Genomic DNA, 56,920 nt, shown 5'->3' with positions numbered 1-56,920 from the left:
AGGAGGCAACGGACTCGGCTTCAGCAGAGACCAAGGAGACGTTGCGCTATCGCACTGCGCTCTTCGGCGGGTTGGAAGCGATCCGAAAGCGTCCGCTGTCGATCAACACGGCGATCGAGGTGTGCACCAACATCCACCGTCGCGATATGCGTGTGCGCGATCTGCCCGGTACATACATCGGCGACCCCAACACACGCAACGCGATCTACACTCCACCTACCGGCGAGAGCGTGATCCTTCGCAAGCTCGACAACTGGGTCGACTTCGTGCACACCACAGCAGACATCGACCCGCTCGTGGTTATGGCGATCACCCATTACCAGTTCGAGGCGATCCACCCTTTCGCGGACGGCAATGGGCGCACGGGGCGCATTCTCAATGTGCTGCAACTCGTCGAGGCTGATCTTCTACGCGAGCCGATCCTCTATCTCTCGCGGTTCATCATCCGGAACAAGAGTGCTTACTACCGCCTCCTGCTGGGGGTGACGGCAGACGCCGCATGGGAAGAGTGGATTCTCTTCGTGCTGCGGGGCATCGAAGAGACGGCGTTGCAGACGTTGTCGAAGATCGACCGAATCCAGGCGCTGCAGAACGTCATGCGAACGGAGATTCGTGAGCAAACCACGGCCGGGAGCAATGCAGATCTACTGGATGTGTTGTTCGAGAACCCGTACGCCCGTATCAACGACATCGTCCGACGGTGCGGCGTCTCGCGTCCCACCGCGACGAACTGGCTGAACGCGCTGGAAGCGATTGGCGCTCTGGTCGACCTACGCGTCGGGCGCGAACGGCTGTTCATCAATCAGCGCTTCATGCAGATCCTGTCAACTGACGAGGCGCTACCGAGCGCAAGCGCAGATCGCTTGTTCTAAGCAGGGAGCGACGGTTGTGTTCATCCGCTCGCGTCTGAAGCGCTTCGCCTACTCAATGGACACAGAAGGGGGCGGATGCCGCAGCATCCGCCCCCCAAAGCGAACCGACCTCAGGCCGACGCCTGCTCGGCCTTCTTCTCGCGACGCAGGCCGTGCAGCAGCGGCTCGGTGTACCCGCTGGGCTGCGCGGCGCCCTCGACGATCAGGCGACGGGCCGCGGTGTACGCGATGCCCGGCTTCTCGCCCTCGGCGAAGGCGAGCTTCTCGTAATTCGGGTCACCGGCGTTCTGCTCGTCGACCACGACGGCCAGGCGGCGCAGGCTGTCGTCGATCTGCTCTTCGGTGATCACGCCGTGGGTCAGCCAGTTCGCCAGCAGCTGGCTCGAGATGCGCAGGGTGGCGCGGTCTTCCATCAGGCCGACGTCGTGGATGTCGGGCACCTTCGAGACGCCGACGCCCTGGTCGATCCAGCGCACCACGTAGCCGAGGATCGACTGCACGTTGTTGTCGATCTCCTGCGCGACGACCTCCGGCGTGAGGTCGCCCTCGCCGGCGAGCGGCGGCACCAGCAGCGCGTCGAGCGCGTCGTCGCCGGTGGGGGTGAGCGTCGCGCGCACGGCGATCGGGTCGACCTGGTGGTAGTGCAGGGCGTGCAGGGTTCCGGCGGTGGGCGACGGCACCCAGGCGGTGGATGCCCCCGACTGCGGGTGGGCGATCTTCTTCTCGAGCATGTCGTGCATGAGGTCGGGCTCTGCCCACATGCCCTTGCCGATCTGCGCGTGCCCGCCCAGCCCGCACTCCAGACCGATCGAGACGTTGCGGTCTTCATACGCCTTCATGAACGGCTGCTGCTTGATCAGCGCCTTCGGCAGGAAGGGTCCCGCGTGCAGTGAGGTGTGGATCTCGTCGCCGGTGCGGTCGAGGAATCCGGTGTTGATGAAGGCGACGCGGTCCGATGCTGCAGCGATGGCCGCCTTCAGGTTCGCCGACGTGCGGCGCTCCTCGTCCATGATGCCGATCTTCATGGTGCGCGCAGGCAGGCCCAGCAGCTGCTCGGCGCGGCCGAACAGCTCGGCGGCGAACGCGACCTCTTCGGGGCCGTGCATCTTCGGCTTCACGATGTACATCGATCCGGTGCGCGAGTTGGTGCCCTTGTTCGGGCCCTCGAGCTCGGGCAGCGAGCCGAGGGAGGTCATGATGGCGTCGAGGATGCCCTCGAACACCTCCTCGCCGTCGCGGTCGAGCACGGCGGGCGTGCGCATGAGGTGGCCGACGTTGCGGATGAACAGCACCGCGCGACCCGGCAGGGTGATCTCGCCGCCGTCCGCGGTCGTGTAGACGCGGTCGGCGTTCGGCACGCGGGTGAAGGTGCGGCCGTTCTTGGTCACCGATTCGCTGATCGAGCCGTCCATGAACGCACGCCAGTTGCGGTAGCCGAGCGCCTTGTCCTCACCGTCGACGGCCGCGACCGAGTCCTCCAGGTCGAGGATCGTCGTGATGGCCGACTCCAGGATGATGTCCTGCGCACCGGCGGCATCCGTCGCGCCGATGCGGCCCGAGCGGTCGATGACGATCTCGGCGTGCAGACCGTGGTGCACCAGCAGCACGGCCGCCGGGGCATCCGCCTCACCGGTGTACCCGACGAATCCCGACGGGTCGGCCAGGCGGCGGTCGCCGTCGGCGGTGCGCACGATCAGGCCGTCGGCGGCGATGGCGTAGCCGGTGGCGTCGCGGTGCGAGCCGTCGGTGAGCGGGGCGATCTGGTCGAGCAGCTCGCGGCCACGCTCGACCACGGCGGCGGCGCGGGTGAAGTTGAACTCCGTGCCTGGCGCGAGCTCGCCGGACTGGTCGATGGCGTCGGTGCCGTACAGGGCGTCGTACAGCGAACCCCAGCGGGCGTTCGCGGCGTTGATCGCGAAGCGGGCGTTCAGCAGCGGCACGACCAGCTGGGGGCCGGCCATCGTGGCGATCTCGGGGTCGACGTTCTCGGTGGTCACCGTCACGTTCTCGGGCTCGGGAACCAGGTAGCCGATGTCGGTGAGCAGCGCGCGGTAGGCGTCCTTCTCGGGCACGCCGGGGTTGGCGCGGTGGAACTCGTCGATCTTCTGCTGCAGCTCGTCGCGCTTCGCCAGCAGCTCGGCATTGCGCGGACCGAGGTCGTGGATGATCGCACTGGCGCCGGCCCAGAACTCGTCGATGTCGCGCCCGCTCTCGGCGAGCGCCGCCTCGGCGAACTCGACGATGGGAGCAGCGACCGAGAGATCGGCGCGACTGAGGTGCGAGGTCATAGTTCCATTCCTTCTGTTCGAGCGCCGATACGGCGCAGGGTCTCCAGGGCGATCTCCGCGTCCTGCGCGGGGGTGCCGCCGGCGACCCCGAGGCCGCCGGCGTGCTCGTCGCCGAAGTAGATGGGCAGACCGCCGTCGATCGTCGTCAGCAGGCCGCCCGTGCCCAGCGGCAGCGCGATCGCGACCGCGTCGGGGATGAGGGCGGTGCGGCGACGCGTGGATGCCGCGGTCGCGGCCTTGCGGCGACTCGTCTCGACGCTGTGCGGCGTCGCGCCGTCGGCCATGCCGAAGGCGATCTCGGTCATCGACGGGTCGGCCACCGACACCACCGGGCGGACGCCGCGTTCGGCGCCGATCTGCATAGCGAGGTCGACCGCCTGTGCCGCCGTGGCATAGGTGATGGCGACGATCCGGCGCGTGGTCGTCATGTCATTCCCCTCCAAAAGTGCAGTTCCAGATTAGGCACCCGTGCATCTTTTGGAGCGGCGATTTCATATGATGGAACTCATGGAGGGAACAGCTGCAAACCCAGGCCCACGCACCCCTGCGACCGGCACGGCCCCGGCGGGAACCGTGCAATCCGTGGCGCGCGCCTTCTCGCTTCTCGAGGCGCTGTCGGCATCCGGAGGCGAGGCGTCGCTGGCATCCATCGCCGGCCGGACCGGACTCGCGGTGCCGACGGCGCACCGTCTGCTCGGCACGCTGCACCACCTCGGCTATGTGCGTCAGCTCGAAGACCGCCGCTATGCGCTCGGCGCGAGCCTGATCTCGCTCGGCAGGCACGCCGTGCCACCGCTTGCCGATGCCGCCCAGCCGCTGCTGCGCCGGCTCGAGGAGCGGTTCCACGAGACGGCGAACTTCGCCGTGCTCGACGGTGACCTCGTGCTGTACGCCGGGCAGGTCGCGTCGCGCCAGCGCATGCGCATGTTCACCGAGATAGGCAGGCGCGTGCTGCCGCACTCGACCGGCGTCGGCAAGGCCATGCTGTCGACCATGCCCGAGCGGCAGGTGCGCGCACTGATCACCCGCACCGGTCTGCCGCGCTTCACGCCGCAGACGATCACTGACGAAGAGGCGTTCATCACCGACCTGCGCCGTGCGCGCGGGCGCGGGTTCGCCGCCGACGACAGCGAGCAGGAGGTCGGCGTGCGGTGCATCGCGGTATCGGTGCAGGGACTCGGCCAGCCCGCCGCCGTGTCGGTCTCCGGTCCTGCGGCGCGGATCACCGACGCGACCGTCGTCGAGGTCGTGCGTGCGCTGCGCGAGGCGGCCGCCGAGCTGACCGAGCTCGCCGCCGAGCGCGGGGGCGCAGACGGCGCCTGACCGAGCGAAGACCCCCTTGCCGAACGACAGTAAGCGACATATCGTTGACTATCGTTCAACAACAGGAGGTCATCATGAACGGATCGTTCCCCTCCAGTGGGTTCAACTTCGGCTCGAGCAACGGCGCGGGCAATCCGCTCGCCGGCGTGTGGGAAGCCGTCGAGCAGCTGCGCACCGGCTTCGAGCAGCGCACCGGCGGCTCGCGCATGGCGCGCGGTGACGTGCGCGCGGCGGTCATCTCGCTGCTCGCCGAGCGGCCGATGCACGGCTACCAGATCATCAGCGAGATCAGCGAGCGCTCGGGCGGGGCGTGGAAGCCCAGCGCGGGCTCGGTCTACCCGACCCTGCAGCTGCTCGCCGATGAGGGTCTCATCAGCGCCGACGAGCAGGGCGGTCGCAAGACCTACTCGCTCACCGACGCCGGGATCGCCGAATCCGAGGCGCTGGCCGCGAAGCCGGCCCCCTGGGAGGGCGCCGGTCAGCGCGGCGGAAGCGGGTCGAGCCCTCTCGGCGGCCTTCCCAAGGCGGGCATGGAGCTCGCCAGCGCGGCCGCGCAGCTGGGCCGCACCGGCACACCCGAGCAGGTGAAGGAGGGCGTCGAGATCCTCGAAGACGCCCGGCGTAGGCTGTACGCGATCCTCGCCGAGGGGTGATTCCGGGGGAAGGAGTCTCGGCCGTGCACGAGACCCGCTACCACCGCGCTCGCTATCGCCGCATCCTGCGCTTCGCGGCACGCGCGTTCGCGCAGATCTGGTGGTTCGAGCTCGTGCTGCCGCGCTTCGGGCTGGGCCGCGTAGCCGACCGCACGCGGGATGCCCGGATGTTGCGGCTCGCCCGGCGCTTCCGCGCGCTCGCCGTCGAGCTCGGCGGGCTCATGATCAAGGTCGGGCAGTTCATGTCGTCGCGTCTCGACGTGCTGCCGCCCGAGATCACCGCCGAGCTCGCCGACCTGCAGGACGAGGTTCCCGCCGAGCGGTTCGACGACATCCGTGCCGCCGCCGAAGCGGAGCTCGGGATGCCACTCGCACAGGCGTTCGCGTCGTTCGACCCGGAGCCGGTGGCCGCGGCATCCCTCGGTCAGGCGCACCGCGCCACCCTGTCGGCGGCCGACGCGGCCGACACCGGCCTCGAGCGCGTGATCGTCAAGGTGCAGCGCCCCGGCATCCACGAGATCGTCGCGGTCGATCTCGCGGCGCTGCGCCGGGTGTCGCGCTGGGCGTCGCGGGTGCGCGCCGTGTCATCGCGCGTCGATGCGCCCGCGCTCGTCGAGGAGTTCGCCGCGACCTGCCACGAGGAGATCGACTACCTGCACGAGGCGGCCAGCGCCGAGCGTTTCGCCGAGGACTTCGCAGCGGATGCCAGGGCTGCCGCGCCCGCGATCGTGTGGGAGCGATCCACACGACGGGTGCTCACGCTCGAAGACGTCACCGCGATCAAGATCAGCGACACGGTCGCGCTGCGCGAAGCCGGCATCGAGCCCGCCGATGTCGCGCACGTGTTCGCCCAGGTGATGCTCGACCAGGTCTTCACCCACTCGTTCGTGCACGCCGACCCCCACCCCGGCAACGTCTTCGTGACGCCCCTCGACGGCGGCGACTGGCGCCTCACCTTCATCGACTTCGGGATGATGGCCGAGGTGCCGGACGGCATCCGGGCGGGCCTGCGCACCCTCGTCATCGCCGTCGCCGCGCGCGACAGCCACGGCATGATCGTCGCCGCGCAGCAGATCGGCGTGCTGCTGCCCTCGACGAACACCGTCGAGCTCGAGCGCGCCCTCTCAGTGCTCTTCGCACGCTTCGGCGGCATGGGGTTCAACGAGCTGCGCGATGTCGACCCGCGCGAGCTGCAGCGGTTCGGGTTGGAGTTCGGCGAGACGGTGCGCTCGCTGCCCGTGCAGTTCCCCGAGAAGCTGCTGCTGCTTCTGCGCGCCGTGTCGCTCACCTCGGGCATGTGCAGCGCACTCGACCCGGCCTTCAACATCTGGGAGCCCGTCGAGCCGTACGCCACCAAGCTGCTGCGCGACGAGAGCGGCAACTTCATGCAGGACCTCGGCGCGCAGGCGATGTCGAACATGTCGTCGATGTGGCGGCTGCCCGCCCGTGTCGACGGCGTGCTCGACCGCCTCGACTCGGGCTCGCTGACGTTCGACATCTCGAGCCTCGAGCTGCGGCTCGACCGCATCATCCGGGTCGCGTACCGCGCGGTGTCGGCCGTGCTGTTCGGCGGGATGCTGATCGGCGGCGTTCTGCTGCTCGAGCCCGCATCGGGCTGGGGTGTCGCGCTGATGTGCGTGTCGGTGCTGCCGCTGCTGCACGCCCTGTTCGGGCGGCGCTAGCGGGCGCGAGCGTCGGGCGCCTCGGTCGTGACTCACCACGCAGCTGCGCGTCGTCTCGCGGTGGAATGACCCCTGTTTGGACTTGCGGAGATCACCGGTGCCCGTCCAGACTGACCACTCGAACGCGGCCGGAACGGGCCGGCGCCCAAACCGGAGGAACCAGATGCCCACGTCCCGCCCCCTCCATGTCATCGTGGTCGGTGGCGGCATCCTCGGAGCGTCCACCGCCCTTCATCTGGTGGGCGGTGGTGCGAAGGTGACACTGTTGAGCGCCGGGACTCTGGGCGACGGAGCATCGGGTCGCTCTCTGGCGTGGATCAACTCCTCCGGCATCCGTTCGCGCGACTACCACACCTTGCGCATGCTCGGCATCGATCGGTACCGCAGCTGGCAGGCCCGACGCCCAGGCAGCGAACGCTATCTGCGTTTCGAGGGAGCGTTGAAGTGGGCTGACCGGGGCGAATCGCTGCGCGACATCTTCGAGCACGAGCGCTCACGTGGCTACGACACCGTCTGGGTGACCCGTTCGGAGATCGCCGCTCGACTGCCGGATGTCCGTGCACAAGCCGTTCACGAGGAAGGCGCCATCTTCAATCCGGGCGAGGGCTGGATCGACTTGCCGCACATCATCCGGGAGCTCCTCGCGCAGGCAGTCGCCGGTGGCGCGACGGTGCTCGAGCGCGTCGGGCCTGCTGACGTCGAGCGGGATGAAGACGGCGTGCGAGGCGTTCGACTGCATGGCGGGCGTCTGGTTCGCGCGGACCGGGTGGTGCTCGCCACGGGCGCCGATGCGCCTGCTCAGCTCGCCTCCCTCGGTGTGTCGGTGCCAGATGCGACGGTGCCGGCCTGTCTCGTCGTGGCCGATCCGCTGGCCGCGCCCGTGCGCACTGTGCTGAACACTCCGCGGGTCGCCGTCCGGCCGATGCCCGACGGGGGCGTGGCGCTCGACTCCCGATGGGCCGAGGAGTCCGTCGTCCGCGGGGGGAACGGAGAATTCACAGTGCCGGAAGGAACGGTGACAGGCCTGCTTGCCGAAGCAGCAAAGGTGCTTGCCGGCGCTCCGCGTCTCACAGTTCGTCGCATCGGCCTTGGACCCAAGCCGATCCCCGGCGACGGTGAACCGGTGGTCGGCGCCGTGGAGGCGGTGCCCGGTCTCTCGGTGCTATTCACGCATTCCGGCGCCACGCTCGGCCTCATCCTCGGATAGCTCGTGGCCGAGGAACTCCTGACCGGACGCCCCGCCCCGGTGCTGCAGCCCTTCCGCATCGATCGTTTCTCCTAGCGGTTTCGGCGGACGGTGCAGAGCCGCCGCCAAACCCGCACACCTCGCTATTGACACCGTTCCCAATTTAGGCAAGAGTATCGGTGTGGGAACGTTCCACATCCGCCTGGACGGCGAAGTGACGCAGAGAAAGCGATAGCGATGAGCGAATTGATTCCGGTCCCCGACGACTTCGAAGCGTGTGTCCAGCACGCGATCGACCAGGATGGCAAGGCCCGCTCCCTGGTCGAGCGCGCCGTGGAGCGCGGCGTCGAGCGCGTCTACCTCGTGGGATGTGGTGGTTCGCACTTCGGGACCTACCCCGCCTTCGACCTGCTAGACCGCTACGCATCCGGGATCGTCTCGCAGCGGATCACCAGCGCCGAGCTGACCTCACGTGCGCCCATCGGCCTGAACGAGAAGTCGCTCGTCGTCGCGGCGTCGCACTCGGGCAACACCCCCGAGACGGTGGCCGCAGCGACGTTCGCCAAGGAGCGCGGCGCGATCGTTGCCGGCATCTCCCGCCAGGGTGAGAACGGGCTGTCGCAGATCGGCGACGTTCACCTCGACTACCCGGACACGATCTCCATCACCGAGCCCAAGCTCGTCCACAACGAGCAGGTCGCGGCAGCGCTGCTGGACGCCTTCGGCGCCCCGGAGAAGGCGTCAGAGCTCCGCCGCGGCATCCCGGCACTTCCCGGCGCGCTGCGCGCCGTCAAGGACGAGGTCGCCGAGGCGGGCGAGCGCGTCGCCGACCTGCTGTCGGCCGCGGACGCGCCCCTGAGCTACATCGTCGGCGGCGGACCGGCGTACGGCATGGCCAAGATGATGGCGTGGTGCTACTTCCAGGAGATGAGCTGGATGAACTCGGCGGCCATCAACGCCGGCGACTTCTTCCACGGCCCGCTCGAGATGGTGCTCGAAGACACCACTGTGGTCACCCTCGTCGCTGAGGATGCCAGCCGAGAACTAGGCGAACGCGTCGTTCGCTTCGCCGAGAAGCAGACACGCAACTCCGCCGCCGTCGACACTGCGCGATTCACTCTGCCTGGCATCCCCGCCGAGTCCCGACCGGACCTAAGTGTGCTGGCTCTCATGAGTGCCGAGCGCCGTGTGCTCGATCACGTGGCCGCGCGACGGGGTCACGACACCTCCCAGCGCCGCTACATGTACAAGATCGCGTACTGAACGGCGGGCGGGAGCTTCCCATGAGAGTCCTCGGTGCCGGTGACAACGTCGCCGACAGATACCTGCATCAGGCGATGATGTATCCGGGCGGCAACGCGGTGAATGTCGCCGTGTTCGCCGCCAGGCTCGGGGCACGAGCCGGCTACCTCGGTGTGCTCGGCAACGACGCTGCGGGCCGACAGATCCTGCGCGCGTTGCGGGCGGAGCACGTCGACACCACGCTCACGCGCGTCGTGCAGGCTCCCAACGCGACAGCAGATGTCGAACTGGTCGGCAACGACCGGGTGTTCCTCCGATCCGATCGCACGACAGCGCTCTTCGAACTGGAGGACGCTCACCTGAAGGCGATGGGGGAGTACGACATCGTGCACTCCGGGTACGCGGGCACCCTGCTCAGCCGGGTGCCCGAGATGGCAGAGCGCGCACAGGTGTCGTTCGACTTCGGCAGCCGGTTCGATCCTCGCGACGCCGAGCCCTACCTCCCTCACCTGCATCTGGCGAGCTTCTCCGGCGGTCATCTCGGCGAGGAGGAGGCCGGACTGCTGGTCCGTCGCGTGCTGGACGCCGGAGCGGAATACGCTCTGGTGACACGCGGATCCGAGGGAGCGCTGCTCGGGTCCGCCGACGGCATCCTGCACCAGGAGGCCGACCGCGTGCACGTGCGCGACACGCTGGGCGCGGGCGACGCGTTCATCGCGGGCGTGCTGGTCGGCATCGGGGCGGGGCGCGATCTGCGATCGACCCTCGTCGCCGCCAGCGCGCAGGCTGCGCAGGTGTGCCAGGTGAACGGAGCGTTCGAGCGGGGCATCCCGTTCGACGCGGAGGCCGTTCGGCGTGAGCATGGAACGAATGACAACAGCAACGACGATCAGGAAGCGGTGACGGCATGAGCTTGCGCATCGGAGTGGATACCGGCGGCACCTTCACCGATGTGTGCGCCTTCGATGAGGGCACGGGGCGCGTGCACGTGCGCAAGGTCTCCAGTACGCCCGACGACCCGGGACGCGCGATCGTCGAGGGCGTCGAGGCCATCCTCGACCAGATCGGCTCCCGGACGATCGACGAGGTCGGGTACTTCGCCCACGGCACGACGGTCGGCACGAACGCTCTACTGACCGGACGAGGCGCGCGGACCGGCCTCATCACCACGCGCGGCTTCCGTGACCTGCTCGAGCTCGGACGCGGCCGCCGCCCGAGCATGTACGACCCCCAGGCGGACAAGCCCGAACCGCAGGTGCCACGGCATCTGCGCAAGGAGGTCACCGAGCGCGTGCGTCACACCGGCGCCGTCGAGACCCCGCTGGATGAGGACGACGTCCGCCGTGCGGTCCGGGAGCTGAAGGATGCCGGGGTCGAATCGATCGCGGTGTGTCTGCTGTACAGCTACCTGAACGCCGACCACGAGCGACGCATCGGCGAGATCATCAGCGAGGAGATGCCCGAGGTCTATGTCTCGCTCTCCTGTGACGTGCTCCCTGAGTTCCGGGAGTACGAGCGCCTGTCCACTGTCGTCACCAACTCCTACGTGGGTCCGGTCGTCGCGAACTACCTCGCCCGTCTGCGCGGGGTGCTCGCCGACCGCGGCCTGACCGCCGTCCCGCATGTCACGCAGAGCAACGGCGGGGTGATCCCGTTCTCGACCGCCGAGTCGCTGCCGGTCCGCCTGGTCCTTTCCGGGCCCAGCACCGGTGTCGTGGGGGCGGCGCAGATCTGCTCGGCCGCCGGTTTCGACGACATCATCACGTTCGACATGGGCGGAACCTCCTCCGACATCTCGCTCGTTCAGGAGGGACGCCCGAAGGTCACCGCGGGGATGGAGCTGGATGGGCGACCGGTGCGCTCGCCCATGCTCGACATCCACACGGTCGGCGCGGGTGGCGGCTCCCTCGCCTGGATCGACAGCGGTAACCACCTGCGGGTGGGGCCCCAGAGCGCGGGCGCCTTCCCCGGGCCTGCGTGCTACGGCAACGGCGTCGACGCCGCCGTCACCGACGCGAACGTGGTGCTGCGGATGCTCAACCCTGAGTATCTGCTCAACGGACAGATGAAGATCGACCGTTCCGCCTCGGTGGCCGCCGTCCAGCGCCTGGCCGAGCCGCTGGGACTGTCCGTGGAGGAGACCGCCCTCGGCATCCTTCGCGTGGTCACCGCCAACATGGCGCGCGCGATCCGCGTGGTCAGCGTGCAGCGCGGATACGACCCGCGCGACTACGCGCTGGTTCCCTTCGGCGGTGCCGGTCCTCTCCACGCCTCGCGTCTCGCGCGGGAACTGGGCATGCGCACGATCGTGATCCCCGAGATCCCGGGCGCGCAGTCGGCGTTGGGCCTGCTCATGACCGACGTCAAGACGGACTTCATGCGCACGCTGATCACCGCGGTGGACGACACCACGGCGGCAGCCGTGGACGACGTCTTCGACGAGCTCGCCGCTCGCGCGGCGGAGTGGTTCGTCGAAGAGGAGGTCGAAGAGAGCGGACGCACCCTGCGTCGACGCATGGACCTGCGGTACCGCGGTCAGAACTTCGAGCTCGCCGTCGAGGTTCCTGCGGGCCACCGCTTCGCTGCGGATGGGGCGGATGCCGTCATCGAGCTGTTCCACGAGGCGCACGAGCGCGTCTACGGATACCGTTCAGAGGATGCCGCTGTCGAGGTCGTCACGTTCCGACTCGAGGCCTCCGGCTCCGCGCCGCACGTGGATCTGCGACGCGACGAGATCAGTCCGTCCGACCCGGCGAAGGCCGTCGTCGAGACTCGGAGCACCTGCTTCGACCCCGTCGCCGGATACGTCGACACACCGGTCTACGACCGTGCACTGCTCACCCCCGGCGATGTCTTCACCGGGCCGGCCATCGTGGAGCAGATGGACACCACGACCGTCCTGCTGCCGTCGGACGTGTGCCGTGTGGACGAATACCGCAACCTCATCGTGGAGATCGGAGAGCAGAAGTGACCGCTATCGAATTGGATCCCGTGCTCGTCGAGGTCGTCGGGTCCGCCCTGTCGACCATCGTCGAGGAGATGAGCGAGACGCTGGTGAAGGCGGCCTTCTCGCCGAACATCAAGGAGCGCCGCGATTGCACCGCGAGCCTCTTCGATGCCGAGGGGCAGGCCATCGCCCAAGATGAGGGTGGCTCACCCCTGCACCTCGGTTCGCTCATGGGCATCGTGTCGGCGCTGCGCGAGCAGTACTCCCTCGACAAGATCCGCCCGGGCGACGTGTTCATCGGCAACGACCCGTACACCGGCGGAGGCTCGCACCTCCCCGACATCGTGCTGGCGACGCCGATCTTCATCGACGGCAAGCTCTCCGCGTGGGCGGCGACGCTGGCACACCACGCCGATTTCGGCGATCGGGGTCACGCGCACATCTTCCAGGAGGCGATCCGCATCCCTCCGGTCCACCTGGTGCGCGAAGGGGTGCGTCAGGACGAGCTCCTTCAACTCATCCTGCTCAACTGCCAGATCCCCGAAGAGCGCATCGCCGACCTGCGTGCGCAGGAGGCGGCGCTGCGGGTGGCCGTGACGCGGTACACCGAGCTGTGCGAGCGCTACGGTGCCGACGTCGTGCGTGCCATCGGGGCGGAGCTGCTCGACTACACCGAGCGCCGGACGCGCGTCGCGATCTCCGAGTTCCCCGACGGCGAGTACACGTTCGAGGACAAGTTCGACTGCCCCGAGCTGGACGAAGAGCTCACGTTGCGGGTGCGGATCGTGGTCAGCGGCGACAGGATGCTCTTCGACTTCGCCGGCAACCCTCCCCAGGTCCGGGCGAGTGTGAACGTCGTCTGGACCGGTCTGTACGCTGCGGTGTACTACACGATCAAGACACTGATCGATTCGGATATCGCCCCCAACGCGGGGCTCTACCGACCGATCACGATCGAGGCGCCGGAGGGGTCGATCATCAACTGCTCGGCCCCCGCCGCGGTCAACGGCCGCAGCGAGACGTGTCAGCGCATCGTCGATCTGATCCAGGGGGCGCTGGCTCCCGCCGTGCCCGAGCGCGTGACCGGGGCGTCCAACGGCGCCAACACCGGGGTGCACTTCTCCGGCCGTGACAACGCACGCGGGCGCGACTTCGTGTACCTCGAGACGATCGGCGGCGGTAGCGGAGCCCGGTACAACAAGGACGGCCTGGACGGCGTCCAGGTGCACATGACGAACACCTCGAACCTGCCGGTCGAGAGCCTGGAGACCGAGTACCCGCTCATGGTCGAGGCGTACGAGTTCATCGAGGACTCCGGCGGCACCGGTGAGTACCGCGGCGGCATGGGCATTCGGCGCCGGATCCGGGCCGAAGCCGAGGACGTGCACTTCTGGCTCGACACGAGTCGTCAGAAGTCGCAGCCTTGGGGAGTGTTCGGTGGCGGTCCCGGCGCTTCGGCACGCTGCGTGCTCAGCGAGGATGCGCGGCCCATCGATCACGGCTACACGGTTCTGCAGCCTGGTCAGTGGGCGTCCATCGAGACGGCCGGCGCCGGCGGCTATGGCGATCCTTCGGCCAGAGTGGACGAAGCCCTTCAGGCCGATGTGCAGGATGGCCGCGTTTCCCCGGAGACGGCCCACAGCTATCGGAGCTGACTCGTCGCCCGTGCGGCGGCGGCGACGGAGTCGCGCACCAGAAGCTCAGCAGTGAGCATCTGCGGGCGCGACTCCGCCGCCGCTCCCCGGATGATCCCGATCAGCGCCGTGGTCGCCGTGGCGCCCAGCCGCTGACGCGGCTGCTCCACCACGGTGACCGCGGGTTGCACCATCGTCGTCCAGTCCTGATCGTCGAACCCGATGAAGGAAAGGTCATCGGGGATCGCCAGGTCCCGAGCTCGCAGCGCTCGATAGGCACCCGAACTGAGCACGGCGTCGGTGGCGTGCAGCGCCGAGGCCTCGATTCCCGTCTCCAGGAACGCCTCCACCGCCTTCTGGGCATCCGCCGTGGTGTAGCTGGAGCGGATGATCAGGCGCTCGTCGATGTCGAGCCCGGCGCGACCCAGCGCGCGGAGGTACCCCACCAAGCGCTGGGCTGAGGGTCGGAGCAGCGACAGATCGACGTCCTCCGCCGGCCGGTCGGTGAAGTCCTTCAGGGTGGAATGCACCTGAGAAGCCTCGGTGACAAGCGCGATGCGCCGGTGCCCCTCGTCGATGAGCGCCTGGACGGCGCGCTCGGACGCGTCGACGTGGTCCACCGAGACCAGCGGAAGGTGCTCGAGCCCCGGCATCCGGCGATCGAGAAGGACGATCGGCATCCCCTCCTCGCACAACCGCGTGATCGCGGCGGGGTCCGGCTGGAAGACGGGCGCGATGATCACGCCGTCCACGCGCTGCTCAGCCAGCAGTTCCAATGCGCGATCCTCGATGTCGGCGTCGTTGTCGGTGTTGCTGACGAGCACCTCGAACCCGGCAGCACGGGCGGTGTCGGCCGAACCGCGCAGCACCGCCGAGAAGAAGGGGATCGCGACGTCCGGGACGACGATGCCGATGATGTTCGTGGTGCCCGACTTCATGGCGCGAGCCAGTTGGTTCGGACGGTACCCCAGGCGATCCGCCGCCTCGAGGACCTTGGTCCGCGTCTTCTCGCTCGCCGATCCCTTCTGCGCGAGCACCCGGGCGGCCGCCGATTTCGACACCCCTGCTTCTCGCGCGACGTCGATGATCGTCACTGCTCCGTGCGCCATGCATCGCTCCTGTTCGGTCGATGGCATCGTAGCGGACGGGCCATTCGCAGCCGCCCCGACGATCACCGTCTGGTAAATCTTCCCTCATGATATTGACATCGTTCCCAACGTGCGTAAGAGTGGGACAAAACCTACCGGGAACGTTCCCAAAAAGAGCGTGTCCCACTTTTCTCCCGAACCGACGAAGACAGGAGGAGGTTCACCGCAGAACCCCGGCGAGCGGGTGAGTGAGCGCCCGAACAGCTCATGACTCCCTGGTCCCGGCACTCGGCATCGCAGCCGAGCACTACTTTCTCTTCCCCTCGGCCCCTTCGGGCCCTCAAGAGACGGATTCACGGCATGAATACTCTCAACATCCGCCCTCGGCGCGGTGCACGGCTCGGCGTCGTCGCCGGAGCCACCGCACTCGTGCTCGGCCTGGGCCTGACCGGTTGCGCCGGCGATTCGAGCGCCGGCGGCACGGATGCAGCTGTCGACCAGACCCTCACGATCGGCTTCTCCGCCGAGCCTCCCGGTTTCAAGACCGGCGTGGACCAGGGCTCCGCCAACCGCCAGCTCATCACGCTGGTGCGCCGCGGCCTGCTCTCGTACGGCCCGGACGGCGACGTCGTCCCCGCGCTCGCCTCCGACTACGAGGTCTCTGAAGACGGCCTGACCTACACCTTCACGCTTCGCGACGGGCTCGCGTTCTCCAACGGAGACCCGCTGACCGCAGCCGACGTGAAGCGCACCTACGAGTACCTCGCGGTGCCCGAGAACGGCGCCGCAGACCAGACGTCGTTCGCGAACATCGCCGCCATCGAGGCCCCGGACGACACGACGGTCGTGCTCACGCTCGCAGAGCCGCAGACGGCACTGCCCAAGATCATCGCCAACCCGCTCAACGCGATCGTTCCCGAGGAGCCGGTCGACGCGAACGGCGTTCCCGTCGGAGCCGGCCCGTTCATGGTGACCGATTACAAGAAGGGCGTCTCGTACACCCTCGAGGCCGACCCCAACTATTACGAGGCGGACTCCGTCGAGCTCGAGGAGATCGAGATGATCTTCATGGCTGACGCGCAGACCCGCGTGAAGGCTCTGGTCAGCGGCCAGGTGCAGTTCATCGACTATGTGCCGGCCACCGATTACGCGACGATCGAGAAGACGAACGGCGTCACGCTCGACACGGCCCACGGTCTCTATGGTGCGCTCCAGTTCAACCTGACCGAGGGTCCGGTCGCGATCCCCGAGGTGCGCCAGGCGATCGCATACGCCCTCGACCTGGACGCCCTCAACGAGGTCGGCACCCTCGGGTACGGCACCGCCAGCGGCGGACTGCCCATCTCGGAGGACAGCGAGTACTACGACGAAGAGCAGGCCACGCACTACGCGCAGGACCTCGACAAGGCGAAGGAGCTGCTGGCGGAGGCCGGCTTCCCCGACGGCGGCATCGACCTCACGCTGCTGACGAACTCGCAGTACTTCGGTCACAGCGAGCGCGCGCAGGTCGTCAAGAGCGACCTCGAGAAGATCGGCATCACCGCGGAGATCGAGACGGGCGACTACGCCAACCTGATCGCCAAGGGCAACAACGGCTCGTACGACCTGATGATCGGCGGTCCGCCCGCGGCGATCAACGACCCGTCCTCCATCACCGGTGCGTTCATCGGCGGTCCGACCTTCGTGCGCAGCTTCGGCATCAACCAGGACCTCTACGCCGAACTGCTCGACAAGGGCGCGCAGACCCCGGACGGCCCCGAACGTGCCGAGATCTACCATGAACTGGGAGAGATCTACCTCGAGGACGTGCCGTTCGTGACGTGGGGACAGGGGACGGCGGCCTACGCCTACACCGACGCGCTCGAAGGCTTCGAGATGCTCAACGGACCGATCGTCTATTCCTCGATGTACAGCCTGGCCGGAGCGCGTCTCACCGAATGAGTCGCGCTGCGCACGGCACCCTCTGATTCGAATGGGTTCTCAATGATTCGCTACATATTGCTTCGACTCGGACTGGGTGTCGTCACCGTCTGGGGCGTCGTGACACTGGTCTTCCTGGCCGTGCGCGCCGTCCCGGGCGGCCCCGCATCGATCATCCTGCAAGGTGGCGCCGGCGGCGGGGACGTCAATCCCGCCGCCGTCGCCGCCCTGGAACAGGAGCTCGGGCTGGACCGTCCCATCCTGCTGCAGTACGTCACCTACCTCGGCGATCTGCTGCGCGGCGACCTGGGCAGCTCCATCAAGTACTCCACCCCGGTGACCGAGATCATCGCGTCGCCGCTGGGCAACACCGTCACTCTCGTGTTCATCGCGCTCATCATCGGCGGCATCGTCGGCCTCGCGTTCGGCGTTCTGTCCGGCAACTGGCCGGGGAGCGTGCTCGACCGCGTGCTGTCCGGACTCATCTCGGTGGCGGTCTCGACGCCCGGCTTCGTGATCGCGATCTTCCTGTCGCTCATCGTCGGGCTGAGCCTGGGCTGGTTCCCCTCGCTGGGATACCGAGCCCCGGAGGAGGGGATCGGGCCGTTCCTGTACCACGCGTTCCTGCCCAGCCTGGCGTTGTCCTTCGGGTTCCTCGCCATCGTCGGGAGGGTCGCGCGGACCTCCATCCTCTCCGTTCGTCGTGAGGACTGGGTGCGCACGGCCCGCGGCATGGGACTCCCGCGTGCACGCGTGTTCCGCCGCCACGTCTTCCGCAATGCGATCAACCCGGTGGTCACCGTCTCGGGGCTGCAGCTGGGCGGACTGCTGGGCGCGACCGTGCTGATCGAGCAGGTCTTCAACTGGCCGGGTATCGGAAGCACGCTGCTGAATGCCATCAACGGTCGCGACTATCCGCTGGTCCAGGGCATCGTCATCCTGTTCGCCGTGGTGTTCATCCTGACCAACCTCCTCGTCGACCTCCTTTACCGATTCCTTGACCCCCGAGTGGAGGGGTGATTCCGATGAGAAGCGCCTTCCGAACGATCTGGCACAGGTCCAGCCCCGGACTCTTCATCACGAGCTGCGTGATGACCCTGGTGGTCCTGTTCATCTTCATCTACCCGCTGTTCAGCACCGTCAACCCGTTGGCGCAGGACGTCGCGGACGCCTTCGCACCGATCGGCGCCGCAGGGCATCCACTGGGAACCGACAACCTCGGGCGCGACACGTTCGCCCGCCTCGTGGTGGGTCTGCGCACCGAGATCATCGTGTGCGCATCGGGTACGCTGCTCGCCGCCCTCGTCGGCACGCTCATCGGCATCCTCGCCGCGTACTTCCGCGGCTTCGCCGATCTGCTCCTGATGCGCGTGGTCGACGTCGTGCTCGCGTTTCCGAACCTCGTCTTCGCGATGCTCATCGTCTCGCTCTACGGCGCCAGCGACCTCACCGTCGTGGCCGTCTGCGCGATCGCGTTCTTCCCCACGTTCGCGCGGCTCGCATATGGTGAGGTGCTCTCGCTGCGGCAGTCGCTGTACGTCGAGTCGGCCGAGCTGTTCGGCGGTACGCGCTGGCAGATCATCAGCGGGCCGCTCCTGCGCGGCGTCGGGCCGCTGGTGCTCGCTCAGGGCTTCCTCACGCTCGCGTTCGCCGTGGGTCTGGAGTCCGGACTCAGCTTCCTCGGTCTGGGCATCACGCCACCGCGTCCCTCGCTCGGTCTGATGATCGCGACCGGACAGCAGTACTTCATGCAGAGCCCGTGGCAGCTGCTCATCCCCAGCATCGTGCTCGTCGCGCTGCTGGTCTCACTCGGATACGTCGCGGATTGGGTTCGGGATCTCCTCGACCCTCGCGGGGTCACACGGAAGCGGCGCCCGGCACGGAAGAACGCAGCCGCGCGCCCGAACGACATCTCGCTCGGACAGGGAGTCAACGCATGAACGCGCGCGACGAGGTACTGCTCTCGGTCTCGGACCTTCGCATCGACGTCGCCGACAAGCAGCTCGTGCGGGGCGTCTCCTTCACGGTCTCGCCCGGAGAGGTCGTGGCGCTGGTCGGCGAATCCGGCGCCGGCAAGTCCATGACGGCCATGGCGATCCCCGCTCTGCTGCCGCAGGGCGTGACCCGCCACGGTTCGATCCGCTTCCAGGGCACCGAACTGGTCGGTGCCTCCGAGGGCGAGATGCGCCGCTACCGCGGCGCCGAGATCGCATGCGTCTACCAGGAGCCGATGACAGCGCTCAACCCGCTGCACACCATCGGCGACTTCTTGGCCGAAGCCATCGGCGCGCATCAGGACCACACCGGCGGACCGCGCCGTGAGCCCCAGGAGCTGCTCGACCTCGTCGGGCTGGGTGGCTACGACGACCTTCTGCAGCGCTATCCGCACCAGCTCTCCGGCGGGCAGCGCCAGCGGATCATGGCTGCGGGCGCGGTCGCCTGGAAGCCGGCGCTTCTCATCGCCGACGAGCCGACCACAGCACTCGACGTCACCACCCAGCGCAACCTGCTGGCCATGTTCCGTGAGCTCGTCCAGCGTGAGCGCATGGGGATGGTCTTCGTGACGCACGACATGGGCGTCGTCGCGGACATCGCCGACTCCGTGGTCGTGATGCGCAACGGTCAGGTCGTGGAGACCGGCGACGTCTACTCGATCTTCGAGAACCCGACGCACGAGTACACCCGCTCACTGCTGTCGGCCGCCCGGGCCCTGCACGGCGAGGATGAGCGGCAACCCGCCGTTCGCGAGCCGGACGTCGTCCAGGAGGCGGCTGTCGAGGTGGATGCCGCGGAGCCGGTGGCGTTGGAGGTCAGCGATCTGCTCGTGGAGTACCGCCGCTCGGGTCTGCGTCGCCCGCGGACCGAGGAGAACCGCCGGGCCGCCGTTCGCGGGGCGCATCTGAGTGTCGCGCGCGGCGAGACGCTGGGCATCGTCGGCGAGTCCGGTTCGGGCAAGTCCACGATCGCTCGGGCGATCCTCGGCCTCGCTCCGGTGACCGGTGGATCGGTGTCGCTGTCCGGCGTCGAACTGGTGGGGCTGCGCGGACGCCGCCGCCGCAAGGCGCTGTCCCGGCTCGGAGTCGTGTTCCAGGACCCGACGTCCTCGCTGGATCCGAGCCTTCCGCTCTGGCGGGTCGTCACCGAGCCGCTGTGGCGCAGCGGAACCGTCCGCGACAAGGGCGAGTTGCGTCGGCGCGCCGGCGAGCTGCTCGCGGACGTGGATCTGGATCCCGCGTGGATCGATCGCCGGCGCCACGAGCTCTCGGGCGGTCAGCGCCAGCGCGTGGCCATCGCGCGCGCGGTCTCGCATCGGCCGGACGTCCTCATCGCGGACGAACCGACCTCGGCGCTGGATGTGACGGTGCAGGTGACCGTCCTCGAACTGCTGGCGCGGCTGCAGCGGGAGCACAACTTCGCATGCATCTTCATCAGCCACGACCTGTACGTCGTCTCCACGATCTCCGATCGAGTTCTGGTGATGAAGGACGGGCAAGTGGTGGAGAGCGGCGCGACCGACGCCGTCATCCACGATCCCGAGAACGAGTACACGAGAACCCTGCTCGGAGCGATTCCCGTGCCCGACCCGGTCGCGCAGCGTGCGCGGCGTGGTGTGGGCAGCGTGTGATGAGCTCGGAAGCGTGAACACGAGGAGACGCCGTTGAAGAGCGAGTATGCGACCCCCGGCCGGTTCGGTCCGAAGCCGGTCGCTGTCGGCACACGGGGCATGGTGGTCAGCTCCGAGCCCATCGCCGTCGAGGCGGGTGCCGCTGTGCTGCGGGAGGGCGGGAACGCGCTCGATGCGGCTCTGGCCGTCGCGGCGACGCAGCTGATCACCGAGCCCCACATGACCTCTCTCACCGGCGGCATCTCGCTCGTCTACCGTGAGGCCGCAAGCGGGCGGGCGTCGTACCTCTCCGGCAACATCAACGCTCCGCTGGCCGAGCTTGCGGACTTCGGCGGCGCGGATCTCACCCGCGCCCGCGGTGTGCCGGTGCCCGGCTGGTGGCCGGCGTTCGCCGCCGCGCACGATCGCTTCGCAACGATGCCGGTGGGCCGACTGCTCGCTCCGGCGATCGACGCGGCGCGGGAAGGTTTCGCCGTCTCTCCCTACCTGTTCGGGGAGATGTACAACGCACGACAGAACCTCGGCCGGCATCCGCAGTCCCGCGAGATGTTCTTCCGCGACGGTTCGCTCATCGGGCCGGGACAGCCGCTCGTGCAGGAGCGCGCCGCCCGCACCCTGGAGAGGCTGCGCGACGAGGGGATGAGCTACTACCGGGGCGACTTCGCCCGCGCATTCTGCGCGGAGAGCGATGGAGACGGCGGTGTCATCACGCTCGCCGACTTCGAGGCTTACGAACCCGAGTGGGCGAACCCGGTGCGCGGCTCGTATCGCGGCTTCGAGCTCATCGGCTCGGCACCCCCGGATGACGGAGGTCTTCAGCTCGTCGAGGCGTTCAACATCCTCGAGAATCTGGATCTCGCCGCGCTCGGACCGGCCAGCTCGTCGCCGGAGACCCTCTCCGCCCTGATGGCGGTGCACAACGCCGTCTATTACGCGGCGCCGCGGGAACGGCGCTTCCGTGACGATGACCGACTCATGGACGTGTTGCTGTCGAAGGAGTACGGCCGTCAGCGCTTCGCACTGTTGAACACGCTCGCCGGCCCCCTCGGTGCGGCGCCGCCCACGCCGGGGACGATTCACCTGTCCGTCGTCGACGCGGATCACAACGTGGCCACACTGACGCACTCGCACATGGCGTCTCCCTGGGTGAACGGCCTGTACGCGGAGGGCTTCCAGCTCGCCGGCGGCGGCTCCTTCTTCCAGCGCGTGATGCCGCAGCCGGGGGAGCGGGCGACGATCTACCTCGCTCCGAGCATGGTGCTGCGCGACGGAGTGCCGGTGATCGCCTCGGGCTCCCCCTCGGTGTCGCTGGTGGCGTGCGTCCTTCAGAACCTCGTGAACCTGATGGACTTCGGCATGCCGATCGAGCAGAGTGTGGCCGAGCCACGTTTCGGCGCGCGTCCGCACGATCCGGCCCGCGGTTGGGTGCCCGGTACGACACTCGAGTCCGGGTTCTCGGCGGACGTGCTCGCTGACGTGCAGCGGTGGGCGCAACGCAATCGCCTGTGGACGCGCGAGATCGGACCGTGGAATTCGATGACCGGGAACTTCGACGGCATCACCATCGACCCGGCGACAGGCGAGATGCGCTCCTGCGGAGACCCGAGGCGTATGGGCGTCGCCGTCGCGGCCTAGGCTGATTTCCGTCCGCGTGGTCGCGCGCCCGGCGAAAGCGGGAGCGGCGGCCACGACCCGCCGCCCCCGCGGTCTGGTTTCGACTACTGCGTCACCCGTCGATGCCGCCGCGCGCGTGACGCCCGCGGAAGAAGACCGTCGTGAGCAGTGCGCCGAGCAGGGCCAGCGCCCCCGCGGCGATGAACGCCGCCGAGTACCGTTGAGTGAGCGCTTCGGCATCCCCCAGCCGGCTGGCGCCGAAAGCCGCGGCGATCGCCGAGACCACGGCGAGGCCGACCGCCGATCCCACCTGGTAGCTCGTGTTCACGATGCCGGATGCCAGCCCGCCGTCCTCCGGCGGCGCAGCTGATGATGCCGAGCACGCCGAACAGCAGGAAGAGGCTGGCGGTGACGACCGAGTACGTCGACGTGCGCTCGCGGACGCGCTTCAGCCAGCCGGCACGCAGCCAGCGCAGTTCTTCCGCGTCCGCGACATGGATCGCTTGAGTGACCATGCTTCCCTCCCGTTCGTCCCGCTCTCAGTTCTGCCGCGCTCGACGCTTCGGATTCCGATGAGGGCGCATGTGCCTGACGTTGCCATCAGGCGGCGCGCCCCCTCCCGTTCGTCGCTACCGCCCTCGAGGACACGGTTTCCCAAGCCGTCTCCCCGACGCGGCTACACCACGGAGGCATGATGTCCTGTCTCAGCTCGGCGCGGTCCCCAGTCCCCGACGAGCTGAGTCTCAGGTACGAATGCAACGTACAAAGAATCGACGACTTTGTCCCCCTTTTTGGGGACAAGATTGGCTGTGTCGCCCCGTGGGCGCATGCTCGATCGAGAAAGTTCTTGACACGGGCATCCGTCGGGCATAACGTACAACCAAATGGTTGTACGAACAGAACTCAGCGAAGCGGAGATCGACCGTGTGTTCCATGCACTCGCGATCTCGACCCGGCGCGACATCCTGCGCCGGACCATCGAGCGCGAGTACTCCGTCTCCACGCTCGCGGGCGACTACGAGATGTCGTTCGCGGCGGTGCAGAAGCATGTCGCCGTCCTCGAAGAGGCCGGCCTCATCGTCAAGCGCGCCGAGGGACGCGAGCGGCTCGTGCGCGCGAACCCCGAGATGATCGCCCGTGCGCGGGCGCTTCTCGCCCGATACGAAGAGCTGTGGCGGGCACGCGTCGCCCGGCTCGATGACCTGCTGGCCGAGACGCCGACGTCGGCCGGCTCGGACGAATCCAATGAAGGAGTCTGACATGCCTGTCACCGACATCATCACCGACCACGAGAACCTGACGATGACCGTGATCGCCGATCTCGCCGCACCCGTCGAGCGCGTCTGGGCCGCTTACAGCGACCCCGAGCAGCTCGGCCGGTTCTGGGGCCCGCCGAGCTGGCCGGCGACCTTCACGTCGTGGAACCACGAGGTCGGCGGGCGCGCCACCTACACGATGCACGGACCGCGCGGCGAGAAGGCATCCGGGTACTGGGAGTTCCTCGCGATCGATCAGCCGCACCGCTTCGAGGTGCTCGACGGCTTCGCCGACGAGCAGGGCGACCCGAACGACGATCTGCCTGCGATGCGCATGGAGTTCACCTTCGAGTCCACCCCCACGGGCACCCGGATGCGCAACACCAGCCACTTCGCCTCACTCGAGGCGCTCGAGCAGATCGTCGCGATGGGCGCCGTCGAGGGCACGCGTCTGGCGATGTCGCAGCTCGACGCCGTGCTGCAGGATCTGCGCGACTACGCCCAGGGCAAGGGCACGCGCGTCGAACTGCTCGACGACACGCACGTGCGCATCACCCGGCTCGTCGAGGGCCCGCGCGAGCTGGTCTGGCGCGCGTACACCGAACCCGAGCTGATCAAGCGATGGATGCTCGGACCCGACGGATGGGAGATGACCGAGTGCGTCGTCGGCAACGAGCCAGGCGAGAGCTTCCGCAACTCGTGGGCGCCCGTCGGCGACACCGAGGGCGAGCCGTTCGGCTTCGAGGGCGAGACGCTGCTCGTCGACGCCCCGCGTCGCGCGGTGACGACCGAGCGGATGCAGGGCACAGACGGCCCCGAGACGCTGAACGACCTGAACCTCTACGAGGAGGACGGCGCGACGCTCGTCACCGTGCTCATCGAGTACCCCGACAAGGAGACCCGCGACATGATCCTCGCCACCGGCATGGCCGACGGCATGGAGGCCTCGTACCGGCGGCTCGAGTCGGCGGTGCTCACCGTCTGACCGACACGGGTCCGCTCAGCCGCGGCGGGTGCTCCACAGCGCGAGCCACACGAGCACGGGCTGGAAGAACAGTCGCGCGAAGCGCTTCATGTCGGTGTCGAGCCCGAGCCCGTCGCGGTGATGCGTCCACTGCGACACGTTGCCGGGGAAGATCGCGAGGAAGAACAGCGCGGTCAGCACCCCGACCAGCCGGCGTCGGCGCCAGGCGAACAGCAGCGCGGTGCCGAGGCCGATCTCGACCGCACCCGACGCCACCACCGTGGTGTCGGGGTCGAGCGGCACCCAGTCGGGCACCTGCGCCTGGAACTCCTTGCGCGCGACGGTGAGGTGACTGGCCCCGGCGAAGGTGAGGAATCCACCGAGGGCGATACGGGCGAGCATGCGAGCGGGAGACGTCATGCCCCGATGGTACGCGCCGTGCGGAAGCCGAGGCCGGCCCGACGGCCGGTCACCGGGCACACAGCTTCGCGCCCGGACTGCGCCTACCGTGGAGGGATGCTCGATTGGACCTCGTGGACCGGAACCGCCGTCGCCGTCGGCATCGCCCTGGCGGCCGCGACCGCCGCCGTGCTCGCCCCGCATGCCATCACCTCGCTGGTCGGACGCAGGGCCGCCTGGACGCGCGACCTCTACCGTCGTGCCCGCCGCCCGTGGGCGGTGGTCGTGCTCATCGTCGCGCTCTGGATCGCCGCGTCCGTCACTCAGCCGGCGCGGGAGGACTGGTGGCCGGGCGTCTCGCACCTGCTGCTGATCGGCACGATTCTCGCCGGCGCCTGGCTGCTCGGCACCGTCGCCTCGTTCGCGTTCGAAGGCCTGCTCACACGCGAGAAGGCGACCTTCACCGGCGCCGACCTGCGCCGCCGCCGCACCCAGATCCTCATCATCCAGCGGCTCACCGTCGTCCTCATCGCGGTGATCGCGGTCGGCATGGCGCTGTTCTCGTTCCCGGCGCTGCGAGTGGTGGGCACGAGCGTGCTGGCCTCGGCGGGCATCGTCTCGGTGATCGCGGGACTCGCGGCGCAGTCGATCTTCGGCAACCTCATCGCCGGCATCCAGATCGCCTTCACCGACTCGATCCGCGTGGGCGACGTCGTCGTCATCGAAGAGCAGTTCGGCCGGATCGGCGAGATCAACCTGTCGTACATCGTCGTGTATCTCTGGGACGAGCGCCGCCTGGTCATCCCCTGCAGCTACTTCACGACCAACGTCATCGAGACGTGGACCCGCCGCTCGGACGCCATCCTCGGCACCGTCTACCTCGACCTCGACTGGCGGGTGCCGATGGATGCCGTGCGCGCCAAGTTCGACGAGATCGTGGCGGCCTCCGAGGCCTGGGACCGCCGCAGCAGCGGCGTGGTCGTCACCGACTCGCAGGGTGGCTTCGTCACCGTGCGCTGCACGGTCTCGGCCAAGGACTCCGATGACCTGTGGACGCTGCGCTGCGACGTCCGCGAGCAGATGATGACCTGGCTGCAGCAGGAGCATCCGGATGCTCTGCCGCGCACACGCGTCTCGCTCGAGAGCTGAGCGTCAGTCGCGGGTCGACCACAGGGCCAGCAGCACCAGCACCGGCTGCAGGAACAGGCGCCCGAACCGCTTCATCTCGGTGTCTAGGCCCGGGGCGCTGCGGTGATGCGTCCACTGCGACACGTTTCCGGGCAGCACGGCGATGAAGAACAGCGCGATGAGGCGGCCGATGCCGCGCCGGCGCCGCCGCGCGAGCAGCAGCGCCGAGCCCAGTGCGATCTCAGCCCATCCTGACGCCACCACCGTCGTGTCCGGATCGCCGGGCACCCAGTCGGGCACGGCGACGCGGAACCCGCGTCGGCCGAAGGTGAGATGCGCCACTCCGGTGAACAGCAGCAGCCCGCCGAGAGCGGTGCGGGTGATCGTCTGCGGAACGGATGCCATTCCGCGAGTGTACGCAGGCAGCGTCCGCTGTCGGGTCGCACGAGCTCAGATCAGTCGGCGCAGCGCCTCTTCGAGCGAGACACCCTGCGCGTCGGCGCGGTCGCGCAGTCGGGCGTGCTCGGCCCCGGTCAGCGAGATGGTCAGCTCGAGCGGAGCGGATGCGGCTCCGTCGAACTCGTCGAGCCCGTCGAGAAGATCGGCGGGCTCGGCCCACAGCAGAGCGGCATCGGGAGTGGCACGCGCCGAGCTGGAGCCCGACACCGCCATCGCCCCGGCGAGAGCGGCACCGGCATCGGCGGCGGAGGCGAAGCCGGGTCCCCGACGCGGCTCCTGTTTCTGCTGATACGCCTTCGCGGCGGCGTTCGCGCGCTCGTCGGCAGCTTCGTTGAGCGGATGCCCGGCGTGCCCCTTCACCCACGAGAACTCGACGTCGCGGCCGCGCATCGCCTCGTCGATGCCCTCGAGCAGGTCGCGGTTCAGCACCGGAGCGCCGTCGGCCTTGCGCCAGCCGCGGCGCTTCCATCCCGGCATCCACTTCGTCACCGAGTCGATGACATAGCGCGAATCGCACTCGATGACGAGCTTCTCGTTGACGCCGGCGGTCGCGCGCAGCAGCTCGAGCACCGCCTGCAGCTCGCCCTGGTTGTTGGTGCCGTGCGGTGACCCACCGGCGGCCCAGCGGTCGTCGTCGATGTACCAGGCCCAGCCGTTCGGACCCGGATTGCCGAGAGCGGAGCCGTCGGCGGCGGCGGTGATCGTCATCCTTCAACCGTAGGGCGTCGGTGAGACACCGCCCGCAGTCGGTACCCTCGAAGAGTGACCGGATTCGCGCTGAAGACCGTGATCATCGTGGTCGTGATCGCGCTGGTCGTGATCGTCATCGCGCGCATGTTCCACCGGCCGAGCCCCGGCAGCGGCCGACAGCAGGGCGCTACGCGGCGGATGCCGTTGCTCACCTGGCTGGGATCAGCGGTGCTGCTCGCAGCCGGGTTCTTCCTGGCGCTTGTGTCGTTCACCTCGCGCTACACCGAAGACCTGCTGCCCATGCGGATCGCGGCCGTGGCAGCGCTGCTGGCCGGCGGCGCGGTGCTGTTCGTCGCATCCCGACGCGCCCGCAAGCGCTGACCGCTATTCGGGCGTCACTCTCCCGCGTCGGCGACGTCGGCCGCCTCCGGCGCAGGCGCCTTCACGGGGAAGACGATGGTGGAGTACTGCGCGCTGAGGCCCACATCCAGCAGGTCGAGCGAGGGGGCCTCGTCGAGCTGCTCGGTCGGGTTCGTGTCGTCGATCGGCTCACCGGGCAGCGCGGACCACGCACTGGGCTCCTGCGGCTTCTGTGTGAACAATCCCATGTCTACATTCTCCTCCCCGCCTGCGCTGTCGGGCTCACCGCGTGGGTTCGTCGGCGTGGGCGTCAGCGTCGCGCACCGCATCGACGAGCTCGCGCCAGGCGCCCTCGAGACGTGTGTCGGGGATGACCTGCTCGCGCTGCTCGTCGCGCACTCGCGCATGGATGCTCCACACATAGCGGTCGGCGCCACGGGCATCCGGATCCAGGTGCTCGTCCCACGGGCAGCGGTCGACGAGCTCGATCCAGCTCGGCGTCTGCTCGGGTGCCGGCTCCGCCCGCCACCGGCGGCGGAGTCCGGCGATGCCGCCGGTGCGCACCACGGCGACGACGATGCGATCCTGCGCATCACCGGTTCCGGCCCCGTCAGCGGGGGGTTCGATCTCGTGCACCATCGATGACTCCGACCGCGGTCCACGCGTCGCGGACCGCTGACTCCACGGTAGCCCCGATGCCGGCCGCCGCGGTGATGGTCTTCTCGGCGAACTCGCTGAAATCCGCCGTCGACAACAGGTCGCCGGTGAGAGCGCGGTACCAGGCGAGACCTGCGCCCTCCCACGCGTGCCCGCCGAGGGCTGTCGCCGCAAGTGCAAAGGCCCGGTTCGGGATGCCCGAGTTGATGTGCACGCCACCGTTGTCCTCCACGGTCTGCACGTAGTCGCGCATATGCGCGGGCTGCGGGTCCTTGCCCAGCTCATCGTCGTCATAGGCGGTGCCGGGCTCGAGCATCGAGCGCAGAGCCCGGCCCTGCACGGCGTCGGTGAAGATGCCCTCGCCGACAAGCCACGACGCCTGATCGGCCGTCTGTCCGAGCAGATGCTGCTCGGTCAGAGCCCCCAGCACGTCGGCGATCGATTCGTTGAGCGCGCCGAACTGGTCGCGGTAGACGAGCCCGGCCGTGCTCTGGATCACCCCGTGACCCAGCTCGTGGCCGATCACCGAGACTGAGCGGGTGAAGCCCACGAACACCTCGCCGTCGCCGTCGCCGAACACCATGCGCGAGCCGTCCCAGAAGGCGTTGTCGTAGTCCTCGCCGTAGTGCACGGTGGCGTGCAGCTGGGCCCCCGCACCGTCGAGCGAATCGCGCTCGAACGCGTCGAGCAGCATCTGGAAGGTCGCCCCCAGCCCGTCGAACGCCTCATTGACCGTGTCGTCGGCCACCGGCTCGTCGTCTTCGGTGCGCACGACCAGCCCGGGCAGGGTCTCTGTGTTCTGCGCGTCGAAGATCGTGCGGGTCGGCGCCGAGGTCACCTCGGCGACCAGAGCTCCGTTCTCGTCGATCGACAGCTCGAGCGCCGCATGGAAGGCCGGGCGGCCCGCTATGAGCGTCTGCCGTGCGGCCTGGGCGGCGCGCGGATAGCGCTCGGAACGCGCCAGCCGGGCCAGCAGATAGCCGGGTACGATGCCCTGGCGGATGGTCGTGTACGCAGCATCGGAGGTGCTCATGTGCCGACCATACGCCGGGGTGCCGACAACGCCCAGGGGGTCTCAGCCGGGCCGCGTAGAATCGGCCCAATGACCGATGCCCCCTCGCTGCCTGCCTCCGGCATCGACCCCGACGACCTCGCCACCACCCTTCGGGTGCTCGCATCGCTCGATGAGGTCGATCAGCAGCATCCGGACTACCTCGCCGTCCGCCGCGCCACCGCCAACATGTTCAAGGCCGTCAAGCGCGCGCGCCGCAAGGAGATCCGGGATGCCATCGCTGAGGCCGACAAGGCCGTCGTCGCGCGCACCGCGACCGGAGCGCCCGACCGCATCGACGACGAGACCCGCGGGCTCGACCTCAGCTCGCGGGTGACCGACGCGCCCAGCGCCGGTGAACTGCTCAAGCCCCGCAACTGCTACATCTGCAAGCAGCCGTACACCCGGGTGGATGCGTTCTACCACCAGCTCTGCCCGGAGTGCGCGCTGTTCAGCCACGGCAAGCGCGACGCCCGCACCGACCTCACCGGCCGACGCGCCCTGCTCACCGGCGGGCGCGCGAAGATCGGCATGCACATCGCGCTGCGCCTGCTGCGCGACGGGGCGCACCTGACCATCACGACCCGCTTCCCGCGAGACGCCGTGCGGCGATTCTCGTCGCTGCCCGACGCGTCGGACTGGCTGCACCGGTTGCGCGTCGTGGGCATCGACCTGCGCGACCCGGCGCAGGTGATCGGCCTCGCCGACTCGGTCGCGGCCCAGGGGCCGCTCGACATCCTCATCAACAACGCGGCGCAGACCGTGCGGCGCTCGCCGGGTGCGTACTCGCTGCTGGCGGATGCCGAACTGCAGCCGCTCCCCGACGGGCCGCTGCCCGAGATGGAGACCTTCGGGCACACCGCCGACCCGCACCCGCAGGCGCTGCAGGCGTCGGTCGACGCGCATCCGCTGCTCTCGGTGGCCGCCCTCGGCGGCACGGTCGCCGAGCAGGGCGGGCAGGCGCTCACCGCGGAAGACCTCGCACGCCTTGCCATGGCGCCAGGCTCGTCGTCGCTCGTCAAGCACGCCGACGGCACGGCGATCGACGCGGGCGGGCTGGTGCCCGACGTGAACCGCGTGAACAGCTGGGTGCAGTCGGTCGAGCAGGTCGACCCGCTCGAGATGCTCGAGGTGCAGCTGTGCAACACCACGGCGCCCTTCCTGCTGATCAGCCGGCTGCGGGCGTCGATGGCGGCGTCGACCGCGCGGCGCAAGTACATCGTCAACGTCTCGGCGATGGAGGGGCAGTTCTCGCGCAGGTACAAGGGTCCGGGGCATCCGCACACCAACATGGCCAAGGCCGCGCTGAACATGCTGACCCGCACGAGTGCCGGCGAGATGCTCGAGACCGACGGCATCCTGATGACCGCCGTCGACACCGGCTGGATCACCGACGAGCGCCCGCACTTCACGAAGGTGCGCCTGGCGGAAGAGGGCTTCCACGCCCCGCTCGACCTCGTCGACGGAGCCGCGCGCGTGTACGACCCGATCGTGCAGGGAGAGGCCGGCGTCGACCTGCAGGGCGTGTTCTTGAAGGACTACCGGCCCAGCCCCTGGTGACCCGGGCGGCCGTGACGGCTCGGCGGCCCGTGCGCCGTTACGTTCTGGGGGCCGACACGCCAGATGCCGGACGTTCTCGCGGGATGTGTCCGACATCTGGAGTGTCGGCCCCCGAAACGCACCGCATCGCATCGCGCATCGCGCATCGCGCATCGCGCATCGCGCGGCCGTCGCCCGCCCGCAGCGGGGTGCGGGTCAGGACGACTGGGCGAGCACGCGCTGCAGGGGCGCGTAGTGCTCGATGACGGCTCGGCGGTACGCCTCGACGTCTCCGGCGCGCACCGCGTCGAGCATGTCACCGTGCGCCTTCGCGGTGCTCTGGATGTCGGCCGGGGGAGCGATCTGCAGCTGCGGCAGCACAGCCGTGTGCACGTCCCAGAACGCGCCGACGAGCTGGCCCACCAGGTGGTTGCCGGTGCGCGCGAACAGCTGCGTGTGGAAGGCGCGGTCGGCTTCGAGGAAGTTCTCGCCGCGTCCGGCCTTGTCGACCATCTCGTCGACCAGATCGGTGAGTGCCGGATGTTCGGTCTGCGCCGTCCCGGCTTCGACGACCCGCTCGGCCATCGAGAGGTCGAGAGCGAGACGCACCTCGACGACTTCGCGCAGCGCCTGCAGCGACCCCTCGGGCGAGAGCACGCCGCGGAAGACCAGGGCCTCGACCATCGGGTCGAGCGACATCTCGCCCACGAAGGTGCCGTGGCCGTGGCGCACGTCGACGATGTCGAGCGTCGACAGGGTGCGGATCGCCTCGCGCACCGACGAGCGGGAGACGTCGAGCGTCTCGCACAGCTCGGACTCGGTCGGCAGCGGGTCACCGGGCCGCAGGCTGCGGGTGAGGATGAGCTGCTTGATCTGATCCGCCGTCGTGGCGCGGCGCATACGGGACGCGCGTGATCGGGTCGGGTTCAACTCGCACTTCCTCTCACATCGCGTCGATCATCTCATTGCCGTGAGCGCGCACCCTCTGTTGTGAATGCGGCCCATCTGTGTCTATAGTACATCAGACATCTGATGTCCTCGACGATGTCGTCCCTCCCGAAAACTGGAGCATCACATGACGCAATACATCCCTCGCAGGCGCGGGACCCGATTCGCGGCGGCCCTGGCCGGCTCGATCGCCGTCGCCGTCGCGCTCTCCGGCTGCGGCGCCGCAGCCACCGACAAGAACGACTCGGCGAGCAAGCCGGGCGAGGTCGATCCCGACGCGATCATCGAGGCGGGCATCTCGTACTCGCTGAGCGGCAGCTTCGACCCGATGGTCGCCTCCGGCGCCGTCACCGTCTCGGCCAACTGGCACATCTTCGAGGGCCTGGTCGACCTCGACCCCGTCACGCAGGAGCCGGCTCCCGCCCTCGCCGCCGACCTCCCGAAGAAGGTCGACGACACCACCTACGAGATCGACATCCGCGAAGGCGCGACGTTCCAGAACGGCGACCCGGTCACCTCCGACGATGTCGTCTTCAGCTACCAGCGCGTGCTCGACCCGGCGAACAACTCCCTGTTCCTGTCGTTCGTCGACTTCATCGACACGGTCACCGCCGTCGACGAGGACACCGTGCAGATCACCACGGACTACCCGTTCTCGCTGATCAACGACCGCCTCGGTGTCGTGAAGATCGTGCCGAAGGCCGTCGTGGAGGCCGACCCCGAGGCCTTCGCATCGAAGCCCGTCGGCTCGGGCCCGTACTCTCTCGTCTCGGCCGTGCCCGAGGACAAGATCGTCTTCGAGCGCTACGACGACTACAACGGCCCGCACCCGGCCCTCGCCGCCGGCATGAACTGGAACCTGCTCGCCGACCCGTCCGCTCGCGTGACGGCCATGTCGACCGGCACGATCCAGGCCATGGAGGACGTGCCCTACATCGACGTCGACTCGCTCGCGTCGGCCGCCGAGGTCGAGAGCGTGCAGTCGTTCGGCCTGCTGTTCATGATGTTCAACACCAAGGCCGCGCCGTTCGACGACCCGCGCGTGCGTCAGGCGCTGCACTACGCCCTCGACATGGACAAGATCATCGAGACCGGCATGCTCGGCAACGCCACCGCTGCCACCTCGTTCCTGCCCGAGAACTACAAGAACTACAACAAGGCCTCGACGGTCTACACCTACGACCCGAAGAAGGCGAAGGAGCTGCTCGCCGAGGCGGGCGCCTCCGACCTGTCGATCACGCTCCTCACCACCGACACCGGCTGGGTCAAGGAGGTGGCGCCGCTGATCAAGGAGTCGCTGGATGCCGTGGGCGTGAAGACCACGCTCGAGATCGGCCAGTCCGCTGCCATGTACGAGAAGGTCGACTCCGGCGACTACACCGTCGCCGTGGCCCCCGGTGACCCCTCGGTCTTCGGCGTCGACCCCGACCTGCTGATGAACTGGTGGTACGGCGACAACGTGTGGTCGAAGACCCGCACGGCCTGGGCTGACTCGCCCGAGTACGCCGAGCTGACCGGTCTGCTCGACCAGGCCGTCCAGCAGGAGGGCGACGAGCAGCAGGAGACCTGGAACAAGGCCTTCGACCTGCTCTCCGAGCAGGCGGTGCTCTACCCGCTGTTCCACCGCAAGCTGCCCACCGCGTGGAGCGACCAGGAGCTGGTCGGCTTCAAGCCCGTCCCGACCACCGGCCTGTCGTTCCTCGACGTCGGAGTCGCTGCCAAGTGATCCCCCTCCGGGCGGCGCGCACGCCGCGCCGCCCGGAGATCCTCCTCGAACAAGAAGGCCCCCGTGTCCAGCACGCTCAGTCTCATCGGCCGCAGGCTTCTGCAGCTGCCCGTGATGATCCTGGGCATCACGTTCCTCGTGTTCTTCGTGATGTCCTTCTCGCCCATCGACCAGGCCAGGGTCGCGCTCGGCGAGACCGCCTCGCCCGAAGCCCTCGAGGCCTACCGTGAGAAGAACGGGCTCAACCTGCCGCTGCTCGCGCGCTACTTCGGCTTCCTCGCCGGGCTGTTCCGCGGCGACCTCGGCACCTACTCCGCGCGCAGCCTCCCCGTCATCGACGAGGTGTCCCGCGCCTTCCCCGTCACCCTCTCGCTGACCTTCTTCGGCCTCATCATCGCCGTCGTGCTCGCCTTCGCGATCGGCGTCATCGCCGCCGTGTACCGCGACCGCTGGCCCGACCAGGTGATCCGCTTCTTCGGAGTGGCGGCGCTCTCGACGCCCTCCTTCTGGCTGGCGATCCTGCTCATCCAGGTCTTCACCCTCGGGCTCGGCGCGCTTCCGGCATCCGGTCCGCTACCCGACTTCTGGACCGACCCCTCGGCCTGGCTGGCCCGCATGACCCTCCCCGCCGTCGCCCTCGCCGTGCCGGTGATCGGACAGCTGTCGCGGGTCGTGCGCACCTCGATGGTCGAGGAGCTCGACAAGGACTACGTGCGCACCGCGCTCGGCGCCGGCATCCCCCGCGTGGTGGTCGTCGGACGCAACGTTCTGCGGAACGCCCTGATCACCCCCGTCACCGTGCTCGGCCTGCGCATCGGTTATCTGCTCGGTGGCGCGGTCGTGATCGAGATCATCTTCGCCATCCCGGGCATGGGCACGCTCATCCTCAACGGCGTGACCAACAACGAGCCCAACCTCGTGCAGGGCGTGACGCTCGCCGTCGCCCTCGCCTTCGTCGTGATCAACATCATCGTCGACCTCCTGTACGTGCTCATCAATCCCCGAATCCGGGCGGTGTGACCCATGCGACGCAAACTCACTGAACGACTCTCCGTTCCCGGCCTGCGCTTCGGCGGACTGTCGGTCGGCTCCCTCATCTGCATCGCCATCCTGGCGATCATCGCGCTGGCCGCCGTGCTCGCGCCGCTCGTGACGGCGTTCGACCCGCTCGCCTCGGGCACCCCGGTGCAGGCGCCCAGCGGCGAGCACCTCTTCGGCACCGACCGGCAGGGCCGCGACATCTTCTCGCGTCTCGTCTACGGCGCCCGCTACTCGCTGGTGATCGGCATCGGTGCGACGCTCGTGGCCCTGGCCGTCGCCTGCGTGCTGGGCACGATCGCCGCGACGGCGCCCAAGTGGCTCTCCGAGACCCTGATGCGCGTGATGGACGTCATCATGTCGTTCCCCGGCATCGCCCTGGCCGCCGTGTTCGTGGCGGTGTTCGGCAAGTCGCTGCCCGTGCTCGTGCTCACCATCGCGTTCCTGTACGTGCCGCAGCTGACCCGCATCGTGCGGGCCAACGTGCTCGACCAGTACGGCGAGGACTACGTCTCGTCGGTGCGCGTGATGGGCGCACGCACCCCGCGCATCATCATCAAGCACGTCGCCCGCAACGCCATGGCGCCCGTGCTCGTCTTCGCCACCGTCCTCGTCGCCGACGCGATCGTCTTCGAGGCCTCGCTGTCGTTCCTGCAGGCCGGCGTCCCCGACCCCGAGCCCAGCTGGGGCAACGTCATCGCAGCCGGACGCAACCTGCTGATGTCCGGCGCATGGTGGGCGACCTTCTTCCCCGGCATCCTGATCATGATCACGGTGCTGTGCCTGAACATCCTCTCCGAGGGGCTCACCGACGCGATGGTCTCGCCGCGCGCCCGCAAGATCACCGCCGACGCCGCGGGCACCGAGGAGTCGACCAGCGACCTCGAGCGCGCCGGCTTCGACGACACTCATGTGGTGCCCACCGTCGACACCTCGGTGAATCTGTCGGTGCCCAGCGGCGTGCCCGAGCTGCGCGCCCCGCAGGCGGCCGCGGTTCCGCTCGGCGAGCGCCTCGCCGAGCTGCGCACCCGAGAGCTCGCCCGCACCGACCGGCTGGTCTACACCGGTGACGACGCCCCGCTGCTCGAGGTGCAGGACCTGTGCATCTCGTTCCCGCGGCACGGCGACGTCGACGTCGTCGATCACGTCAGCTTCACGGTGCGCCCCGGCGAGACCATGTCGCTGGTCGGCGAATCCGGATGCGGCAAGTCGATCACCTCTCTGGCGATCATGGGCCTGCTCGACCCGAAGGCGAACGTGCGCGGACGCATCATGTTCGACGGGCAGGATCTGCTGCAGATGGCGCCCGCTCAGCGCAACGCGCTGCGCGGACACGACATCGCGATGATCTACCAGGACGCGCTGAGCTCGCTCAACCCCGCCATGCTGATCCGCTCGCAGATGAAGCAGCTGACGCGCCGCGGCGGCACCCGCACGGCCGAGGAGCTGCTCGAGCTCGTCGGTCTCGACCCGAAGCGCACCCTCGCCTCGTACCCGCACGAGCTCTCGGGCGGCCAGCGCCAGCGCGTGCTGATCGCGATGGCACTCACCCGCGACCCGCGTCTGGTGATCGCCGACGAGCCCACGACCGCCCTCGACGTGACAGTGCAGGCGCAGGTGGTCGAGCTGCTCATGCGGCTGCAGCGCGAGCTGGGTTTCGCGATGATCTTCGTCTCGCACGACCTGGCTCTCGTCGCCGAGCTGACCCACCGCATCACCGTCATGTACGCCGGTCAGGTGGTCGAGCAGGGCACCACGCGCGAGGTGCTCACCCAGCCGGTGCACGAGTACACCCAGGGCCTGCTGGGCGCGGTGCTCTCGATCGAGGCCGGCTCCGACCGGCTGCACCAGGTGTCGGGCGTCGTGCCCTCCCCGCGCGACTTCCCGCGCGGAGACCGCTTCGCGCCGCGCTCGTCGGATCCCGCGCGCTACGCCGGGGTCACCCCGGTTCGCAGGCAGATACCCGGCACCGAGCACTTCTACTCCGCGCATCCCGACGATGCGCCCGTCGAGCCGATCGGAGCAGGGCGATGAGCGAACCCGTCATCGAGCTGAAGGACGTGCACGTCCGCTACCGCACGCGCACCTCGTCGCTGTTCAAGCCGAACTACGTCGACGCGCTGGCCGGCGTCTCGCTCACCGTCAAGCGCGGTCAGACGCTGGGCATCGTCGGCGAGTCGGGCTCGGGCAAGTCGACCTCGGCCAAGGTGCTGATCGGGCTCGAGAAGCCCACGAGCGGCCAGGTCGTGTTCGCCGGAGAGCCGGTGCGCTCGTTCACCCCCGCGGTGCGCAAGCGGCTGGGCCGCATCCTGTCGGTGGTCTTCCAAGATCCGGCGACCGCGCTGAACGCCCGCATGACCGTGCGCGACGCGCTGCTCGATCCGCTGCAGGTGCACGGTCTGGGCGATCCCGCCTCGCGTCAGCGCAAGGTGCGCGATCTGCTCGGACTGGTCGGTCTTCCGGCATCCGCTCTCGAGGCACTCCCCGGCCAGCTCTCCGGCGGCCAGCGGCAGCGCGTCGCGATCGCGCGCGCTCTCGTGCTCGACCCGCAGGTCATCATCGCCGACGAGCCGACCTCGGCGCTCGACGTGTCGGTGCGCGCGCAGATCCTCAACCTGCTCACCGACCTCAAGGATCAGCTCGGGCTGGGCATGGTCTTCATCTCGCACGACATCCAGACCGTGCGCTACCTCTCCGACGAGATCGCCGTGATGAACCGCGGCCGGATCGTCGAGTTCGGCGACGCGAAGAGCATCTTCGACAACCCCTCCGACGACTACACCCGCACACTGCTCGGCGCCGCGCCATCGCTGCTCGAGCCGGCATCCCACTGACGAACGAACGAACCGGAACACTCATGTCCTCTGCATCCCCCGCCTTCGCAGGCATCGTCCCCCCTGTCGCCACGCCGCTGCTGCCCGACCACACGGTCGACCACGCCTCGCTCACCCGCCTCGTCGAGTACCTCGTCGACGCCGGCGTCGCCGGCCTGTTCGCGCTGGGCTCGACCGGTGAGACGGCGTACTTCACCGACGACCAGCGCGTGGCGATCCTCGAGACCATCGCGACGGCGAACGCCGGCCGCGTGCCGATCATCGCCGGCGCGATCGAGCTCACCGCACCGCGGATCATCGAGACCGCGCGCCGTCTGGTGGATGCCGGTGCCGACGCGATCGTCACGACCGCGCCGCTGTACACGCTGAACTCGCAGGCCGAGATCGCCGACCACTTCCGCACCATCGCCGCCGCGATCGACGCGCCGCTGTGGGCGTACGACGTGCCGGTGCGCGTGCACAAGAAGCTCGGCCTGGAGCTGCTGATCCAGCTCGGCACCGAGGGCGTCATCGCGGGCGTCAAGGACTCGTCCGGTGACGACGTGGGCTTCCGCCGCCTGATCGCGGCGAACGAGGCGGCAGGCCGCCCGCTGCAGCTGCTGACCGGCCACGAGATGGTCGTGGATGCCATGCTGCTGGCCGGCGCCGACGGCGTGGTGCCGGGAGCTGCGAATGTCGAGGCCGAGGGGTACGTGCGTCTGTTCGACGCCGCCCGCCGCGGTGACTGGGACACGGCGCGCAGCGAGCAGGAGCGCATCAACCGCATGTTCGACATCGTCTTCCAGCCGACCGGGCTCTCGGGCGACGCGACCGGAGTCGGCGCCTTCAAGGCCGCGATGAAGGCCCGCGGACTCATCGAGCACGCCACCATGGCGCACACCGTGACCCCCCTCGACGCCGACGCCGTCGACAAGGTCAGCGGCGTGCTCGCCGGCGTGGAGCTGCTGCCGGCCGCGACGCGCTGACGATGCGATTCACCGACATCTCCGAACGGCTCGCCGGCCGCCTGATCGTCTCGTGCCAGGCCTATCCTGGTGAGGCGATGCGCGACCCGCGCACCATGGCGCAGGTCGCGCAGGCCGCGATCGTCGGCGGAGCCGCCGGCATCCGGGTGCAGGGCATCGCCGACATCCGCGCCGTCGCCGACCTCGACGTGCCGATCATCGGCCTCTGGAAGGACGGCGACGACGACGTGTTCATCACGCCGACCCTCGACCACGCGCGGTCCGTGATGGATGCCGGTGCCGACATCGTCGCCATCGACGGCACCCGCCGCACGCGTCCCGACGGGCTGACCCTCGCCGAGACGATCCGCGGCCTCCGCGTGCACGGCGACGTGCTGGTGATGGCCGACTGCGGTTCACTCGACGACGCGATCGCCGCCGAGGCCGCAGGCGCCGACTTCCTCGGCACGACGCTGTCGGGGTACACCGGCGAGCGGACGAAGACCGACGGCCCCGACCTCGAGCTCATCTCGCTGATCTCGGCGGCCTGCGAGCGTCCGGTCATCGCCGAGGGCCGCCTGCACACGCCCGCGCAAGCCGCCGCGGCCATCGCCGCCGGAGCCTTCGCCGTGTGCGTGGGCACGGCGATCACCCATCCCGCGACGATCACCTCGTGGTTCGCCGGCGCGGTCGACGACGCATCGCGCACGGCGCGCTGATGACCCGCCCCGTCGTCGTCAGCGCGTATCCGCTGTCGCCCGCCTTCGCGAACTGGGACCCCGCCGTCGAGCACGAGGTGCTGTGCGGGCTCACCGAGCTGCCGGGCGTCGCGGCGCTCGAGGTGCCATGGATCGACGGCATCCATCCGCACGACTCCGCATGGTTCCTCGCGAATGCGCCCGCCGTCGCGCTCGCCCTCACGCCGCTGCCGTTCGTCATGCGCCGCCTGGCGACCCCCGGATACGGCATCGCCTCCACCGACGCCGACGGCCGGCGGGCGGCCATCGCCGATCTGCGCCGTGTGGCCGCGGATGCGGCCGAGATCGGCGAGCACAGCGCCGCGCACGTCGCCGTTGTCGAGCTGCACACCGCGCCGCGCGGTGAGGCGGATGCCGACGCGCTGGCGCGCTCGCTCGCCGAGCTGGGCGAGCTCGACTGGTCGGGTGCCCGCCTGGTGATCGAGCACTGCGATGCGCACGTGCCGGGTCAGACCCCAGAGAAGGGCTTCCTGCCGCTGCACGGCGAGATCGAGGCGATCCGGGCATCCGGCGCCGACGTCGGACTCTGGATGAACTGGGGCCGTTCGGCGATCGAGCTGCGTGACCCGGATGCCGTCGCCGAGCAGATCGCGGCCGCTGCAAACAGCGGACTCCTCGATGCGCTCGTGCTCTCCGGAGCGTCCGACCGGGAGGGCCCGTACAGCGGGCCGTGGATCGACGCCCACCACCCCTTCGCATCCCTCGACTCCGACGCCGAATCGCTGCTCACCGACGACCGCCTGCACGCCGCCGTGCGCGCGGCCGGTGACGCGCCGTCGCTGGGACTCAAGGTGAGCCGGCGCCCCGACGCGACCACCGCAGCCGAGGTGCTGCGCGTCGCCGAGCGCCACCTGCAGGTGCTCTCGGGCGCCGCGCCCTGACCAGACCCCTCCCCCCGCACGAACAGAAAGGCCTGTCCATGCAATGCCGTACTGAGTCCTCATTCCGCCACTCCCGGCGGGGCAGGATGCTCTTCACCTCCGTCGTCGGAGCGCTGGCGCTCGCGCTCAGCATCCCGGCGCAGGCCGCCTTCGCGGCACCCGCCCCCGGCTATCTAACCGATCCCACCCTGCCTCCGGGCAGCTACCAGGAGCAGAACCTCGGCGCCGACCGCACGGCCGAGAACTTCTTCTACCGCATCCCCGCGCTCGCCCACCTCGGCGACGGCGTGATCCTCGCCTCATGGGATGCGCGCCCCGGCAGCGCGGCCGACGCCCCCAACCCCAACTCGATCATTCAGCGCCGCTCCACCGACAACGGCAAGACGTGGAGCGATCTGCAGATCATCGCCGCGGGCGACGCCGCCGCGCCGAAGTACGGCTACTCCGACCCCAGCTACGTCATCGACCACGAGACCGGCCGGGTGTTCGCGTTCTTCGTCTACTCGAAGGACGTCAGCTTCCAGGGCAGCCGCTACGGCAACGACGACGCCGACCGCAACATCATCAGCGCCGCCGTCGTCCACTCCGACGACCAGGGCGTCACCTGGAGCGAGCCCGAGCTGATCACCGACGTCGTCAAGCCCGCCAGCGGCACGGTCGTGAACGGGACGTACCAGCCCGTCGCGGGTGACGTGCGCGGCGTGTTCGCGACCTCGGGTGAGGGCATCCAGCTGCGCTACGGTGCACACGCCGGGCGTCTCATCCAGCAGTACGCCGCGCACGTGCGCCAGGCCGACGGCAGCGAGGCCATCCAGGCGTACTCGGTGTACTCCGACGACCACGGCGCGACCTGGCAGCGCGGCGCCTTCGTCGGCACGGGCATGGACGAGAACAAGACCGTCGAGCTCTCGGACGGCCGCGTCATGCTCAACTCGCGAGACAGCTCGAACGGGCGCCAGCGCAAGGTCGCTATCTCGACCGACGGCGGCGCGACGTACGGCGCGGTGACGCGCGACGCCGAACTGCCCGACCCGACCAACAACGCCTCGATCACGCGGCTGCACCCGGATGCCCCGCAGGGCAGCGCGGATGCCCGCAAGCTGATCTTCACGAACTCGAACAACGGCGCCAACGGCGACCGGGTGAACGGTGCCGTGCGTCTCTCGTGCGACGACGGCGAGACGTGGCCGGGCCTGCGCACCCTGAAGACCGGCTTCTTCGCCTACTCCTCCGCCACCGCGATCGACGACGGTCGCATCGGCGTGCTGTGGGAAGGGAACTACACCGACCAGATCCGGTTCTCGTCGTTCGACCAGGCATGGCTCAACGCGGTCTGCGCGCCCCTCTCGGTGCCCGAGACGGCGGTGCAGCCGGGCGTCGCCAAGACCGTGCCTGTGACGGTCACGAACCAGGAGGACACAGCGCTCAGCGGCACCGTGTCGTTCCACACGCCGGCCGGATGGACGGCATCCGACGTCGCCGTCGCCGACCTCGCACCCGGTGCGAGCGTCACGGTCGACGTGACGGTCACCGCGCCCGCCGGCGCCGAGGGCGCGCAGCGCCTGCAGGCCGCCTTCACCGCCGCGGACGGCCGGGTCAGCCAGGGCACGGCCACGCTGCAGCTGCCGCTGAACGCGAAGCTCGGGGCGACCCTCAGCGTGACGAGCACCTCGCCCGCCCGTGACGTCGTGGCCGACCCGTACACGGCGGGCGAGCAGCTCGCGTTCACCGTGCGCGTCGTCGGCACCTCGAACGTGGTCAGCACGCTCACCCCGGCTGCGAACACGTTCACGACCGGTTTCGCGCCGACCGCGTGCCGCTGGCAGAACCTGGCCGTGGGCGGTTCGTACAACTGCACCACTCCGCGCCGCACGCTGACCCAGGAGGACATCGACCGCGGCTGGTTCGCTCCCGAGTTCTCGTTCACGATCACGGGCGGCTCCCTCGCGCCCGTCACGGTGAGCCACACCGGCGCGGCGGTTCTGCTGCGCGACGGCCTGCTCTCGGCCGAGATCAGCGGACAGCGCACCGACACCGGCCGCGACCTGACCGCCGACCCGTACGCCGTCGGCGAGCAGGTGCCGTACTCGTTCCGGGTCGACAACGCGACTCCCGGCACGGTCACCGTGGCGCCCGTCGCCGGTCCGTTCGCGCCGTTCGTGGCGCCGGGAGCCGGAAACTGCCGCTACCAGAACCTGCCGAAGGACGGCGGGTACACCTGCGCCACCCCGCGTCACACCGTGACGCAGGACGACGTGGACCGTGGCTACTTCACCGCCGACACCACCTGGCGGCTGGAGGCCGCGGGTCAGACCGCGAAGGACATCGCGGTCACCGGCGGAGAGGTCGACGTGATCACGCGCGCCCCGGCGCTCGCCGGCTCGGTCAGCGGCGAGTGGACGGATGCCAACGGCACCGGCGTCGCCGATGCCGGAGACACCGTCACCTGGACGCGCTCGGTGCGCAACACCGGCAACGTCGTGCTCGACGACGTCGTGGCCGACGGCGCCGAGCTGGGCGCCCTCGCGAAGGGCGCGACCGGGCACCTCGATCCCGAGGTCGTGACGCTGACCGTCGACGACATCGCCGCAGGCAAGGTCTCGGCCGACGGGTTCGCCGCAACAGCATCCAACGGCAGCCGCGACGTCACCGCTCAGGCGGGGGCGAGCGAGCTGACCCTGCCGATCGCCCCGCTCTGGGCATCCGGATCGGTGTACCTCACGGGCGACCGGGTCACCTACCTGGGCAGGCTCTGGCAGGCGGGCTGGTGGACGCGCGGGGAGAAGCCGGGCTCGAAGGCCACCGGCGCCTGGCAGGAGATCGCGGTGAACACCGACGGCGACGTGCTGTGGACATCGACGCGCGTGTTCCTCGCCGGCGACGTGGTCGTGCACGACGGACACCGCTACGAGGCGCGCTGGTGGACCCGCGGCGACGAGCCGGTCGCGAAGCCCTCGGGCAAGCGCCCGGGCGCCTGGAAGCTGCTCGGCTGACACCCTGACGGCGCGTCGCCCACAGCGCGCGCAGGCACCCCGTGCCGCCAACGGATCACAGGATCCCGCGGCGGCACGGGGTGCTTTTCGTGCGGCGGCGGTCAAGCAGCCGTCCGGCGGTAGCCGCCGTCGTGGGGTTCGACCGCGCCCGCGGCGACGAACTCGTCGATCCAGCCGCCCATCGGCCATTCGGCCCATCGCTCGGCGAACAGGGCGCCATTGCGCAGGATGTCGTCGAGGTGGCGCCACGGGGGAGTGCCGGCGGGATGCCACTGGTGGTACGCGTGCGCGCCGCCCACCCAGTGCAGCGGGATGCCCAGCGACCGCGCCCGTCGACCCAGATCGGTGTCTTCAGCGCCATAGCCCTCGTACCGCTCGTCGAACCCGCCCAGCCGCGCCCACGTCGCCGGCGTCACCGCGAACGACAGCGACCAGAAGAGGTCGTACTCGTCCGCCTCGGCGGTCGACACGACGCCGGTCGCCGGGTTCGGACGCACCGGATGCGGCCGGGTCATCGCCTCGAGCTGGTCGGGCGCCGAGGGTCGCTGCACGCTCTCGAGGTAGGTGACCGGGCCGCAGAGCAGGCCGTCCGGATGCGAGCGAGCCGCTGCCACGTATCCATCGAGCAGCTCGGGCCCCGGCAGGCAGTCCACGTCGAGGAACACGAGCAGATCGACGTCACGAGAGAGGGCGATCTCGGCGGCGGCGTTGCGCCCCGCGCCGACACGCATCCCGTCGCGCCCCGGTGGCACGTGCACGTGAACGGCGCCGTCGAACGGCGGCGGTGGCTCGCTGTCGAGCCAGGCTTCGATGCGCACCACATCGTGATGGGGCCCAAGCACCTCGCGAAGAAAGCGGCGCTGACGGTGCAGATGCGCGAGGCGGTTCTGCGACGCCGGCGTGATCACGGCGATCCGTGTCATGAGGTGACCTCCTGTATGGCGTGGGCTGCGCGCGCGGCGGCGCCGGTGGCGCCCCATCGACTCCAGTCGGCGGGCACCGTCGCGGCAGCACGCTCCACGAGCTCGACCACCTTCGCAGGTGACGATCCGGCGGGCGCCGTCGAGGCGAGGCCCGCGGCCTGCAGGACGCGAGCCGTGTGCTCCTGCTCGCCGAACGGCCGGTCCTGGGGCAGCACGACCGCGCGCGCCCCCGCGGTCGCGATGTCGGCCACACCGTTCAAGCCGGCGGCGCTGATCACGACGTTCGCGCGACAGAGCAGCGGCCAGACGTCGTCGACGCGATCGTCGTCGCGAGCGCCAGCCGTATCGACCACCCAGCCCCGAGCGGTCAGCAGATCGATAGTCTCGGCGAGTCGCGACGCGTCGAGCGTGCGGCTGAGGAACAGCGCCCGACGGGCGGCATCGTCAGCTGGGCGGCGGGTGCGCCCGTCGTGCCGCGAGATCGCGCCGACATGACGGACGCGCTCGTGCTGATCGGACAGCTCGGCGGCATCGAACAGACCCTCCGGCCATGGCGCCACGATCCGATCGGCGAGCGCATGGCCGAGCCGGTGCGGCCGGTCGGACCGCTCACCCGGCTGCGCGAACACGACGGTGGGAACACCGAGAAGGCGAACGAACGCGGTGACCTCGACGCTGACGTCGACGACGAACGCCGCGACGGGATGGCGGGCGATCCAGTCGGCGATGGTCGCGAGTCGCCTCTGATGGCCGGGATGCCCGATCGGCGCCCAGTGCAGTGCCCCGCCCGCGGTGACGTCGCCCAGCTCGTGGGCGGGGCAGAGGGCGCCGTCCGCAGTAGGCACCGGATCGGCGTCCGCAGGCAGGCGGATCCAGGTGGTGTCGTCGCCGAGATCGGCGGGAGCGGGAAGCGACGAGAACACGGTGACCTCGTCGTCGAGATGAGGGCGGATCGCCTGCATCCGCGTCAGATGACCCCATCCGTGATGGTGCACGTACCAGCCGATCATGCGCCGACCGCCGCCTCATCTGGCGTTCTCGTGCCGACCTCAGCCGCCCGACTGTGCGCGGCGACGGTGAGCACGCGCTCCACCTCGCGTTGGCGGTGGGCGAGCGAGTGGCGGGCGGAGGCCGCCGCGCGAACCCGGTCCCGGAACACGGGCGACGCCGACCGCGCGGCGAGGGATGCGGCGGCTTCGGCGAGGGCACGTACATCGCGGGCGGGCACGACCGTGCATCCGGGCAGCCCCGCCAGCACTTCGCTCGCTCCGCCTGCGTCGAACGCGACCACCGGGGTGCCCGTCATCAGCGCCTCGGCCAGCACCAGGCCGAACGGCTCCGACCAGACCGGAGTGACCAGCGCGACCGACGAGGCTCCGACCAGATCGCACAGCTCGGGCTGGCGCAGCGGCCCGACGTACTCCACGCCGTCTCCGAGAAGAGGTTCGACCTCACTGGCGAAGTACCGCGGGTCGCCGATGCGGCCGGCGATCCGCAGGCGCGCGCCTGCCAGCCGGGCCGCCCGGATGGCCAGATGAGGAGCCTTCTCGGGCACGATCCGGCCGAACCACACCCACTGCTCGCCGCCGCGCCCTCGTCGCCACTCGCTGCTGTCGACACCGTTGGGGAAGACGAACGCGTCGACGCCCTCGTCTGACCACGATCGCGCGGTGTACTGGCTGACGGCCAGAAAGCGGTGCGGCGCGGCCGGGGGCAGGGAGCGGGCCGCGTTCACCATGTCGGGAAGGGGCGGCGTGTGCAGGGTCGTCACGACCGGGATGCCCGCGTCGCGGCTCCACAGGATCGGATCGCCGTGCAGGCTGTGGTTGTCGACCACATCGACGCCGTCGAGCGGATCGGTCAGTCGTCGACGCACGCGGGCGAAGGCATCCGCCATCCGTCCGCGGTGCCCTGCCGGATTCTCGGTGTCGGATGTCTCGTGCCTGCGACGCCAGCGAGGGCTGGGCAGCTGCAGGTCGGGGCACGAGCCGAGGAAGTCCGATCCGGCGGCGGCGCACAGTTCGACGTGGTGTCCGCGGCGCCTCAGCCATCGCACGCGATTCCACACGACCGCCTCGAGTCCGCCGGCATGGGGCTGCCGCAGAGGATGCCGCTCGGGCGCCACGACGAGTACGCGAAGGCGCTGCGCGGCCCTCACGCCGGAACTCCCGCAGCGGCATCCGACGCGACTCCCGCGGCGGCATCCGACGGCACACCAGCGGCATCCGACGGAACGCCTGCCACGGCATCCGCATAGAGGCGGGCGTGCGCCTGCCGGATCTCACGTCGCTGCTCCTCGCGCTCGGCGCGGCGGTTCATCAGGCGCGTCGCCTTCGACGAAGACGGCTCCTGCGCGCTCTGAGCCCATGACACCGCGGCGGCCAGCGTGCGGGGCTCGTCGAGATCGATGACGTAGAACTCGGACGGATGCTGCGACCGGATGTGGCCGACGTCAACTCCCGCCACCGGCACACCCAGGTCGTAGCACAGCTCCACCCAACCCGAGTGCGTTCCGTGTCGGTACGGCAACACGAACAGGTCCAGGCCGCCGAGCCACTCCTCGATCTCGGCGTCGCTGAGATACGGGGCTCGACGCACCCGCACAGCCGCATGCCCGTCGGCGGCGTCGATCACACGCTCCGCTACGCGATCGTCGCGTACGCGGTCGTTCATCAGCACCTCGATCTCGACCGCCTGGCCCGCCGCGTCGAGCAGCCGGGCTGCCCGCACGGCTGCTCGCACCGCGCTCTCCGCGTCGATGTTCGGACGCAGGTCGCGCAGCGCGATGCCGACGCGCACGGCGTCTGCACCGCTCCCCCGGCTGTCTGCGGCGGTCCGCTCGAGCAGCGTCGGATGGGCGAGCACCGTGCTCGTTCGACGCCACCGGTGCTCGATCTCCGCCGCCGCGGAGGGGGTGAGCGTGATCAGGTGATCGGCCGACGGGACGATCACATCGAGCAGCTCGCGATAGGGCTCCTGGTCGACGATCTGCGGATTGTCGAGGTCGTGCACCGTGAAGATGACCGGGCGGCCCGCGAGGCGAGCAGCGTCGAGGCCCGCGCGCAGCTCTTCAGGGGTGAACGATTCGAGCCCGAAGTGCACATGCAGCAGGTCGTACTCGTGGGCGTTCTCGCTGAGCCACTGCGCAGTCATCGCCACCGGCGGCCACCACTGCTCGGCTGGTGCGCCCGGCACGGTCGGGTCTGCCAGGCGTGTGACGCGCTGGGGATCGGTGATCGCCCGCACGTACGGGTGTGCGGAAGGGACGGAGGCGACGCGGATGCGCGCAGAGGTTGCGGCGATGGAATCCTCCTCGTGTAGACGGGCGCTGCGCGCGCATCGAAGCGATGGATCTCGGGAAAAGCAACGGGGTCAGACGAACAAATCCAGAGGTATACGTTCGAAGCATGACTCCCACCCCGCCTGACGTCACCACCGTTGCGCCCGCCGAGTCGGCGGTGCTAGGACGACGTCGGCACTACGGGGAGTTCTATGCGATCGCCCCGCTGCCCGAGAGCTTCGGCGTGGTGCTCGGGAACTGTCAGGCAGAATCGCTGCGACTGGTGATGGATGCAGAGGATCGTCGATTCATCCGGGTTCCGCCGGTGCACGAGATGACGGCCGACGATGCGCGGCGCCTGCACGAGGTGGTGGCCGCCGCCCACACGATCGTCACGCAGCCGGTGCGCGACGACTACCACGACCTTCCGCTCGGCACACGCCAGGTGGCTGCCGCGACCACGGCAAGGGTGCTCACGGTGCCGCCCGTGCGGTTCGCGGGGCTGCATCCGCTCCAGGCCGCCATCCGCGTTCCCGGCGTCGACGAGGATCCACCGCTCGTCGCGTACCACGACGTGCGCACGCTCGCGGCGGCCGCGGGGCTCCCGGTGGCGTCTGCGCTGGCGCCGGATGCCGTGCGGGCCGTCGGCCGGGCCTCGGTCGACATCCTGCGTGAGCGCGAGCGGTCCACCGACATCCCGGTGTCCGACCTCTTCGAGACCGTGACGGCCGATCACATGCGCACCGTGAACCACCCCGGCAACGCGATCTGGCTGCCGCTCGGTGCCCGCATCCTCGACGCGCTGGGGCCGGGGGAGGCGCCCGTCGACCCCGGGCGTCCGCTGCTCGACTCGGTGCGCGCCCCGCTCGCTCCCGAGGTGATCGAGGCGTGGGCGCTGAGCGACGAACCGCAGGAGCACTGGAGCGTCGAGGGGAAGCTTGTGAGCGATGCGGCGGTGCGCGAGGCGCACCTGGCCTGGTACGCCGAGCATCCCGGGTTCGTCGCCGCGGCGACCGAGCGGCTCGCCGCGCTTCTGGCCGTCTGGCGCGCGGCATGACCGGTGCGCCCCTGCTGCTCGTTCACCCCGGTGACCACGGCGTCGCGGTCTACGCCCGTGACATGGCGGACGCCGTTCGCGACGTCGCCGAGGTGCGCACCGTCGACGCGGCCGGACTCGCGCGACTGCCCGCCGGGACCAGTGTGCATGCCCATTTCACCGACCGGCTCTGGGGTGACTCGCCCGAGCAGGCATCCCGCACGTTCGCCGAGCTCGCATCACGCCTGCGGGTGAGCGTCACCCTGCACGATGTGCCCCAGGCATCCGACGGTCAGCAGAATCGGCCTCGCCGCCGCGCCGCGTACGCGCGCGTGGCGGAGGCCTCGAGCGCAGTGGTGGTGAACAGCGAACACGAGCGCGAGCTGCTGCGCGAGGAGGACGTCTGGTCTGGCGCGGTCGAGGTCATCCCGCTGCCGGTGGAACTGGAGAAGAACGCCGGGCGAGGGCGACCCGATGGGTCGGTCGGGGTGCTCGGGTTCTTCTACCCGGGCAAGGGCCACGACGAAGTGGCGGAGGCGGCGGCCGCCGCGGGGATCGGCGCGCTCACGGTGCTGGGACGCGCGTCCGACGGGCATGCGGCCGAGCTCGAGACCTTCGTGCGGCGCTCGGCGGCCATCGGCGTCGATGTCGACGTGACCGGGTGGCTGGACGACGCCGAGATCGCCCGCCGCGGGCGCGCGGTGAGCGTTCCGGTGATCGCGCACCGGCACATCTCGGCATCCGGATCGCTCGCCTCGTGGATCGGCTGGGGCCGGCGCCCGGTCGCCGTGCGCAACCGCTACGTCGATGAGATGGCCGCCCTGCGTCCGGGCACGCTCTACCCCGTCGGGGAGAGCGACCTGGTCGGCGCGCTGCGTCATGCGTGCACGAACCCCGACGCGACCTGGCACGGACTCGCACGGCTGCCCATGTCGCGTGCCGACGTGGCACAGGCGTACCTCGGCCTGTGGGCGGGGAGGGCTTCGTGACCGCGGGGTGGGTCGTCGGCAATCGATGGGATTCGCTCGACGGCATCCACCCCGATCCGCTCCCCACCGTGTCGGTGATCGTCGCGCACTACGACCAGCCAGGGCAGCTCGCCCGCACCCTGCACGCCCTCGCCGCGCAGGACTACCCACCGGAGCTGCTGCAGATCATCGTCGCCGATGACGGCTCGCCCGACGTGCCCGACGTGCCTGACGGAGTGGCTCTGGTGCGGCAGGAGGATCGCGGGTTCCGCTTGGCAGCGGTCCGCAACCTCGGGGTGCGGGCGAGCAGCGGCGAGGTGCTGTGCTTTCTCGACGCCGACACCGCGCCCGCGCCCGGCTATGTGCGGTCGCTGAGCAGGCTGCCCGCGCTGCTGCCTGAGGCGGTGGTCGTCGGTCGCCGCCGCCATGCGGATCTCTCTGCGGTCGCGCCGGACGTACCGATCGTGCAGGCGGCGGCTGGGCGGGAGCTGCCGGAACCTGCCTGGCTGGCCGAGGAGTACGCCCGCAGCGGCGATCTGCTCGACTCCGACGACCGGTCGTACCGGTTCGTGATCGGCGCGGTGATCGCCTGCTCGCGACGCATGTTCGACGAGGTCGGCGGATTCGACGAGACGTTCACCTCGTACGGGGGCGAGGACTGGGAATGGGCGCATCGCATGTGGCAGGCGGGGGCGGTGTTCGCGCACGTGCCGGACGCGGTGGCATGGCACGACGGCCCCGAGTGGGCCGATCGCGACGGCTCGGGGATCGACCGCGCGAACGCGCAGACGCTGCGCATGCAGTCGAGCATCCCGGTGCCGGGATCGTCTCCGCGGGCGCTCTGGCCCGGCGTGGCGGATCTCGTCGTGCAGGTGCGCGGCGAGCACACGCCGGCGGCGGTGTTCATCATGGCGGATTCGCTGTTCGCGGCGTTTCCCCGGGCGAGGCTGCTGCTCGACGTCGTGCCCGAGGAGCTCGCGGACGATCCTCGGGTCTCGGATGGGCTCGATGCCCCGGACGCTGCCGACGCGCGGGTGCTGTGGGAGGTGCACCGGCCCGTCGTCGTGCTCGATCCCGACTGGCTGGTCGACCTCGTCCTCGGGCTCGGCACGGGCGATCTGGGCGGGGTCGACCTCGTCGACGGCGACGGCTCGCCGATCGGAAGGCTGCGCTCCCGACGGGCGAAGCGACGTGCCGCACGCTGGGGACACGACGATGCGTTCCAGACCCGGCGGATGACGGCCGTCGGAACTCACGTGCTGCGACCGGATCCTCGGGTCGAGGCCTGGGTCGGCGGGTGGGGCGGTGTCGAGTCGTTCTGCTGACCGGTGAATGGGTCTAGAGTCGGCCGACCCCGGTCACCGTGACGACGGCCTCGCCGGCCTCGTCGGAGGCTGCGAGGTCGACCGTTGCGGAGATCCCCCAGTCGTGGTCTCCGGCGGGGTCGGCGATGATCTGGCGCGCCGTCCACTGCTGCGCGCCCTGCTCGATGAGCAGCAGCTGCGGGCTGCGGGCGTCGGCGCCGGTGAAGATCTCATCGTGTTCGGCGAAGTAGGCATCGAGGGCGTCGTTCCAGCCCTCGCCGCCGAGGTGGGGGTCGAGGGATGCCAGTGACTCGACGTCTTCGCGCGCGGCGAGCAGCACGCGACGGAACATCTCGTTGCGCACCAGCACGCGGAAGGCGCGGGTGTTCGCGGTGAGACGCTTCGGGGCGGGCGGTACGACCGGCTCGTCGTGCCGGTCGAAGGCCCCGTTGTCGACGCCGGCGACCAGCTCCTCCCACTCGTCCAGCAGGCTCGAGTCCACCTGGCGCACGAGCTCGCCCAGCCACTCGATGAGGTCGCGCAGCTCGTCGGTCTTCAGCTGCTCGGGGATGGTCTGCGACGCCGCGCGATAGGCATCCGACAGATAGCGCAGCACGACGCCCTCCGAGCGTGCCACCTTGTAGTACGCGACGTATTCCCCGAACGACATGGCGCGCTCGTACATGTCGCGCACCACTGACTTCGGGTGCAGCTCGAAGTCGCGGATCCACGGCTGCGACGAGCTGAACGTCTCGAACGCCGCGCTGAGAAGCTCGTCGAGGGGCTGGGGGTAAGTGATCTGCTCGAGCAGCTCCATGCGCTCGTCGTACTCGATCCCCTCGGCCTTCATCGCGCCGACGGCCTCGCCCCGAGCCTGGAACTCCTGCTGGCTGAGGATGGCCCGCGGGTCGTCGAGCGTCGCCTCGACGATCGAGATCATGTCGAGCGCGAAGGTCGGGGACTCGGGGTCGAGCAGCTCGAAGGCCGCCAGCGCGAACGGCGAGAGCGGCTGATTGAGCGCGAAGTCGGGCTGCAGATCGACGGTGAGGCGAACGGTGCCGTCCACGCGCTCCACGACGCCGGACTGCAGCAGCGTGCGGTAGATGCCGATCGCGCGAAGCGCCAGCAGCCGCTGGACCGCGCGTGACTCGTGATTGTCATATATCAGTGAGCGCATATTCGCGAACACGTCGCCGCCGCGGGCGATCACGTTGAGCATCATCGCGCTGGTGATCTGCATGTGCGGGGTCAGCGTCTCGGGCTCGGACGCGATGAGCTTCTGGAACGACGGCTCGCCCCACGACACGAACCCGTCCGGCGCCTTCTTGCGGATGATCTTGCGCTTCTTCCTCGGGTCATCGCCGGCCTTCTTCACGGCGGCGATGTTCTCGGTCTCGTGCTCCGGCGCCTGCGCCACGACAGTCCCGGCGGTGTCGTATCCCGCGCGGCCGGCGCGGCCGGCGATCTGGTGGAACTCGCGGGCGTTCAGCTGCCGCATCCGGCTGCCGTCGAACTTCGTCAGTGCGGTGAGCAGCACGGTGCGGATCGGCACGTTGATGCCGACGCCGAGGGTGTCGGTCCCGCAGATCACCCGCAGCATGCCGCGCTGGGCGAGCTGCTCGACGAGGCGGCGGTACTTCGGCAGCATCCCCGCGTGATGCACGCCGATGCCGAGGCGCAGCAGCCGCGACAGGGTCTTGCCGAACGCGGTCGTGAAGCGGAACCCGCCGATGAGCTCGGCGATGGCATCCCGCTGCTCACGGGTCGCGACCTTCGCACTCGCCAGAGCCTGTGCGCGCTCCATGGCCGCGGCCTGCGAGAAGTGCACGATGTAGACCGGGGCCTGCCCCGTCGAGAGCAGCTCGTCGATCGTCTCGTGGATCGGCGTCGTCTCGTAGTAGAAGTGCAACGGCACCGGGCGTTCGACGCCCGTGACCACGGCCGTCTCACGGCCCGTCCGACGGGCGAGGTCGGCGGCCAGCTCGCTCACCTCGCCGAGCGTGGCCGACATGAGCACGAACTGCGCCTGCGGCAGCTCGAGCAGCGGAACCTGCCACGCCCAGCCCCGGTCGGGGTCGCCGTAGAAGTGGAACTCGTCCATGACGACCTGGCCGACATCGGCATCCGCCCCCTCACGCAGGGCGCGGTTGGCGAGGATCTCGGCCGTGCAGCAGATGATGGGCGCGTCGCCGTTCACCGACGAGTCGCCGGTGATCATGCCGACGTTCTCGGCGCCGAACACGTCGACCAGGGCGAAGAACTTCTCGCTGACCAGCGCCTTGATCGGGGCGGTGTAGAAGGTGCGGCGTCCGGCGGCGAGGGCCGCGAAGTGCGCGCCGATGGCGACGAGCGACTTGCCGGTGCCGGTTGGGGTGGAGAGGATCAGGTTCTTGCCCGACACGATCTCGATGACCGCCTCGTCCTGCGCGGGGTAGAGGCTGATGCCGGTCGACTCGGCCCACTCGACGAACGCGAGATAGACGGAATCCGGATCGGCGCCGCGCACCGCGGTCGGGTCGAGGGCAGTCATCCGTCGATCCTTTCACGCGCGGTCAGCGTGCACCGCCCGCGCCGGGCCGGCACCGTCTCAGGTCTCGTCGCGCAGCTCGCCGTGGATGCGCCGCAGGTCCTCCATCAGCGACCCGACGAGGATCCAGTGATCGGATGCCGGAGGGCGCACCACCAGTGGGGTGGTGAGGGCAGGGATCGGGGCGGTGCGGGCATCCGGTTCCTGAGCCGCCTCTCGTACCGCCAGGCGCACGTCGTGACCTGCCCGGTGCAGCTGCTCGGCGATCGCCCGCACCGTCGGGTCGGTCGCGAGCGAGCCGTCGTAGTGGTCGATGTACGCGCGGGTCATGCCGATCACCTGCGTGACGACGGGCGAGAGCCGCTCGAACACGGCCTGCAGCTCGTCGACGTCGTCACGGTGGCGGCCGCGGCGCGGGTTGAGTGAGAGGGATTCGGTGGCGGCGGTGAGGGATGCCTCGGCGGCGTCCTTCATCGGCCGCAGCAGCCGCGCCTCGAGCATCAGCTCCTGCAGCTGCGCGCCGGTGCGGGTGGTGGGGAGCGCGTCGGCGAGACGGTCGAGGGATGCGGCGAGCTCGCGGCCCAGCATCCCGATGTCGCGGCGCGCCGGGGCGGACAGCACCGGCGGGACGATCGCGACGTTCACGACGAATCCGATCGCCGCGCCGATCAGCGTCTCGAGGATGCGGTCGAGCGCATAGTCGGGGTTCGACGAGCCCAGCGCGAGCACGAGCACAGCCGAGATCGCGACCTGGTTGCCCGTGCCGGTGGATGCCCGCAGCGACCACGCCACGAGCATCGCCACCACCACGGCGGCGAGCACCACCCAGCTCTGCGCGCCGAGCAGCAGGCTCAGCAGCACGGCGATGACCACGCCGAGGATCACACCGGCGCTGCGCTCCAGCGCCTTCGACAGCGACTGGTTCACGCTCGGCTGCACGACCAGCAGTGCGGCGATCGCGGCGAACACCGGCAGCGGCCCCGGGATCAGCCAGCCGGCGATCAGCCACGCCGCGATCGTCGCCGCGGCCGACTTCAGCACCTGCAGCAGGGGAGCCCGGCGTGCGGAGCGGATCGCGGCGGGAAAGCGCATGGCTCAACGGTAGCGTCGGCGCGGGAGCGGCGGCGGTGTCGGCCGGGAGTGGTTCGATGAGGGTATGAAGAGCGGAGTGCGCGAGCTGGAGCGGATGCTGTGGGCCACCGCGATCTGCTTCGTCGTCGGTGCTCTCGCGGGCGCAGTCGTGCTGTGGGGCGCCACCCGTCCGTTCAGCGGAGACGGCTCGGTCGTCATCCCGATCGCGCTGGTGGCGGCGGTGATCGCCGCGGCGGCCTTCATCGTCAGCACGCGGATGCACAGGGCCGGCGAGACGGCGCCCATGCCGCCGTGGCAGGCCTCCGTCTCGCACGTCAGCGCGGTCGCCGTGACGGTCGCCGTCGCCGGCGTGACGGGCCTGGGCGTCCTGCTCGCCGGAGAGGTGCTCGCGACCGGGCTGGAGGGATTGACCCTGCCTGCCGTCGCCGGCGGAGTGTTCACCGGGGTCGCGTCAGCCATCGGCGGGCGACTGGCATTCCGGATCGGCATGCGGCTCGGCACGCAGGACATCGCGCGTCTGCTGACGTCGTTCCTAGTGATCGGAACGCTGTTCGCCATGCTCACCGCCGCAGACCCCGCCTGGTGGGAGCGCAGCTTCTCAGAGCTCGGCATCGGGGCGGGCGGATGGGCGTTCAACGGCACGGTGGTCGTCGCAGGGCTGCTGATCGCGACGACCGGCTCGTACCTCGGCCGCGACCTGCACCGGATGCTCGGCGACCCCGCGCTGCCGCGCATCGCCGCTATCGTGCTCACCTGGGCCGGGGCGGGGCTCGCACTCGCCGCGGTCGGACTGCTGCCTCTTGATCGGGTGCCGGTCGCGCATGCGGTCGCGGCGTTCTCGATGCTCGCACTGATCGTCGTCGCGGCCGTGCTGACGACCCTGCTGCTGCGGGATGTCGGCTCGCTGCGGGCGCTGACCATCGTTCTCGTCGTCAGCGTCGTAGTCGCGGCGGTGCTCGCGTTCGTGTTCAGGGTGCTGTCGGTCACGGCGCTCGAGGGCCTGGTCGTCGGCGTCGTGCTGCTCTGGCTGACGACTCTCGTGCAGCTGCTCGCCGTGCTCGCACCCGAGGCCTCGCGCCCGTCTGCCCGCCGGTCGCCCCTGCGCGCCTGAGCCGCGTCGTCGCGCTGCTCGACTGGTCCCATTCGGTCGCTTCGCGGCCGGCGAGGCGGCCATTCGGGCCCACTGGGTGCGGGGGTGCGTCGCGAGCGCGGAACGGCGAACTCAGCCCTGGCGACGCACCATCTCGGCGATCCAATCCGGGGCGAAGGGCGAGGTGCAGTTCGGCGGCACGGGATAGTCGGCGAGCACCTGCAGGCGCTCCCCGATCGACACGGCGCGCTCGCGCAGCGCCGGGTGATGGATGCCGATGTACGCCAGCGTCTCGTTCATCGCCCACTGCTCGCGGCCGGGCGCGTCGCGCAGCTCGCGCTCGATGCGGTCGAGCAGGGCATCCAGATTCAGCTCATCGGGCGTCTTCTGCACCCGCACCGAGGTCAGCGACCACGCGGCCGCGCGGGCGTCGGCATCCGGATCGTCGATCCAGCGCAGCCGAAGCTCCTCCGCGAGCGGCGACTTCTTCGCGATGTAGTTCACCAGCCAGTCGTGGGCCTTCGCGCTGCGCGTCGAGCGCAGCATGGCGTCGATCTCGTCGGCAGAGAGCTCACGGGGCTTGGCGACGAGCAGCGCGACCAGCTGCGCGGCGACCTCGTCGGTCGCCCAGAGAGAGCGCGCCAGGTCGCTCGAGAGCCCTGCGCTCTTCGCGACTCCGCGCAGCTTCGACAGCTTCACGCCGTGCGCGTCGCCGTGCCGTTCATTGACCGCACGTGCCTTCGGGTCTTCCAGCGCGGCGAGCTCGGCGAGGATGTCAGCGGTCGTGTTCGGCATCTCGAAAGCGTAACCGCGGGTCAGGTCGGCGGGCGGGGAGACCGCGTTGTCGCCGAGCTCGGCTGGGCCCACACGGCTGCTTCGCGGGCGGCGAGGCGCGGTCCGAACTCGGGCGACGGGGCGACAGTCCGCAATGATAGCGGTGCGTCCGCGCAAACATTTCCTTCGACCGGGAGCCGCATGTCCACCCCCACCCTCACCTGGCGCGACGGCCAGATCCTCCGTGACGGAGCACCGCACCGCATTCTGTCCGGCGCCGTGCACTACTTCCGGGTGCATCCCGATCAGTGGGAGGACCGCCTGCGCCGCCTGGCGGCGATGGGGGCGAACACCGTCGACACGTATATCGCGTGGAACTTCCACGAGCGCGTCGAGGGCGAGCACGACTTCACCGGCTGGCGCGACGTCGCACGCTTCATCAGCATCGCGGGCGAGGTCGGGCTCGACGTGTTCGTCCGCCCCAGCCCGTACATCTGCGCGGAGTGGTCGAACGGCGGCATCCCCTTCTGGCTCAGCGGACGCACGCGCGCCCTCCGCACCGTCGACGCCGACTTCATCGCCGCCGTCGATGCGTGGTACGACCAGCTGATCCCGCAGCTGGTGCCGCTGCAGGCGGCGCACGGCGGCCCGATCAGTTTGATCCAGGTCGAGAACGAGTACGGCTCGTACGGAACGGATGCCGGCTACCTCGCCCACCTGCGCGACGGTCTGCGCTCGCGCGGCATGGTCGAGATGCTCACCACCGCCGACGGCATCACCTCCGACATGATCGAGCACGGCAGCGTACCCGGCGCCATGGGCACCTTCACGTTCGGCACCGGAGTGCCGCGCGCGATCGAGCTGCAGCGCGAGGGCGAGCACCTGATGTGCAGCGAGCTGTGGGGCGGCTGGTTCGACCACTGGGGCGAGCAGCACCACATCCGATCGGCGGCCAGCATGCTCAGCACGGTGGACGAGCTGCTCGACGCCGGCGGGTCGGTGAGCCTGTACATGGCGCACGGCGGCACCAACTTCGGGCTGTGGAACGGCTCGAACCACGACGGCGTGATCCAGCCGACCGTCACCAGCTACGACTCCGACGCCCCGATCGGCGAGGACGGCACGCTCGGCGAGAAGTTCCACGCGCTGCGCGAACGGTTCGCGCGCTTTCACGACGGCGAGCTGCCGCCCGTTCCGGATGCCCCGCGACGGCAGTCCGCGGCGTCG

Annotated in this window: 49 protein-coding genes and 1 pseudogene (2 of these 50 only partly in view); 32 read left to right on the top strand and 18 right to left on the bottom strand. The window is 69.7% G+C overall.

All coding sequences use genetic code 11. The features are described 5' to 3' along the window. Positions 1 to 872 carry the 3' portion of a Fic family protein gene (locus V2S05_RS13240; RefSeq protein ID WP_413635904.1) on the top strand. Its footprint begins 247 nt before the window's first position, so 872 of the gene's 1,119 nt are visible here — the last part of the coding sequence; its start codon lies beyond the left edge, outside the window; it ends in the stop codon at positions 870 to 872. A 110-nt stretch (positions 873 to 982) separates the two neighbouring features. Here V2S05_RS13240 and V2S05_RS13235 read toward each other — a convergent pair whose 3' ends face one another. Both V2S05_RS13235 and V2S05_RS13230 read right to left on the bottom strand, forming a co-directional pair. Continuing rightward, the gene (locus V2S05_RS13235) at positions 983 to 3,160 is read right to left on the bottom strand and encodes a malate synthase G (RefSeq protein WP_413635902.1); all 2,178 of its coding nucleotides are present in this window, start codon (positions 3,158 to 3,160) and stop codon (positions 983 to 985) included. Next, on the bottom strand, positions 3,157 to 3,588 hold the full coding sequence (locus tag V2S05_RS13230) for a GlcG/HbpS family heme-binding protein (protein ID WP_413635900.1): 432 nt from the start codon (positions 3,586 to 3,588) through the stop codon (positions 3,157 to 3,159). Before V2S05_RS13230 ends, V2S05_RS13235 begins: the two co-directional genes overlap by 4 nt. 154 nt (positions 3,589 to 3,742) lie before the next feature. Here V2S05_RS13230 and V2S05_RS13225 point away from each other — a divergent pair, with 154 nt between their 5' ends. From V2S05_RS13225 to V2S05_RS13190, 8 genes are all read left to right on the top strand, one after another. After that, complete coding sequence (locus V2S05_RS13225) at positions 3,743 to 4,483, top strand: IclR family transcriptional regulator (protein ID WP_413635898.1); 741 nt, start codon at positions 3,743 to 3,745, stop codon at positions 4,481 to 4,483. 74 nt (positions 4,484 to 4,557) lie between these two features. Then, entirely contained in the window at positions 4,558 to 5,136 is a 579-nt protein-coding gene (locus tag V2S05_RS13220; protein WP_413635896.1) for a PadR family transcriptional regulator, read from the top strand. A gap of 23 nt (positions 5,137 to 5,159) precedes the next feature. Then, positions 5,160 to 6,818 (top strand): ABC1 kinase family protein, encoded by a 1,659-nt coding sequence (locus tag V2S05_RS13215; protein WP_413635895.1) that lies wholly within the window; start codon positions 5,160 to 5,162, stop codon positions 6,816 to 6,818. A 163-nt stretch (positions 6,819 to 6,981) separates the two neighbouring features. Further along, positions 6,982 to 8,025 carry an NAD(P)/FAD-dependent oxidoreductase gene (locus V2S05_RS13210; protein WP_413635893.1) on the top strand — a complete coding sequence of 348 codons (1,044 nt, stop codon included), beginning with the start codon at positions 6,982 to 6,984 and terminating at the stop codon, positions 8,023 to 8,025. Positions 8,026 to 8,241: 216 nt separating this feature from the next. Next, complete coding sequence (locus tag V2S05_RS13205) at positions 8,242 to 9,267, top strand: SIS domain-containing protein (protein ID WP_413635891.1); 1,026 nt, start codon at positions 8,242 to 8,244, stop codon at positions 9,265 to 9,267. A gap of 20 nt (positions 9,268 to 9,287) precedes the next feature. Further along, a complete protein-coding gene (locus tag V2S05_RS13200; protein WP_413635890.1) occupies positions 9,288 to 10,157 on the top strand; it encodes a PfkB family carbohydrate kinase in 870 nt (289 codons plus the stop codon). Continuing rightward, positions 10,154 to 12,217 carry a hydantoinase/oxoprolinase family protein gene (locus V2S05_RS13195; protein ID WP_413635888.1) on the top strand — a complete coding sequence of 688 codons (2,064 nt, stop codon included), beginning with the start codon at positions 10,154 to 10,156 and terminating at the stop codon, positions 12,215 to 12,217. Before V2S05_RS13200 ends, V2S05_RS13195 begins: the two co-directional genes overlap by 4 nt. Continuing rightward, the gene (locus V2S05_RS13190; protein WP_413635886.1) at positions 12,214 to 13,848 is read left to right on the top strand and encodes a hydantoinase B/oxoprolinase family protein; all 1,635 of its coding nucleotides are present in this window, start codon (positions 12,214 to 12,216) and stop codon (positions 13,846 to 13,848) included. The genes V2S05_RS13195 and V2S05_RS13190 overlap by 4 nt, the downstream gene beginning before the upstream one ends. Here V2S05_RS13190 and V2S05_RS13185 read toward each other — a convergent pair. Beyond that, positions 13,836 to 14,936 (bottom strand): LacI family DNA-binding transcriptional regulator, encoded by a 1,101-nt coding sequence (locus V2S05_RS13185; protein ID WP_413635884.1) that lies wholly within the window; start codon positions 14,934 to 14,936, stop codon positions 13,836 to 13,838. The genes V2S05_RS13190 and V2S05_RS13185 overlap by 13 nt on opposite strands. A gap of 339 nt (positions 14,937 to 15,275) precedes the next feature. Between V2S05_RS13185 and V2S05_RS13180 the strand changes: the two genes are divergently transcribed. From V2S05_RS13180 to V2S05_RS13160, 5 genes are all read left to right on the top strand, one after another. After that, positions 15,276 to 16,856, top strand: coding sequence for an ABC transporter substrate-binding protein (locus V2S05_RS13180; protein WP_413635882.1), 1,581 nt, complete (start codon positions 15,276 to 15,278; stop codon positions 16,854 to 16,856). Positions 16,857 to 16,898: 42 nt separating this feature from the next. Beyond that, entirely contained in the window at positions 16,899 to 17,855 is a 957-nt protein-coding gene (locus tag V2S05_RS13175; RefSeq protein WP_413635880.1) for an ABC transporter permease, read from the top strand. A 71-nt stretch (positions 17,856 to 17,926) separates the two neighbouring features. After that, complete coding sequence (locus tag V2S05_RS13170; protein ID WP_313354229.1) at positions 17,927 to 18,775, top strand: ABC transporter permease; 849 nt, start codon at positions 17,927 to 17,929, stop codon at positions 18,773 to 18,775. Beyond that, the gene (locus V2S05_RS13165) at positions 18,772 to 20,460 is read left to right on the top strand and encodes an ABC transporter ATP-binding protein (RefSeq protein ID WP_313354230.1); all 1,689 of its coding nucleotides are present in this window, start codon (positions 18,772 to 18,774) and stop codon (positions 20,458 to 20,460) included. The genes V2S05_RS13170 and V2S05_RS13165 overlap by 4 nt, the downstream gene beginning before the upstream one ends. 33 nt (positions 20,461 to 20,493) lie before the next feature. Beyond that, positions 20,494 to 22,095 carry a gamma-glutamyltransferase gene (locus tag V2S05_RS13160; RefSeq protein WP_413635877.1) on the top strand — a complete coding sequence of 534 codons (1,602 nt, stop codon included), beginning with the start codon at positions 20,494 to 20,496 and terminating at the stop codon, positions 22,093 to 22,095. A gap of 91 nt (positions 22,096 to 22,186) precedes the next feature. Here V2S05_RS13160 and V2S05_RS13155 read toward each other — a convergent pair. Beyond that, positions 22,187 to 22,441, bottom strand: a pseudogene (locus V2S05_RS13155) (MFS transporter); the annotation flags it as partial. Positions 22,442 to 22,958: 517 nt separating this feature from the next. On the opposite strand from V2S05_RS13155, the gene V2S05_RS13150 reads away from it, so the two are divergent. Both V2S05_RS13150 and V2S05_RS13145 read left to right on the top strand, forming a co-directional pair. Then, positions 22,959 to 23,333 carry an ArsR/SmtB family transcription factor gene (locus V2S05_RS13150; RefSeq protein WP_413635875.1) on the top strand — a complete coding sequence of 125 codons (375 nt, stop codon included), beginning with the start codon at positions 22,959 to 22,961 and terminating at the stop codon, positions 23,331 to 23,333. A 1-nt stretch (position 23,334) separates the two neighbouring features. Continuing rightward, on the top strand, positions 23,335 to 24,315 hold the full coding sequence (locus tag V2S05_RS13145) for an SRPBCC family protein (protein ID WP_413635873.1): 981 nt from the start codon (positions 23,335 to 23,337) through the stop codon (positions 24,313 to 24,315). A 15-nt stretch (positions 24,316 to 24,330) separates the two neighbouring features. Here V2S05_RS13145 and V2S05_RS13140 read toward each other — a convergent pair whose 3' ends face one another. After that, entirely contained in the window at positions 24,331 to 24,714 is a 384-nt protein-coding gene (locus tag V2S05_RS13140) for a MauE/DoxX family redox-associated membrane protein (protein WP_413635871.1), read from the bottom strand. A gap of 96 nt (positions 24,715 to 24,810) precedes the next feature. On the opposite strand from V2S05_RS13140, the gene V2S05_RS13135 reads away from it, so the two are divergent. Next, positions 24,811 to 25,842: a mechanosensitive ion channel family protein gene (locus V2S05_RS13135; RefSeq protein WP_413635869.1), complete on the top strand. Its 1,032-nt coding sequence runs from the start codon at positions 24,811 to 24,813 to the stop codon at positions 25,840 to 25,842. Between the two features lie 3 nt (positions 25,843 to 25,845). Here the strand turns inward: V2S05_RS13135 and V2S05_RS13130 are convergent, their stop codons facing one another. After that, positions 25,846 to 26,226, bottom strand: coding sequence for a hypothetical protein (locus V2S05_RS13130; protein ID WP_271638808.1), 381 nt, complete (start codon positions 26,224 to 26,226; stop codon positions 25,846 to 25,848). 45 nt (positions 26,227 to 26,271) lie between these two features. Further along, complete coding sequence (locus tag V2S05_RS13125) at positions 26,272 to 26,988, bottom strand: ribonuclease H family protein (protein WP_413635867.1); 717 nt, start codon at positions 26,986 to 26,988, stop codon at positions 26,272 to 26,274. Positions 26,989 to 27,042: 54 nt separating this feature from the next. Between V2S05_RS13125 and V2S05_RS13120 the strand changes: the two genes are divergently transcribed. Continuing rightward, positions 27,043 to 27,351, top strand: coding sequence for a hypothetical protein (locus tag V2S05_RS13120; RefSeq protein ID WP_413635865.1), 309 nt, complete (start codon positions 27,043 to 27,045; stop codon positions 27,349 to 27,351). A 14-nt stretch (positions 27,352 to 27,365) separates the two neighbouring features. Here V2S05_RS13120 and V2S05_RS13115 read toward each other — a convergent pair whose 3' ends face one another. Genes V2S05_RS13115 through V2S05_RS13105 form a run of 3 tightly spaced genes read right to left on the bottom strand, consistent with a single transcriptional unit; the run spans position 27,366 to position 29,020 of the window. Then, on the bottom strand, positions 27,366 to 27,578 hold the full coding sequence (locus tag V2S05_RS13115; protein WP_413635863.1) for a hypothetical protein: 213 nt from the start codon (positions 27,576 to 27,578) through the stop codon (positions 27,366 to 27,368). A 34-nt stretch (positions 27,579 to 27,612) separates the two neighbouring features. Further along, positions 27,613 to 27,969 (bottom strand): protealysin inhibitor emfourin, encoded by a 357-nt coding sequence (locus V2S05_RS13110; protein WP_413635861.1) that lies wholly within the window; start codon positions 27,967 to 27,969, stop codon positions 27,613 to 27,615. Then, positions 27,941 to 29,020 carry a M4 family metallopeptidase gene (locus V2S05_RS13105; protein WP_413635859.1) on the bottom strand — a complete coding sequence of 360 codons (1,080 nt, stop codon included), beginning with the start codon at positions 29,018 to 29,020 and terminating at the stop codon, positions 27,941 to 27,943. The genes V2S05_RS13110 and V2S05_RS13105 overlap by 29 nt, the downstream gene beginning before the upstream one ends. Before the next feature lie 69 nt (positions 29,021 to 29,089). Here V2S05_RS13105 and V2S05_RS13100 point away from each other — a divergent pair, with 69 nt between their 5' ends. After that, complete coding sequence (locus V2S05_RS13100; RefSeq protein WP_271638802.1) at positions 29,090 to 30,598, top strand: SDR family NAD(P)-dependent oxidoreductase; 1,509 nt, start codon at positions 29,090 to 29,092, stop codon at positions 30,596 to 30,598. Positions 30,599 to 30,793: 195 nt separating this feature from the next. Here V2S05_RS13100 and V2S05_RS13095 read toward each other — a convergent pair whose 3' ends face one another. Then, positions 30,794 to 31,507 carry a FadR/GntR family transcriptional regulator gene (locus V2S05_RS13095; protein WP_413635857.1) on the bottom strand — a complete coding sequence of 238 codons (714 nt, stop codon included), beginning with the start codon at positions 31,505 to 31,507 and terminating at the stop codon, positions 30,794 to 30,796. A gap of 145 nt (positions 31,508 to 31,652) precedes the next feature. Between V2S05_RS13095 and V2S05_RS13090 the strand changes: the two genes are divergently transcribed. The 8 genes from V2S05_RS13090 (at position 31,653) to V2S05_RS13055 (ending at position 42,699) form a co-directional block, all read left to right on the top strand. Continuing rightward, complete coding sequence (locus V2S05_RS13090) at positions 31,653 to 33,251, top strand: ABC transporter substrate-binding protein (protein WP_413635855.1); 1,599 nt, start codon at positions 31,653 to 31,655, stop codon at positions 33,249 to 33,251. Between the two features lie 63 nt (positions 33,252 to 33,314). Continuing rightward, positions 33,315 to 34,271, top strand: a complete 957-nt coding sequence (locus V2S05_RS13085) for an ABC transporter permease (RefSeq protein WP_413635853.1) — start codon at positions 33,315 to 33,317, stop codon at positions 34,269 to 34,271. A gap of 3 nt (positions 34,272 to 34,274) precedes the next feature. Continuing rightward, positions 34,275 to 36,323, top strand: a complete 2,049-nt coding sequence (locus tag V2S05_RS13080) for a dipeptide/oligopeptide/nickel ABC transporter permease/ATP-binding protein (RefSeq protein WP_413635851.1) — start codon at positions 34,275 to 34,277, stop codon at positions 36,321 to 36,323. Continuing rightward, on the top strand, positions 36,320 to 37,123 hold the full coding sequence (locus V2S05_RS13075; protein WP_413635849.1) for an ABC transporter ATP-binding protein: 804 nt from the start codon (positions 36,320 to 36,322) through the stop codon (positions 37,121 to 37,123). Before V2S05_RS13080 ends, V2S05_RS13075 begins: the two co-directional genes overlap by 4 nt. 23 nt (positions 37,124 to 37,146) lie before the next feature. Next, positions 37,147 to 38,088 (top strand): dihydrodipicolinate synthase family protein, encoded by a 942-nt coding sequence (locus V2S05_RS13070; protein ID WP_413635847.1) that lies wholly within the window; start codon positions 37,147 to 37,149, stop codon positions 38,086 to 38,088. Between the two features lie 2 nt (positions 38,089 to 38,090). Further along, a complete protein-coding gene (locus V2S05_RS13065; protein WP_413635845.1) occupies positions 38,091 to 38,786 on the top strand; it encodes an N-acetylmannosamine-6-phosphate 2-epimerase in 696 nt (231 codons plus the stop codon). Continuing rightward, positions 38,741 to 39,706 carry a DUF4862 family protein gene (locus V2S05_RS13060; protein ID WP_413635843.1) on the top strand — a complete coding sequence of 322 codons (966 nt, stop codon included), beginning with the start codon at positions 38,741 to 38,743 and terminating at the stop codon, positions 39,704 to 39,706. Before V2S05_RS13065 ends, V2S05_RS13060 begins: the two co-directional genes overlap by 46 nt. Before the next feature lie 86 nt (positions 39,707 to 39,792). After that, positions 39,793 to 42,699: an exo-alpha-sialidase gene (locus V2S05_RS13055; protein WP_413635841.1), complete on the top strand. Its 2,907-nt coding sequence runs from the start codon at positions 39,793 to 39,795 to the stop codon at positions 42,697 to 42,699. Positions 42,700 to 42,800: 101 nt separating this feature from the next. Here V2S05_RS13055 and V2S05_RS13050 read toward each other — a convergent pair whose 3' ends face one another. The 4 genes from V2S05_RS13050 to V2S05_RS13035 are packed head-to-tail and all read right to left on the bottom strand — an operon-like array spanning position 42,801 to position 46,868. Then, positions 42,801 to 43,622, bottom strand: a complete 822-nt coding sequence (locus V2S05_RS13050) for a glycosyltransferase family 2 protein (RefSeq protein ID WP_413635839.1) — start codon at positions 43,620 to 43,622, stop codon at positions 42,801 to 42,803. Then, positions 43,619 to 44,632 (bottom strand): hypothetical protein, encoded by a 1,014-nt coding sequence (locus V2S05_RS13045; RefSeq protein ID WP_413635837.1) that lies wholly within the window; start codon positions 44,630 to 44,632, stop codon positions 43,619 to 43,621. The genes V2S05_RS13050 and V2S05_RS13045 overlap by 4 nt, the downstream gene beginning before the upstream one ends. Then, entirely contained in the window at positions 44,629 to 45,780 is a 1,152-nt protein-coding gene (locus V2S05_RS13040; RefSeq protein ID WP_413635835.1) for a glycosyltransferase, read from the bottom strand. Before V2S05_RS13040 ends, V2S05_RS13045 begins: the two co-directional genes overlap by 4 nt. Continuing rightward, a complete protein-coding gene (locus V2S05_RS13035; RefSeq protein WP_413635833.1) occupies positions 45,777 to 46,868 on the bottom strand; it encodes a glycosyltransferase in 1,092 nt (363 codons plus the stop codon). Before V2S05_RS13035 ends, V2S05_RS13040 begins: the two co-directional genes overlap by 4 nt. Positions 46,869 to 47,029: 161 nt before the next feature. Between V2S05_RS13035 and V2S05_RS13030 the strand changes: the two genes are divergently transcribed. The 3 genes from V2S05_RS13030 to V2S05_RS13020 are packed head-to-tail and all read left to right on the top strand — an operon-like array spanning position 47,030 to position 50,231. Further along, positions 47,030 to 47,959 (top strand): WcbI family polysaccharide biosynthesis putative acetyltransferase, encoded by a 930-nt coding sequence (locus tag V2S05_RS13030; RefSeq protein ID WP_413635832.1) that lies wholly within the window; start codon positions 47,030 to 47,032, stop codon positions 47,957 to 47,959. Continuing rightward, positions 47,956 to 48,927 carry a hypothetical protein gene (locus V2S05_RS13025; protein WP_413635830.1) on the top strand — a complete coding sequence of 324 codons (972 nt, stop codon included), beginning with the start codon at positions 47,956 to 47,958 and terminating at the stop codon, positions 48,925 to 48,927. The genes V2S05_RS13030 and V2S05_RS13025 overlap by 4 nt, the downstream gene beginning before the upstream one ends. Further along, on the top strand, positions 48,924 to 50,231 hold the full coding sequence (locus V2S05_RS13020) for a glycosyltransferase (RefSeq protein ID WP_413635829.1): 1,308 nt from the start codon (positions 48,924 to 48,926) through the stop codon (positions 50,229 to 50,231). The genes V2S05_RS13025 and V2S05_RS13020 overlap by 4 nt, the downstream gene beginning before the upstream one ends. A 13-nt stretch (positions 50,232 to 50,244) precedes the next feature. Here the strand turns inward: V2S05_RS13020 and V2S05_RS13015 are convergent, their stop codons facing one another. Further along, positions 50,245 to 52,740: a DEAD/DEAH box helicase gene (locus tag V2S05_RS13015; protein WP_413635827.1), complete on the bottom strand. Its 2,496-nt coding sequence runs from the start codon at positions 52,738 to 52,740 to the stop codon at positions 50,245 to 50,247. A gap of 57 nt (positions 52,741 to 52,797) precedes the next feature. After that, a complete protein-coding gene (locus V2S05_RS13010) occupies positions 52,798 to 53,829 on the bottom strand; it encodes an FUSC family protein (RefSeq protein WP_413635825.1) in 1,032 nt (343 codons plus the stop codon). A gap of 64 nt (positions 53,830 to 53,893) precedes the next feature. On the opposite strand from V2S05_RS13010, the gene V2S05_RS13005 reads away from it, so the two are divergent. Next, positions 53,894 to 54,940 (top strand): DUF998 domain-containing protein, encoded by a 1,047-nt coding sequence (locus V2S05_RS13005; RefSeq protein WP_413635823.1) that lies wholly within the window; start codon positions 53,894 to 53,896, stop codon positions 54,938 to 54,940. 111 nt (positions 54,941 to 55,051) lie between these two features. Here V2S05_RS13005 and V2S05_RS13000 read toward each other — a convergent pair whose 3' ends face one another. Then, complete coding sequence (locus V2S05_RS13000; protein WP_413635821.1) at positions 55,052 to 55,714, bottom strand: DNA alkylation repair protein; 663 nt, start codon at positions 55,712 to 55,714, stop codon at positions 55,052 to 55,054. Positions 55,715 to 55,894: 180 nt separating this feature from the next. Here V2S05_RS13000 and V2S05_RS12995 point away from each other — a divergent pair, with 180 nt between their 5' ends. Next, a protein-coding gene (locus V2S05_RS12995; RefSeq protein WP_413635819.1) for a glycoside hydrolase family 35 protein crosses the window boundary here: on the top strand, positions 55,895 to 56,920 show its 5' portion. It continues 735 nt past the right edge of the window; only the first 1,026 of its 1,761 coding nucleotides appear in the window; it begins with the start codon at positions 55,895 to 55,897; its stop codon lies off the right edge, out of view.

Source organism: Microbacterium sp. OR16 (assembly GCF_047306725.1).
GTDB lineage: Bacteria > Actinomycetota > Actinomycetes > Actinomycetales > Microbacteriaceae > Microbacterium.
The sequence above is the reverse complement of the archived record's forward strand: the minus strand, read 5'-3'. Positions and strand labels throughout refer to the sequence as shown.

What these genes read in the sequence shown, in the direction of transcription:
- V2S05_RS13235 (WP_413635902.1), bottom strand. Translation starts at nt 3,160, where the DNA reads ATGACCTCGCACCTCAGTCGCGCCGATCTCTCGGTCGCTGCTCCCATC.
- V2S05_RS13230 (WP_413635900.1), bottom strand. Translation starts at nt 3,588, where the DNA reads ATGACGACCACGCGCCGGATCGTCGCCATCACCTATGCCACGGCGGCA.
- V2S05_RS13220 (WP_413635896.1), top strand. Translation starts at nt 4,558, where the DNA reads ATGAACGGATCGTTCCCCTCCAGTGGGTTCAACTTCGGCTCGAGCAAC.
- V2S05_RS13210 (WP_413635893.1), top strand. Translation starts at nt 6,982, where the DNA reads ATGCCCACGTCCCGCCCCCTCCATGTCATCGTGGTCGGTGGCGGCATC.
- V2S05_RS13205 (WP_413635891.1), top strand. Translation starts at nt 8,242, where the DNA reads ATGAGCGAATTGATTCCGGTCCCCGACGACTTCGAAGCGTGTGTCCAG.
- V2S05_RS13200 (WP_413635890.1), top strand. Translation starts at nt 9,288, where the DNA reads ATGAGAGTCCTCGGTGCCGGTGACAACGTCGCCGACAGATACCTGCAT.
- V2S05_RS13195 (WP_413635888.1), top strand. Translation starts at nt 10,154, where the DNA reads ATGAGCTTGCGCATCGGAGTGGATACCGGCGGCACCTTCACCGATGTG.
- V2S05_RS13185 (WP_413635884.1), bottom strand. Translation starts at nt 14,936, where the DNA reads ATGGCGCACGGAGCAGTGACGATCATCGACGTCGCGCGAGAAGCAGGG.
- V2S05_RS13180 (WP_413635882.1), top strand. Translation starts at nt 15,276, where the DNA reads ATGAATACTCTCAACATCCGCCCTCGGCGCGGTGCACGGCTCGGCGTC.
- V2S05_RS13175 (WP_413635880.1), top strand. Translation starts at nt 16,899, where the DNA reads ATGATTCGCTACATATTGCTTCGACTCGGACTGGGTGTCGTCACCGTC.
- V2S05_RS13170 (WP_313354229.1), top strand. Translation starts at nt 17,927, where the DNA reads ATGACCCTGGTGGTCCTGTTCATCTTCATCTACCCGCTGTTCAGCACC.
- V2S05_RS13165 (WP_313354230.1), top strand. Translation starts at nt 18,772, where the DNA reads ATGAACGCGCGCGACGAGGTACTGCTCTCGGTCTCGGACCTTCGCATC.
- V2S05_RS13150 (WP_413635875.1), top strand. Translation starts at nt 22,959, where the DNA reads ATGGTTGTACGAACAGAACTCAGCGAAGCGGAGATCGACCGTGTGTTC.
- V2S05_RS13145 (WP_413635873.1), top strand. Translation starts at nt 23,335, where the DNA reads ATGCCTGTCACCGACATCATCACCGACCACGAGAACCTGACGATGACC.
- V2S05_RS13140 (WP_413635871.1), bottom strand. Translation starts at nt 24,714, where the DNA reads ATGACGTCTCCCGCTCGCATGCTCGCCCGTATCGCCCTCGGTGGATTC.
- V2S05_RS13135 (WP_413635869.1), top strand. Translation starts at nt 24,811, where the DNA reads ATGCTCGATTGGACCTCGTGGACCGGAACCGCCGTCGCCGTCGGCATC.
- V2S05_RS13130 (WP_271638808.1), bottom strand. Translation starts at nt 26,226, where the DNA reads ATGGCATCCGTTCCGCAGACGATCACCCGCACCGCTCTCGGCGGGCTG.
- V2S05_RS13125 (WP_413635867.1), bottom strand. Translation starts at nt 26,988, where the DNA reads ATGACGATCACCGCCGCCGCCGACGGCTCCGCTCTCGGCAATCCGGGT.
- V2S05_RS13115 (WP_413635863.1), bottom strand. Translation starts at nt 27,578, where the DNA reads ATGGGATTGTTCACACAGAAGCCGCAGGAGCCCAGTGCGTGGTCCGCG.
- V2S05_RS13110 (WP_413635861.1), bottom strand. Translation starts at nt 27,969, where the DNA reads ATGGTGCACGAGATCGAACCCCCCGCTGACGGGGCCGGAACCGGTGAT.
- V2S05_RS13105 (WP_413635859.1), bottom strand. Translation starts at nt 29,020, where the DNA reads ATGAGCACCTCCGATGCTGCGTACACGACCATCCGCCAGGGCATCGTA.
- V2S05_RS13100 (WP_271638802.1), top strand. Translation starts at nt 29,090, where the DNA reads ATGACCGATGCCCCCTCGCTGCCTGCCTCCGGCATCGACCCCGACGAC.
- V2S05_RS13090 (WP_413635855.1), top strand. Translation starts at nt 31,653, where the DNA reads ATGACGCAATACATCCCTCGCAGGCGCGGGACCCGATTCGCGGCGGCC.
- V2S05_RS13080 (WP_413635851.1), top strand. Translation starts at nt 34,275, where the DNA reads ATGCGACGCAAACTCACTGAACGACTCTCCGTTCCCGGCCTGCGCTTC.
- V2S05_RS13075 (WP_413635849.1), top strand. Translation starts at nt 36,320, where the DNA reads ATGAGCGAACCCGTCATCGAGCTGAAGGACGTGCACGTCCGCTACCGC.
- V2S05_RS13070 (WP_413635847.1), top strand. Translation starts at nt 37,147, where the DNA reads ATGTCCTCTGCATCCCCCGCCTTCGCAGGCATCGTCCCCCCTGTCGCC.
- V2S05_RS13065 (WP_413635845.1), top strand. Translation starts at nt 38,091, where the DNA reads ATGCGATTCACCGACATCTCCGAACGGCTCGCCGGCCGCCTGATCGTC.
- V2S05_RS13055 (WP_413635841.1), top strand. Translation starts at nt 39,793, where the DNA reads ATGCTCTTCACCTCCGTCGTCGGAGCGCTGGCGCTCGCGCTCAGCATC.
- V2S05_RS13050 (WP_413635839.1), bottom strand. Translation starts at nt 43,622, where the DNA reads ATGACACGGATCGCCGTGATCACGCCGGCGTCGCAGAACCGCCTCGCG.
- V2S05_RS13045 (WP_413635837.1), bottom strand. Translation starts at nt 44,632, where the DNA reads ATGATCGGCTGGTACGTGCACCATCACGGATGGGGTCATCTGACGCGG.
- V2S05_RS13030 (WP_413635832.1), top strand. Translation starts at nt 47,030, where the DNA reads ATGACTCCCACCCCGCCTGACGTCACCACCGTTGCGCCCGCCGAGTCG.
- V2S05_RS13025 (WP_413635830.1), top strand. Translation starts at nt 47,956, where the DNA reads ATGACCGGTGCGCCCCTGCTGCTCGTTCACCCCGGTGACCACGGCGTC.
- V2S05_RS13015 (WP_413635827.1), bottom strand. Translation starts at nt 52,740, where the DNA reads ATGACTGCCCTCGACCCGACCGCGGTGCGCGGCGCCGATCCGGATTCC.
- V2S05_RS13010 (WP_413635825.1), bottom strand. Translation starts at nt 53,829, where the DNA reads ATGCGCTTTCCCGCCGCGATCCGCTCCGCACGCCGGGCTCCCCTGCTG.
- V2S05_RS13005 (WP_413635823.1), top strand. Translation starts at nt 53,894, where the DNA reads ATGAAGAGCGGAGTGCGCGAGCTGGAGCGGATGCTGTGGGCCACCGCG.
- V2S05_RS13000 (WP_413635821.1), bottom strand. Translation starts at nt 55,714, where the DNA reads ATGCCGAACACGACCGCTGACATCCTCGCCGAGCTCGCCGCGCTGGAA.